Genomic DNA, 56,984 nt, shown 5'->3' on the forward strand with positions numbered 1-56,984 from the left:
TAAAATGAGACGGTGTATGAATTGGAAATCGTAATCAGGTAATAGCTTCCATGGGTATGGTGTAATCCGGCTGACACTAAAAAAGAACGGCCTTAGCAGTCCTTTTACTTTCCTGTATGCCGTTCCAGAAAATCATTGATTTTATAGGTTTCTTTTCCTCCGTATGTATAGCTGAACCCGTAAAGTGAAGCCTGGTTGGCAAGATCGCTCAGGATGCGGTAAAGATAGACGACTGCTCTCGGCTGGTTTTCATTTTTGACTAAATGCTGGAGCTGGTCGATGTTGGAGATGTCTTTTGTGATTTTGGGATCGGGAACGTTAGCGGCAAGCACTCGTAAACTCCTAAAATCGATATCGTTGAACTCGCTCCTGAAAATGGGAATATTTTTGATTTGATGGGCAGATGAAAGATAGCTGATTTGGTTATAGGTTTGTTGAATTTGTTTGGTTAACAGCAGTTCTGAAAAGTAAATGCGTTCTTTATACGGTGTGGGCTTAAGTATGGAGTGGCTTGCCGTGGTATAGAGCATCAGGATGAAACAAGAAATGAGCAGTGTTCCTGTCGTAAGGGAGAGTGTGAGTTTTTTCAATTTGGCTCTTCATCTCCTTCGGTCTCTTTTTTTAAGCCTATCAAGATTACACTTGGAAATCAACTGACAGGCAGGAGTTTTGTCAGGGGTGGCAGGGGCACATGAACCTAAAATAACAACTTATCAAACAAAAAAACAGGGATCCCCAACAAAATGACTATTGTGCAATTTCTGAAAGTATAGTAGTTTATGTTCAATAAGATTTTTAACTGAATAGGTATTTAAAAGTGCTCAAGTGAACCTTGGGATAATAGGGAAACCGGTGCAAATCCGGTGCAGCCCCCGCTACTGTAAGCATGGATGAACTGTCGATATAGCCACTGGCCAAGTGCTGGGAAGGTGACAGGTTCAGGTGATGTGTGAGCCAGGAAACCTGCTTTTAAATGAGTCATACAATTCTCGGAGGGAGGATGACGTCGTTTCTATCGTGCAATATAATCCATGGCGTAAAATGGTTTACATTCGCAGTTACAGGGTGGCCACGTGTCAATCAACCTTCCGTTTCCGTTGTTTCATTAACGGGATTTCCTAAAGGGGGCTGACATGAGAGGCCGCCTTTTTTGTGTGGAAAAAAAGTAGAGGAAGTGATGTTATGACGACGTGGAACCTGAACGGAACGATGCGCCATGTGCTCATCTGCAACGGATCCAGCTGTATGAGAAAAGGCGGGGAAGAAGTGACACAGGCAATTCGGGAGGAAATTAAGAAGCAAGAGCTTGACCGGCAGGTGCACACAACACGGACCCGCTGCAACGGACGGTGCAAGGATGCCTGTGTGGCGATCGTTTATCCGGAAGGAACATGGTACAGCGTGCCGGATGAACAGGCAGCAAGGGAGCTCGTTACCAGCCATTTCGCATTGGGAGAAAAGATAAAAAAACATGTGATTTACGAATATGGCGAAGAAGGCTTCTGTCTGGAAGCAGAAAACGGCTGGACAACCGGCATTGAGAAAGTGAAGGAAAAGGAGATCGTGAAATAACCGATTAATGATTGTTATGAAATACATACGAAAATAGTAATGCTTGGCCTTTATGAAAAGCAAGTATGAAGGAGGTTTTTGACATGAAAGGAAAGCTGCTCATCATCGGATTCGGACCGGGAAGCTATGACCACATTACCGAACGGGCAAAGCAGGCGATTGGGGAAAGTGACTGTATTGTCGGCTATAAAACGTATGTGGAACTCATCAGCGGCCTGATCACCGACCAGAAAATCATCAGTACTGGCATGTCCGAGGAAGTCAGCCGGGCTCAGGCGGCTGTGAAAATGGCCGAAGAAGGACAAAAGGTGGCGGTCATCTCGAGCGGGGATGCCGGCGTTTATGGGATGAGCGGACTCGTATACGAGGTGCTCGTGGAAAAAGGCTGGAAGGAAGCTACTGGGGTGGAAGTGGAAGTGATTCCGGGGATCTCGGCGATTAATTCCTGTGCATCTCTTCTGGGCGCTCCTGTCATGCATGATGCGTGTACGATCAGCTTAAGTGATCACTTGACACCTTGGAAGCTGATTGAAAAACGCATTGAAGCCGCGGCACAGGCGGATTTCGTCATCGCTTTTTATAACCCGAAAAGCGGAAGACGCACGAGACAAATCGTTGAGGCGCAAAAAATTTTACTTCGGCATCGTTCACCGGAAACACCGGTCGGCCTCGTGAAAAGTGCATACCGTGACCGGGAGAGTGTGGTGATCACGAACCTCCAGGACATGCTCAATCATGACATCGGCATGCTGACGACAGTCATCGTCGGAAACACGCAAACCTTTTTGTATGACGAAAACAAGCTTATTACACCACGAGGGTACCAGCGGAAATACACGCTGAATACGGAAAAGCAGCGATTACGGCCACATGAACGCCTGCGTAAGGAAAACGAACCATGGGCACTGCCGGACGAAGAACCGGTAAGTGAAAAGGCAGAAACTCAAGTTAGCGCCCTTCAGCTCGCTAACGAAGCGCTAGCTCTTGCGACCGGTAAGCAGGAGGAAGTGACTGCGGAAGCTATCATTCCATCACGAGTTGAATCCATTCTGGAATTTGGGGTGAGTCCTGGCCTTGTGAACAAGAAATTTACGGCAAAACAGCTCCTGACCTTAGCCGAAGTGGTAGGGGAGCACGGAGAGATGGAGTACACGCCTCATCATCAAATCAAGGTGCAGCTGTCGACGGACGAGCCGGAACATGTCACAGAAAAGCTGAAAGCAGAAGGCTTCCTGCTGCTTCCTGCGGGGGATGTCCTCCAGATTAAGGCGTGTGACTTCTGTGACGGTGAAAAGTATGATTCCATTCCGTATGTGGAACAGCTGCAGGAAGAACTTGGCGGACGGCCGCTTCCAAAGGAATTGAAGCTTGGGTTTAATGGCTGCGGAATGGCTTGCTATGGTGGTGTTCAAGAGGATATCGGCATCGTGTTCCGCAAAGGCAAATTCGATCTGTTCCTTGGAGGCAAGCCGCTCAGCCGGACCGCGCACTCTGCCCAGCCGGTGATGGAAGGAATCGAACCGGATCAGCTGGTGGGTATCGTTACAGGCATTATTCAGGAATATGAGGACAAAGGGCATCCAAATGAGCGGTTCTTTAAGTTCTTTAAGCGGGTGCAAGAAGTTGGCGGCTTCAAACACAGAGACATGGCTCCGGTTATTCAACTTGAACCGGCGCCATGCGGAGATTAAGGAGGAAAACAATGAAAGCAATTTTAATGGTTGGGCATGGCAGCCGGGATCCAGAAGGCAATGAACAGGTTCGCACCTTTATCGACGAAATACGGACAAAAGTGGATTCCGAATTGCTCGTCGAAACGTGTTTTCTCGAGTTTGAGAGGCCTGGTATTCATGAAGGTATTGAGAGTTGTGTACAAAAAGGCGCCACTTCGGTAGCCGTGGTGCCGATCATGCTGCTTCCGGCAGGGCACTCCAAGATTCACATTCCAGCAGCCATTGATGAGGCGAAGGAAAAATATCCGCATATTACTTTTTCGTACGGCCGGCCGATCGGTATCCATGAAGCGGCACTCGATATTTTGACTCACCGTCTTGAGGAGATTGGAGAAGATACCGCATCTCCCGATGAGGACACTGCTGTCATTTTTCTCGGGCGTGGAGGCAGTGATCCGGACGCCAATAGTGATTTGTACAAGATTACGAGACTGCTGTGGGAGCGTCTAAATTACAAGATTATTGAACCTTCCTTTATGGGAGTGACCGATCCGCTGGTTGCCGAAGGAGTGGAGCGATGCATCAAGCTCGGCGCCAAAAAGGTTATCATCCTTCCGTACTTTCTATTTACCGGTATCCTGATCAACCGTCTCGAGAAGATGGTGGAGGATTTCAAACAGCAGTATTCAGAACATGAATTCCAGCTGGCGCAGTATTTCGGTTTTCATCCGGATCTTCAGAAAATCCTGATCGACCGGATGGAAGAGGTACTGCAGGGAGAAGTAAAAATGAACTGCGATACATGCCAGTACCGTCTGGACGCGATGGAGCATATCGGCCACCACCATCATCATGATCACGATCATAGTCATGGGCATCATCACCACCATAGTCATGATCATTCCCATGAGCCGGAGGAGCAGAAGGTATGATTCTTTTTCTTGCGGGAACGAGTGATGCACGGGAGCTTGCAATCACCATAAAAGAAGCGGGCTACCCGCTTCTTGCCACAGTGGTCACGGAAAATGCAGCGCTGGAGCTCCGAAAGAATGGATTGAATGTACATACGGGCCGGCTCAATCAAGAGGAAATCGGAAATTTTATTGAACAGTACGGCGTTACGATGGTAGTGGATGCGTCCCATCCGTTTGCCGAGGAAGCGAGCAAGAATGCGATGGCAGGGGCAAGGGAAAAAGGTGTTCTTTACCTCCGCTATGAGCGGGACCGGCAGGATTATGAGCATAAGCATCTTCAGGCAGCCGACACGTATGAAGATGCGGCAGAAAAAGCGGGAGAGCTTGGCGGCGTTATCATGCTGACGACCGGCAGCAAGACCCTTCAGATTTTTACCGAAAAATTGCTGCATCAGACCAATGTTACCCTGATTGCACGCATGCTGCCGAGAAAAGACAATATGGAAAAATGCGAACAGCTTGGCTTTCCGCAAAAGAATATCGTGGCCATTCAAGGGCCGTTCACAAAAGACTTCAACAAAGCTTTGTTTCAGCAGTTCAAGGTGGATGTAATGATCACCAAGGAAAGCGGCAAACAGGGAGCCGTGGATGAGAAAGTGGAAGCGGCACTCGAGATGGGGATTCAGGTGGTCATGATCAAACGGCCGAAAATCGTCTATGAAAATCAGTACTCAAATTTTGAAGATATCTTGCAGCATATTTCGCGGGAATGGAGAGGAGTTTTAGCATGAGCATGATGGATTTTAAAACGGAGTTTAAACCAACCACGGTTCAGCCTCAGCAAATTGAAGGAAGAAGCTTTGAAATGATTGATGAAGAAATCGGCCCGCATCCTTATACGGAGGAGCAATATCCGATTGTTCGCCGTGTCATTCACGCTTCGGCGGATTTTGAGCTCGGCAAAAGCTTGGTCTTTCATCCGGACGCTGTACAGGCAGGAATCCAGGCAATCCGAGACGGCAAGAAAGTCGTGGCCGATGTGCAGATGGTTCAGGTGGGTGTGAGCAAGAACCGCATCGAAAAACACGGGGGAGAAGTGAAGGTGTACATCTCAGATCCGGATGTGATGGAAGAGGCGAAAAGGCTGAACACAACCCGTGCGATCATCTCCATGCGCAAAGCGATCAAGGAAGCGGATGGCGGCATTTTCGCCATCGGTAACGCGCCAACTGCGCTTTTGGAGCTGATTCGTCTCGTGAAGGAAGGAGAAGCAAAGCCAGGTCTGGTGATCGGTCTGCCGGTTGGTTTCGTTTCGGCTGCAGAGTCGAAGGAAGAATTGGCGAAGCTTGATATTCCTTTTATTACGAATGTGGGCCGCAAGGGCGGAAGTACCGTTACGGTGGCCGCGCTGAATGCGATTTCCCTTCTTGCTGAACAGGTATAACCATGAAAAGCAAGACACCAGAAAAGGAAAAGAAAAACCTCCGGCAGGGCTACACGACTGGAGCCTGTGCCACGGCCGCCACTAAGGCGGCGCTGACGGCTCTTATTACTGGTGAGCCGCAGAGCGAGGCAACCATCTACCTGCCGGCCAAGAAGTTCGCCACGTTTCAGATGGACAGCTGCATCCTGAAGGGTGAATCGGTGGAAACCGGAACGATCAAGGATGCCGGTGATGATCCCGACGCGACCCACCGGGCGCTGATCAAGTCAGAGGTTTCGTGGGTACAGGAACCCGGAATCATCCTCGACGGGGGAATTGGCGTCGGCCGGGTGACCAAGGAGGGTCTTCCGGTCGCTGTTGGCGAGGCGGCAATCAATCCGGTGCCGCGGAAAATGATCCATGAAACGGCAAAAGAGGTGCTGGAATCCTTCGGGATAAAGCAGGGCATCAAGATCGTCATCTCCGTTCCGGATGGGGAAGAAATCGCAAAGAAAACCTTAAATGGCCGGCTGGGCATTATCGGCGGCATTTCCATCCTTGGAACCCGGGGCATCGTCATCCCGTTTTCCTCTGCTGCTTACAAAGCAAGCATCGTTCAGGCGATTTCGGTTGCAAAGGCAAGCGGATGCAGGCATGTCGTCATTACGACAGGCGGACGAAGCGAGAAGTATGGTATTAAGGAATACCCGGCATTACCGGAAGAAGCCTTCATCGAAATGGGAGACTTTGTCGGCTTTACCCTCAAGGAGTGCAAGCGGCAGGGAATGGAACGCGTTTCGATGGTCGGCATGATGGGCAAGTTTTCAAAGGTTGCACAGGGTGTCATGATGGTCCACTCCAAGAGTGCGCCGATCGACTTCAACTTTTTGGCCGGGGTAGCAGAGCGGGCTGGCGCAACGCCTGATTTGGTAGCGCAGGCCAGGGAAGCGAACACGGCTTCCCAGGTTGGTGAACTGATGGCGGCAAACGGCGTGAACGCATTTTTCGATGAGCTCTGTGCGAGTTGCTGCGAGAATGCGCTTAACGAGATAAAAGGCGGGCTGTCGGTAGCCACCAGCCTGTACACGTTAAAGGGAGAGTTTTTAGGAAAGGCGGAAGTAGAATGACACGTATTCAAGTAATCGGCATCGGGGATGGCGGAAGCAGCGATCTTCTTCCAAACAGCCAGCAGATGATCCAGGAAAGTGAACTGCTCATCGGCGGAGAACGGCAGCTTGCTTTTTTTCCGGAGTATGAAGGTGAGAAGCTCGTCATTAAGGGCGGATTGAAAGACCTCGCCCAGCGGCTAAAGCAGGAAGAGAAAAAGACGGTGGTGCTCGCTTCCGGTGATCCGCTTTTTTACGGGATCGGAAGCTATCTTTCCAAACACGTGGAGGTCGAGATCCATCCGTACCTCAGTTCCGTTCAGCTGGCTTTTTCCAGGATGAACGAAAGCTGGCAGGATGCCCATGTGGTCAGTGTTCATGGCCGGAGCATGAAGGGGCTCGCACAGAAAATCGATGGACGGAAAAAGGTGGCGCTTCTCACCGATCGGGAGAATTCACCAGCGGAGATCGCCAAGTACCTCCTTCACTTTGAGATGACCGAATATACTGCATTTGTGGCGGAAAATCTCGGTGGGGCGGAAGAGCGGTGCACAGCGATGACGCTCGGGGAAATGGCATCTTGGGAAGGCTCTTCTCTGAACGTCGTCATTTTAAAACAGGAGCAGCCGGGACCATCCTGGCATTTTGGCATTGAAGACCGTGAATTCTCACAGCGGAAGCCGGAAAAAGGGCTGATCACGAAAAAGGAGATCCGGACGCTGAGCCTTGGTGCCCTGGCTCTTAAGGAAGCCAGCATTGTCTGGGACATTGGCATCTGTACCGGATCTGTTGCCATTGAAGCGGCTAAGCTCGCCCGTGAAGGAGCGGTATACGGCATCGAGAAGAATGAACATGATTTAGTGAACTGTTATGAAAACATGAAGAAGTTTCGTGCCGACCTGACCGTCGTGCAGGGTAAGGCTCCCGAGCGGCTTGAGGAGTTCCCTGATCCGGATGCGGTTTTTATTGGAGGAACAGCAGGGGATATGAACGGCATCCTCGATGTTTGCTGCAGCAGGCTGAAAGAAAACGGCCGGATTGTCCTGAATGCGGTAACGATCGAGAACCTCGCACAGGCGGTTGACGGCTTTAAACAGCGAAGCTATGAAACCTCCATTACGCTTGCTCAGGTGTCCAGAAGCAAGCCGATTTTAAATTTAACAAGATTCGATGCATTGAATCCGATCTATATCATAACGGCTACGAGAAAGGAAGACTAATATGGTTGGAACATTATACGGCCTTGGCGTCGGTCCGGGAGATCCGGAGCTTTTGACCGTCAAAGCCTTTCGCAAACTGAAGGAATCCCCGGTCATCGCCTATCCGAAAAAGAGAAAAGGCACGAAAAGCTATGCCCACCGCATTGTGGATGTGTATTTGAACCAGGAGGAAAAAGAGATGCTCGGCCTCGTGTTTCCGATGACAAAGGATCCCGTTATCCTTGAGCGCGAGTGGTCCAGCACAGTGGAGCAGGTGTACGAAAAGCTGAGCGAAGGAAAAGACGTGGCTTTTGTGACCGAAGGGGATCCTCTTTTGTACAGTACGTTTATACATATGATGAACATGATGAAAGAACGCCATCCTGATGTGGCGATCCGTACCGTTCCCGGCATTTCCTCGATCAACGGCACGGCCTCGGCTCTCGGGCTTGCCCTTGCTGAGGGAGACGAGCATGTGGCGATCATACCTGCAAGAGACGACTATGAAACCATGAAAAAAGCGATTGTGGAAAACGACTGCATCTTTTTCATCAAAGTCGCCAAGGTCATGCCGCTCATGCTGAAGATCCTGCGTGAACTGGATCTGATGGATAAGGCGCAGGTGGTAACGAAGGTCACGTCAGAGGATGAAGTCATCTGGGATATCAACGAGCTCGATCATGCTGAGCTTGAATACTTAACATTGATGGTGGTGAGAAAATAATGAAGGTAACAATTATTGGAGCGGGCCCTGGGGATCCGGATTTGATTACGGTTAAAGGGCTGAAGGCGATGCAGGAGGCGGATGTCGTCATGTACGCCGATTCCCTCGTGAGCGAGGAACTGATTCAGCGGGCAGGTGACCATGCAGAAATCATCAAAACAGCCGGGATGCATCTGGAAGAGATGGTGGAGTCCATGGCTTCTTTTGTAAAGGAAGGAAAAAAGGTTGCGCGTGTGCATACCGGGGATCCTGCCGTTTACGGGGCAACCCTCGAGCAGATCACGCTCCTAAAAGAAAGGAACATTGAGGTGGACATCATTCCCGGTGTGAGTTCTGTATTCGCATCGGCTGCAGCGGTTGGAGCTGAACTGACGGTTCCTGATTTGACCCAGACGGTGATTTTAACGAGGGCAGAAGGGCGCACGAAAATGCCGGAGCGGGAAAAGTTGAAGGATCTCGCAAGCCATCATTGCACCGTTGCCCTGTTCTTGAGCGCGACGTTAACGAAGAAGATCGTCAACGAGTTTTACGCAGCTGGATGGAGCGAGGACACACCGGTGGCTGCGGTTTATAAGGCAACCTGGCCGGACCAGAAAATCGTACGGACGACGCTCGAGCATCTGGACGAGGACCTGAAGAACAACGGCATGCGCAAGCAGGTGATGATCCTTGCGGGCTGGGCACTCGATGAAAACATCCACGAAAAAGACTTCCGCTCCAAGCTCTATGACAAGACCTTCACTCACGGTTTCCGAAAAGGGGTACCGTCATGACCTATCTTCTCGAAGAAAAAGTGGAGCCGCCGATTAAGACGTTCCATGATTATGCGCTCGTTGCGATCACCAAGCATGGCGTGACCCTGGCAAGAGAGCTGCAGAAAACGTTTGGTGGGACAGATTTGTATTACATGAAAAAGTTTGAAAAGGGCGATGAAGCAGAAAAGAACATTCAACTGTTTGAAGGCAGTGTGCGCTTGCTCCTGCCTTCTCTTTTCAAACACTACAAAGGCATCATCCTCATTATTTCGTTGGGTGCGGTCGTCCGCATGATCGCTCCGATCTTAAAAGACAAAAAGACCGACCCAGGTGTCGTGGTGATCGACGATAAAGGACAGTATGTGATTTCAGTACTTTCCGGCCATCTGGGCGGGGCGAACGAGCTGACAAAAGAAGTTGCCGCACTTCTTGGTGCCCAGCCGGTTATCACCACCGCCTCCGATGTGCAAAAAACGATTCCGGTGGATCTCTTCGGCAAACGGTTTGGCTGGGAGTGGGAATCAGCGGAAAAACTGACGCCAGTCTCCGCTTCCGTTGTCAACGAAGAGCGGGTCGCCATCGTTCAGGAGTCAGGAGAGCGCGGCTGGTGGGAGCATGACCGCCCGCTGCCGGGAAATTTCACGTGTTATTCCAAGATAGAAGAAGCATTGCAGCATGTGCATGATGCGGCACTGGTCATCACACACCGGAACCTGGAGCCGAAGGAGGAAGAGATTTTACGAAACGGAGTATTGTACCGGCCGAAAGTAATTGTGCTCGGTATGGGCTGCAACCGGGGCACCCCCGCTCAGGAAATACAGGCGGTGATCCAGGAAACGCTGGATGAGCTCGGATTCTCCATCAAAAGCGTGAAAGGAATCGCCACCATTGACCTGAAGAAAGACGAAGAAGGATTGCTCGAGACCGTATCGAAGTATAACTGGAACTTGACCTGCTTTCGTCCAGAGGAACTGAATGCCATTGATATCAAGGAGCCTTCTGAAACGGTGTACAAATACACGGGCGCTTATGGCGTGAGTGAGCCGGCAGCAAGGCTAGAGAGCGGAGCCGAAACACTGGAACTGGTAAAAAAGAAATCCGGAAACGTGACGATTTCTGTTGCGGTTATTCCATTTCAATAGAAAAAACTGGAGATGAAGAGCATGAGCGAACGAAGAATTGTAATCGCCGGGACAGGGAGCGGTGTAGGGAAAACCACGCTGACCATCGGCCTGATGAGCGCTTTGCAGAAGCGGGGCTATGAAGTACAGGGCTTCAAGTGCGGGCCGGATTACATCGATCCGACATATCATACGGCAGTCACCGGCCGGGTCTCCCGGAACCTCGACAGCTGGATGCTGCCAGAGAATGTCGTGAAAGAGGTGTTCAAAAGGGGAAGCGAGGGCGCAGACATTTCCATCATCGAGGGCGTAATGGGCTTTTATGATGGAAAAGACCCAAGATCCAACCGAGGAAGTACAGCGGAAATCGGTATGATCACTGAGAGTCCGGTTCTGCTCGTCGTCAATTGTGCGAGCATGGCGAGAAGCGCGGCCGCGATTGTCAAAGGCTTTCAGATGCTCGCCGAGGGACCGAACATCGTGGGTGTCATCGCCAACCAGGTGGGTTCGAAAGGCCACTTTGAACTGGTGAAAACCGCGATTGAACAGGAATGCGATGTGCCGGTCATCGGGTATCATGAGCGGAACGAGGAGCTCTACATCCCCGAACGCCATCTGGGATTGATTCCGTCCATCGAGCGCGGCGACCTGGACCCGTTTTTTCAGAAGCTCGGGACACTCGTTGAAGCCACGATCGATCTTGATCACCTCATGAAAGTGGCGGAAGCGCCTCGGATTGAAGTGGTAGCCCAAGGCTCCCTTTTTCAAAAAAGAGAAACAGGACCTGTGAAGATTGCCGTTGCGAAGGATGCGGCCTTTAACTTTTATTATCAAGATAATCTGGATCTGCTGGAGGCATACGGTGCAGAGCTGCAGTTCTTCTCGCCGTTAAACGGAGAGACCGTGCCACAGGATGCGCAGGGCCTTTATTTAGGCGGAGGTTTCCCGGAAGAATTTGCACAGGAGCTCGCCGAACAAACGGCGGTTCGAGCATCCGTTAAAGAGGCGATCGAACGCGGGGTGCCAACCCTCGCGGAGTGCGGCGGATTCATGTACCTGACCAAGGAGCTTGAAACGTCTGATGGAGAAGTGCATCAGATGGCAGGCATTATCCCGGGAAGAGCAGTCATGCATACGAAGCGGGTGGCGCTCGGCTACCGGGAGATCAAAGGCAAATCCGGCAACTATCTGCTTAAAGAAGGCGATACGGCCAAGGGCCACGAGTTTCATTACTCCACCTTTCAAGCAGAAGAAGAGATTCCTTATGCTTTTGAGACAAAGGGCATGAGAGGGGTAAAAGACGAAGGCTATATGAAAGGAAACCTCATCGCGGGCTATACGCATTTCCATTTCGCTTCGTTCCCGTCTATGGCTGAAAACTGGATTAAACAATGTCAGGAGAACAAACAGCATGTCTAAGCCTTTTTCACTCATGATCCAGGGTACGCATTCGGATGCCGGAAAGAGTGTGATCACGACCGCGTTCTGCCGGATTTTCGCCCAGGACGGCCATCGAACCGCTCCGTTCAAATCCCAGAACATGGCATTGAACTCGTATGTAACGGTTGACGGCAAAGAAATCGGACGGGCACAGGGTGTCCAGGCGGAAGCATCCGGTGTGGAAGCGACGACTGATATGAATCCCATCCTCATCAAGCCGAGCCGGGAAAACGACGCGCAGATTGTCGTCCACGGCAAACCGTTTCAGAACATGAACGCATTTGACTACCGCAAGTCCTTTTATGAGATGGGGCGCGGCCTGATCAAGGGCTCGCTCGCCGCCCTCTATGAGCAGTATGATTGTGTTGTGATTGAAGGAGCGGGAAGTCCTGCTGAGGTGAACCTGAATGACCGGGAAATCGTCAACATGTCGGTGGCCAGGATGGCTGACGCGCCCGTCATCCTTGTCGGTGATATTGAAAAAGGCGGTGTGTTCGCGAGCCTTGTCGGTACACTTCAGCTCTTAGAGGAAAAAGACCGGGAGCGGATCATCGGGGTCATCATCAACAAGTTCCGCGGTGATTTGTCACTGCTGAAATCCGGGCTGGACTGGTTTGAGGAATACAGCGGCAAGCCGGTCCTCGGCGTGATTCCTTACCTGCCAGGCCTAAATATCGAAGCAGAAGACTCGGTCGTTTTGCAACGCTATCGTACACAACGGGATGAAACAAAGGGCCTGGATATCGCAGTCATTCAATACCCGAGGATTTCAAACTTTACGGACATCGATCCTTTTTTTGCCGAAGACGATTGTTCGGTCCGCTTTGTCACCACTGCCGGCCAGCTCGGACAGCCTGACCTCATCATCCTGCCCGGCAGCAAGAACACCATCGAAGACCTTCTCTTTTTAAAAGAAACCGGGCTGTTTGAGAGAATCCAGAAAAGTGAAGCCAAGATCGTCGGCATCTGCGGTGGCTACCAGATGCTCGGGGTGTCGGTCAGTGATCCGGAGGCAGTGGAAACCCCGCATGAAACCGAAGCAGGGCTGTGTTTATTGCCCATCGAAACGGTGATGGCTATCGAAAAAACAACCGTTCGGTCACAGGGAACCGCTACATTTAATGGAAAGGAATTTGACATTGAAGGCTATGAAATCCATATGGGACGATCTTCCTCCACGGAAAGGTCTCCATTCATGGAAACCGGACATGGACTAACGGATGGGGCTAAAAGCAAGGACGAGCGCATCATCGGTACATACTTTCACGGGTTGTTCCATAATGACGAGTTCAGGAGTACTTTATTGAATTCCATCAGAAAAGTGAAACAACAGGAAGAACAAACGGAAATTATAAGGTATAATGACTTAAAAGAAGAAAGCTTTGATACGCTGGCTGATCATGTGCGCAAACATGTGGATCTTGCTGCGATATATAAAGAAATGGAGAGATACAGTGAGCGGCGCATGCCGGTCTAGAGAGGTGGAGTGAAGATGGAGAGAGGAAAGGTGTATCTGGTAGGAGCAGGACCCGGGGATCCGAAGCTGATCACGGTGCGTGGCCTGGAATGCATTAAGGAAGCGGACGTCATTGCCTATGACCGTCTGATCAACAAGGAACTGCTGGAATACAGCAAAAACGATTGCGAGCTGATCTTTTGCGGGAAGCTGCCCGGAAAGCATGAACTGATTCAGGAACAGATTCATGATCTCCTGGTGGAAAAGGCGCTGGAAGGAAAAGTCGTCACCCGGCTAAAAGGCGGGGATCCGTTTGTGTTCGGCCGTGGCGGGGAGGAAGCGGAAATCCTCGTACAGCATGAGATTCCATTTGAAATCGTACCTGGCATCACGTCCGGCATCGCTGCACCTGCTTATGCCGGCATCCCTGTCACCCACCGTGACCATGCGGGTTCCTTTACGATCGTAACAGGACACGGACGCAAGGAAAAGGGGCAGGATTTTATCAACTGGCGAGCGCTTGCCGAAGGAAGCGATACGATCTGTTTTTACATGGGTATCGGAAACCTGAAGCATATCTGTTCCGAGCTGATTGCACACGGAAAGCGTTCCGATACGCCGGCTGCAGTGATCGAATGGGGAACGACCGAAAATCAGCGGACCGTTACCGGAACTCTTGAAACCATATTGGAAAACGCCCAAAAAGAAAACATCACCCATCCGGCCATGGTTGTTGTCGGTGAAGTCGTAAGTATGCGCGAAAAGATCCGTTGGTTCGACCGGGTCGAAGCGGCGCTCACGAAGTAGGAGGGACAGATGACGCAAAAAGGGATGACTCTCGTCTATACGGGAGACGGAAAAGGCAAAACCACCGCCGCTCTCGGACTCGCTATCCGGGCCGCCGGAAGAGGAAAGAAGGTGGTGATGCTGCAGTTCATCAAATCACCTTCCCGCACGTATGGGGAGAAGCTGATGTTTGATAAGATCGGCATCGAGATGATTCAGACGGGTGTGGGGTTCACCTGGACAAAGACACCTGAGGAACACCGCACCGCGCTGAAAGCTGCCTGGCAGCTCGCTCGGGAAAAACTGTCCAGTGAGCAGTATGACATGGTCATTCTAGACGAGATCAACAATGCTCTGGCGATTGACAAATTTCCTGTCGATGATGTGCTGCCATTGCCGGAAGTCATTGCGGCACTGAAGAACCGTCCGGAAGGGATGCATGTGGTGCTCACCGGCCGCAGCGCCGGACAAGAGATCAAGGACCAGGCCGACCTGGTCACGGAAATGAAGCCGGTCAAACATTATTATGATGAAGGGATCGGCGCCATCAAAGGAATCGAATTTTAAAAAAAGCCGCCTCGGACGCAGGTGGCTTTTTTACTGTTCTCATAAAAATAAACCTCAATATTTTATCGATTTTTGTTTACAAAACGTTTATCGGGGTATTTTAGTCCCTGAGCAAAGATATCATTGATGAGGAGGAATTTACTATGAGTAAACAAGTCATCGGAGTATATGATTCTGAAGAGGCAGTCGTAACAGCGGTACAGCAACTACAAAACAAAGGGTACGACACGGATGATATCTCTGTCGTAACGAACCATGAACGCAACCATGATGCCATCGAAATGAGAACCGGAGCAGAAGTAGACAATCTTGCCGAATTAAACAAACAAGAAGAAACGCTATTTGATAAGATAAAAAATGCCTTTACAGATGATGAACCAAGAAGAGACAATACCAACCTGGGAGAACGCCTGGAGGATCTTGGCCTTCCAAGGTCTACGGCATCCTCTTATGCAACGGACGTGGAAGCAGGAAAAATTCTCCTGGTCGTGGATTCCGATGGAGAGATCAATGACTTGAACAGTGATGATCCATTAAATGATGCGGCAACAGGAGCCACAACAACAGGATACGGAACATCCACTGCGACAGCGGGTGACTTCAGAGATGATCTGACCGACAGGCCAAATGACCTGGGACGCGACGACTATGGCAACAATTTGGATGTCGACCGCGAACGGCCGATCGATTCCCGTGACAACGTCAACACAGACTTTGACAGCAGCCGGGATGATGAGCTTCTAAGAGGAAATCGGACGGAAACGAATGTCGGAACAGGTCTTGACCTGGACAACGATGACACGCTCGGTACACGTAATGATGTGGACGAAGAGCGCAGGATGAAGCTTAGAGAAGAGCAGCTGGAGATCAACAAAAAGCGCGAAACAACAGGTGAAGTGAACGTGAATAAAAATGTGATTGAGGAACATCAAAGTGTGGACGTTCCGGTGGAACACGAAGAAGTATATGTGGAACGCCGTCCGGTGAACGATACAGATGCCGTTGACGCAGGACCCATTGGCGATAACGAAGAAATTCGTGTCCCAGTGACCGAAGAGCGTCTTGAAGTCAACAAGAAACCTGTGGTTACAGAGGAAATTGTAGTAGGCAAAAAGAAAGTAACCGAGAACGAGCGAGTAGATGAAACCACTCGCCGTGAAGAAGCTGACATTGATGATGATGGAGCGCTCCGCTCAAGAAATGACGTTGCCAAGGCAGGCGGACTCGCCACCGACGATGAACTCTCTGAGAACGAACGCAGCCTCCGGGCGGATTCCGATCTCGCTGACCGTGATGCACGATTAGGCGCTGATCATGACTTAACAGGTGACACGACTTCAAGAAGTGGTGATGGCCTTACAGATGTCGACGATGAACTCAGAGACCGAACTCGCCGCACGAAGCGTAATTCTGATGATGATGGGTTGTTTTAAGAACAGTCAACTAAGTTAGTGAATTTCAAGAAGTAAAGCGTCTAAACCCTTAAAGTAGTTAGGGTTTAGACGCTTTTTTAATTTTAATTAGTAGTCTTCTATACGAAGGAATTAGTTTTTGAATTTCTTATCTGCAATAACGTGTCCACCCAGAAAATAAAGATAAAGTAAATTACTGCACAAAAGATTAGTAGCAGAATAGTCTGTTTTTTAAAAAATGATGGAGTAGGAAAAAAATATAAGGGAGGTAATTAAAAAATGCTTACCTAAAAACGTTCCTTTTTCATCCCTTTGTCATCTCCCTAACTAACTTGCATAACTGTACCCGAATTTGAAATGATATAGTCAGTTTTTAGAAAATAAAGAAGTAAAAGGAAAAAGAAGTATTGAAAAAAGCGTATCAGCATTCGCTGATACGCTTTTCTTCTATATTATATTCTGCACACCTGCACTGGGCAGTCCTCACAATTGCACATGTTCTTTAAATAATCCAAGTCCTTGATGATCATGCTGCCGTCCTTTGCCTGATCGAGGACTTTATCTTTCTTCAGCACACTGACCATCCGACTGACGGTTTCCCTTGAAGTTCCGACGAGTTCAGCCAGCTCTGTATTGGTCAGCTGAAGGGAAAGAATAATTCCTTCCTCCGTCATTTTCCCATACGAGTTGGCCAAACGGATGAGGGTAGAGCACAGTGCACCGTTCTTTCCGTACAGCATCAGGTCTCGAAGCTTGGAGCGTGTAATCTGGTGCATAAGGCTGGTCCAGCGGACAAACTCTACAGCCATCTCTCCATTGCTGCGCATCATCTCTTCCAGATCGGTCTGATGGATGACACCAACCGTGCTTTTCGTTGACGCTACAGCACTGAACGAGTGCTTCTCGTTACCGAGTGCGTTGAGTTCTCCAATCAAGTCCCCATTTTGGAAGATGGAGAGCACGAGCTCTTTGCCATCCTCGGTCATCTTCGTTCCTTTGATCATGCCTTCCTGGACAAAGTACAGCTTGTCGGCTGGTTCATTGTCCATAAATAGCATCGTTCCTTTATCTATTGTACATGTCATCATGATGTCTTCGAGCTTTTTTAACGTTGGTTCGGAGAAAAACTCTATTTGCTGAACGGCTTCTTTCCCGTGAGTTTTCATCATGTTCCCTCCAGTATCTGCCACATCTTAATCGTAGTATATCAAACAATCCTCACCAGTTGATGTGATATCTGTCACAGAGAAATGAATTTCAGGAGAATACAGTAAAGGTAGAAACCAGTCAAAAGGAGGAGTCCTGATGAAGAGCGTATTTGATCCAACGGTAGAGACCCGTAAGGTTGTCATGAAATGCCCAAGAGCCGGAGACCTTCTGAAGAATTACCGGATTGATTATGTACAAAACGGCAGTAAGCCAATTGGAGAGGCGATCAATGAACGGAGCTTAAACTCCATTGATGTGATGAATGAACTGAATACATTATATGAAAAGAACAGGGACAATCAGCGGGGTATGACGAAATGGGAAAAGCAAAAAGTGAACGCCTTGATCCAATATATTATCGACGCCCACCATTCGTATTTATATATGGTATTGCCGAAGCTGCAGAGTATGATTACAACCATCTTTAATAAGCACGTCGGCACCCATCCTGAACTGTCTCATGTTCACTACCTGTTCTCCATTCTGAAAATTGAATTGGAGCAGCACATCCTGATTGAGGAAGAACTTATCTTTCCAAAAATCTTGGCCTATGAAAAGAAGCCCACACTCAATGCTCTGATCGACATCAAGGAATTTGTGGAGGACCTGAAAAGGGAGCACGAACACATCAGCCAGTTCTTAAAGGATATGAGGGAATTCACGAATGATTATAAAGCACCCGATGATGCCTGTGAAACGTACCGGCTGGCTTATGTGAAATTGGATGAACTGGAGTCGGACCTGTTTCAGCATCTGCATTTGGAGAACAATCTGTTGTTTCCAAGAGTGATTGGCTGACTCTGTTGAAAGTTGGTATCCCTTCATGAATATGTGATAATGATGCTATATCCAATGGATATGGCATTTTTTGATAAGGAGAATGAGGGATGGCAGAAATTTGGGAATCCAGTTTTATCGAAAATCAAATGATGTGGGGATTCGAACCAGCAGACTCCGCAATCGCGGCAAAGGACTTTTTCCTTGAAAAGAACGTGAAGGATATATTGATACCTGGTATTGGATACGGCAGGAATGCGAAGGTTTTTATGGACAACGGCATAGATGTAACGGGAATTGAGATTTCAAAAACAGCGATTGAACTGGCTAGGGAAAATGGGCTGAACATGAATATTTTTCATGGTTCCGTCACCGATATGCCTTTTGACAGTAAACGTTATGACGGCATATTCTGTTACGCACTGATTCATTTATTGAATAAAGCTGAGCGGGAGAAGTTTATCCAAGATTGCTATAACCAGTTAATGCCAAACGGATATATGATCTTTATTTCGATTTCAAAAGAAGCCCCCATGTATGGAAAGGGCAAACAGCTGGGGAAAGATTACTTCGAGATCATGGAAGGCATGAAGATGTTCTTTTATGATACTGACTCAATCAAGCAAGAATTTGGAGAATACGGACTCGTGGAAGTTTCGGAAATTGTTGAGCCCCATAAGAATGCGGAAAACAAACCTCCATTCAAATTTACAATGATAACGTGTCAAAAGGGACATTATTAAAATAGTTAAAAGGAAGGTCTCCTGAACCTTCCTTTTTATTTTGCACTTATTTTCTTACTTATCTTTTTTACAGTTTAAATATGTTCGTTAACCCTTAAACCCCACCACCACATCATGATTATGCTTCTCCAGCAATCCTTTTGCCTCGTCCAGCTTCTGGCTGCGGAGGAGGTGGATGAGGAGGGAGTGTTCCTCGATGGATTTTTCGATGTTGCCTTCGTAGGAAAAGGAGATGCTCTGGATGGTGAGGAGCGGCGTGGTGAGCCGGTTGTACATGGTCTTAATCGTCTCGCTCTGGCTCATCTCGATGATGTATTTATGAAAGAGCTGGTTGAGCTGGGCGTAATTGCTCACGTCGCGTTCCTCCTGCATCGTGTCGAGGAGGCTGTTCATCTTTTTGATGATGGCCGGATCCACACCATGCTCCTTGATTCGTCTCATCGCCATAGATTCCAGCATGTTCCGGATCTCCAGCAAATCATAGATTTCATTGGGGGAGTAGTGCTTCACGACGGCTCCTTTTCTCGGAATCTTCTCCACAAGTCCTTCGATCGTTAAGAGGTAGATCGCTTCGCGGATTGGTGCGCGGCTGATGCCGAACTCTTCGGCGTACAGGTTCTCCACAAGTTTTTCCCCTGGCTTTAGTTCTCCTGTGATGATCTGGTGTGTAATTTTCTCGGCAATGCGGTTGGAAAGGGCGTGTTTATCGAATTCGGAAGTGGCCATGATATCTGCTCCTCACATTTTTTATAAAAGGGGTTGTCGACCGTTCTCTCTTCCTATACAATAAGCTTAATATTCAGAAAAATCAATAGGTAAAGCATCTAGAGCATGACCCGCCATGTTCAGTCATCCAGATTAATACACAAATTGTCGACAGTATCCATTATTTTGTTAGCGCTTTCAAAATATCAGGAGGTGTTTCAGTTGGTGATTTATGGTGTTGCATTGCTGGCAATCTGTACGTTGGTTGGTGCATTTGTGGGAGACATGCTTGGAATCGTGCTGGGAGTGGAATCGAATGTCGGCGGTGTCGGTGTCGGCATGCTGATGCTCGTTCTTATCGTGGATGCATTAAAGAAGAGAGGAAGGCTGGAGCTGAAAACAAGGGAAGGCTTGAATTTCTGGAGTTCAATGTACATCCCGATCGTGGTGGCAATGAGCGCCCAGCAGAATGTCGTGGCCGCCGTTAAGGGAGGTCCCGTTGCACTGATTGCAGGAGCCGGTGTGGTTGCCGTCAGTTTTCTGCTCGTACCGATATTGAGCAAGATCGGCCAGAAGCAGAGGAGTACTGAACAAGTAACGCCAGAATACAGGGAGGAGCCGGTACGATGATGGATACCCTCGTTTCTGTATTTAAGAACAATGGCCTCGTCCTCTCTTTTGCGCTGATCGGTGTTATCATGTATGTATCGTATTTTCTTTCAGACAAACTGACAAGAGGGCGCGTTCACGGATCGGCCATCGCCATCATCCTTGGGCTATTTGTTGCCTATCTTGGCGGAATCAACACAGGCGGCGAGAAGGGACTTTCTGATATTGGAATCTTTGCCGGCATTGGAATCATGGGAGGCGGAATGCTCAGGGATTTTGCTATTGTGTCGACCGCCTTTGGTGCCAGTTTTGACGAAATCAAAAAGGCAGGAGTCGGGGGCGTGATCTCCTTATTCCTCGGCGTTATTGTTTCGTTCGTGTTCGGGGTAATCATCGCCCTTGCATTCGGCTATACCGATGCGGTTAGTCTGACCACGATTGGGGCTGGAACGGTCACGTATATCGTCGGACCGGTGACAGGCAGCGCGATTGGCGCCAGTTCGGAAGTAATTGCGCTGTCGATTGCGGCGGGTCTCGTAAAATCGGTGCTTACCATGACGTTTACTCCGTTTGTGGCCAAGTATATCGGGCTGAATAATCCGCAGTCTGCTCTTGTGTTTGGCGGGCTGCTCGGGACCACAAGCGGTGTGACGGGCGGATTAGCGGCGACAGACCCAAAGCTCGTTCCGTACGGCGCGTTAACAGCCACCTTTTATACCGGCTTAGGCTGTCTGCTCGTGCCATCCCTTTTCTTTTTCGTCATGAAAGCTTTTTTCGCTTAAAACTTTAAACGAAATGGAGGGGATTCAGTGAGCATCGCTTTTCTTTTTCCCGGACAGGGTTCACAGGTTCCGGGAATGCTTCACGAATTACCCGATCACCCGGTGGTCCACCAAACGATGGCAGAAACGGGTGAGATCCTTGGAATGAATGTTCTTACGATCGATACCGAGGAAAAACTTCAATCCACAGTTTCTGTTCAGCTATGTTTACTGGTGTCGGAGGTGGCCGCAGCGAGAGTCCTTTTAGAGGAAGGCGTGAGACCGGATATGGCAGCAGGCCATTCTGTCGGTGCTTTTGCCGCTGCCGTCATCGCCGGTGCGATGGATTTTCCATCAGCAATAACTACCGTTAAACGCCGGGCGGAATTAATGGAACAAGCGTACCCGGAAGGCTATGGCATGGGTGTGGTTACTGGATTAAAGCAGGATAATATCATAAAGCTGACAGCGGACGAGTTCAGCAAAGACATGCCAGTTTATCCGGCCAATCTGAACGCTGAGGATCAGGTCACGCTGGCTGGGGACAAGCGGGGCATTGAGTTTATCCTGAGGCTGGCCAAACAGGAAGGGGCACGGAAAGCGTTTCTTTTGCCGGTAAGTGTTCCTTCCCATTGTGAACTCCTTCATGGAGTGTCAAAGGAGCTGACGGCTGAGCTGGACAAGATTCCGTTTAAAAACCCGTCTATTCCATGTTTAAGCAATTCAACGGCACGTGCGCTCAGAAAGGGTGAGGACATCCGGCACGATTTGGCGGTCAGCATCGCCCGGCCGGTCAAGTGGCACGAAGCGACGCTGCTTATGAAGGAGATGGGAGCGACTCTGTTTCTTGAAATGCCCCCGGGCAGGGTGCTCACTGATCTGGCGGGCGCCGCGCTTCCATCAGTCCGCTCCTTGTCGTTTGCGAGGAGCGGCATAAAGTCCGCTGTTTTATTAGGTAAAAGATATAGAAATGGTAGGGAGAGAATCATATGATAAACGAAGCTACCGAAGAACGTTCATGGACGACGAGAAGGGATAAAAAAGCGAAAAAGATTTTACAAGCAAGCCAGCTGGCGGAAGATAAAATTCTTCCGGCGGAAAAAATGGTGGAAGCTCTTGAAATGCTGATCTCTCCGGGAGACCGGGTGGTGCTCGAGGGAGACAACCAGAAACAGGCGTCCTTTTTGTCGCACGTGCTGACCCAGCTGGATCCCCAAAAGGTAAACCAGCTGCATATGATTATGTCCAGTATCTCCCGTCCGGAGCATCTGGATATTTTTGAATACGGCATTGCCGAAAAAATTGATTTTGCCTATGCCGGCCCGCAAAGCCTCCGGGTCGCTCAGATGCTGGAGGACGGGAAGCTGAAAATGGGTGAGATTCACACGTACTTGGAGCTGTTCGGCCGTTTGTTCATTGACCTCATTCCGAACGTCGCCCTGATAGCTGCAGATCAGGCGGACGTCAAGGGCAACCTGTACACAGGGGCCAACACGGAGGAAACGCCAACGATTGTCGAGGCTGCCGCCTTTAAGGACGGCATCGTCATCGCCCAGGTGAACGAACTGGTGGACGAGCTGCCGCGTGTCGATATCCCGGGCTCATGGATCGATTTTGTGGTGGCGGCGGATAAGCCGTATCAGTTGGAGCCGCTGTTCACCCGAGATCCCCGGCATATTACTGATCTTCAGGTATTAATGGCGATGATGACGATCCGCGGGGTGTATGAGCGCCATCAGGTTCAGTCCTTGAATCACGGGATCGGGTACAATACGGCGGCGATTGAGCTGTTGCTGCCAACGTATGGAGAGTCACTGGGTTTAAAAGGGAAGATCTGCAAGCACTGGGCACTTAACCCGCATCCGACGTTGATTCCTGCCATTGAGAGCGGCTGGGTGGAAAGCATCCATTGCTTCGGCGGGGAAGTCGGGATGGAACAGTATGTGGCGGCTCGTCCAGATGTCTTTTTTACTGGAAGAGACGGAAGTCTTCGCTCCAATCGGGCGATGTCTCAGGTGGCCGGCCAGTATGCGGTTGATCTGTTCGTCGGTTCCACCCTGCAGATGGACCGTGATGGCAACTCTTCAACGGTCACCTCGGGAAGGCTCGCAGGGTTTGGCGGAGCGCCGAACATGGGGCATGACCCGCGCGGGCGCCGGCATTCCACACCGGCATGGCTCGATATGAGAACGAGCAATGACGAGCTTGCACGGGGAAGAAAGCTTGTCGTTCAGATGGTGGAAACCTTCCAAAAAGGAAATGAGCCGGTGTTCGTGGAATCGATGGATGCAGTGAAGGTGGGACTGGATGCGAATCTGGCGACCGCTCCGATTATGATCTATGGCGATGATGTGACCCACGTGGTGACGGAAGAAGGGATCGCTTACCTCTATAAAAGCGACAGTGTGGAAGAACGCCGACAGGCGCTGTCAGCGGTGGCTGGCGTGACGCCGATCGGTCTGCAGCATGACACGAAACAGACCGCGGCTTTACGGAATAAGGGGCTTATAGCTTTTCCAGAAGATCTTGGTGTGAACCGGACAGAAGCCAAACGCTCTCTGCTCGCGGCAAAAAGTGTGGAAGAAATCGTCGACTGGTCCAAAGGGCTCTACAACCCGCCGGCAAGCTTCAGGAGCTGGTGATGGATCAAAAGAACATGGTGGCAGAAACCTTGGCAGAACTGGCAGTTCAGGCTTTATTGAATGAAGTGAACCTCACGCCAAAGCCGGGACTTGTTGATCAGGAGAACAACGGCGCACATTATGATCTGACACTGCAGTTGATGCACCGGTCGGCGGAGAGCTTGAGACCTGTTTTTGCTGAAATTGCGGAAGCTTCTTATGAGAGGGTACCGAGCCAGGAGTTGCGTGAAGAGATCGCAGCGATTGGAAGAAATGGTGAGCAGGTGATGCTAGGTATTACCGGTGGCGTCAACACCCACAAAGGGGCGATTTGGTCCTTGGGATTGCTGGTTTCAGCGGCTGCTAGTGATGCTAAATTATCTGATCCTGAATTTTTGGCAGAGCGGGCAGGCACAATTGCCCGTTTTCCAGACCGCTATTGTGCTGTTGCATCCACCAACGGCTCAAAAGTGAAAGCCGCCTATCAAGTGCCGGGAGCGAGGGGCGAGGCTCAATTGAATTTTCCGCATGTGTGCAAAGTGGGTTTGCCATTTTTACAAAACGCACGAGAGAAAGGAATTTCGGAAACCAACGCCAGGCTAGATACACTTTTGGCGATCATGAGTGAACTGGATGATACTTGCATCCTGCACAGGGGCGGCATGGAGGCCCTCGAAACCGTCAAAAACGGTGCAAATCAAGTGCTGGAAAGCGGGGGCACATCGACAACTGCAGGACGTCTCTCATTAATGAGACTGAACCAACGGATGATGGAGCGGTTTGTCTCCCCGGGAGGCAGTGCCGATCTGCTGGCCGCGGTGTTGTTTTTGGATGCCTTGCAAAAAGAGAGAAGCTTAAAAGGAGGAGTGGCAGTTGGAAACGTTACATTTTGAATATGACGCAAAGGAAGAATGCCACAAACGGGCGCATGTTGGTGTGGTCGCATCAGGTGACCTGGAAGTGCTGCTGGAGCCTTCATCCGATCAAAAAGCCAGCGTGACCATTCGGACAGGCAGTGAAGGGTTTGGAGACACATGGGATAAGGTATTGGAACGCTTTTTTGCATCCCATCCGGTAGCGGCAAACATTGAGATCAATGACTTTGGCGCGACACCCGGCGTCGTATCGATCCGTCTGGCACAGGCATTGGAGGTGAGCCGTAACCATGAACCTGCTTAAACTGAGTTTGGCCGAACTGAATGCAAGAGAGCGGGTACAGGCTTTGCTTGATGAAGGTACGTTCCATGAGCTGCTTGATCCGTTTCAGCGAGTGAAATCGCCTCACCTTGAGCCACAGGGAATCATCCCGCAAAATGATGACGGGGTCGTCATTGCCCAGGGAGAGATCGATGGCAAACGAACGCTTGTGATTTCTATAGAAGGCGCGTTTCAAGGCGGGGGAATTGGAGAAGTCTCGGGAAGCAAGATTGCCGGTGCGCTGGAGCTCGCCATAAAAGATAACCAGGAAGGCCGCACGATCTATCCGGTCATCCTGTTTGATACCGGCGGTGTACGTCTTCAGGAAGCGAACTATGGGCTGATGTCCATTGCGGAAATTGGCTCTGCCATTGTGGAACTGCGTGACTCGGTCCCTGTAATTGGAGTGATCCCTGGAAAAGTCGGCTGCTTTGGCGGCATGTCCATCACAGCCGGCCTTTGCTCGAAGCTCATTATGACGCGGGAAGGCCGCCTGGGCTTAAACGGGCCTGAAGTCATCGAGCAGGAAGCAGGACTCGAGGAATTCGATTCCACTGACCGGCCGCTGATTTGGGGAACAATCGGCGGGGAACAGCGAGTCGCTACTGGTTTTGCCGACATGATGGCAGACGATGATGTAGAGATCATAAAAGACGGTATCGTTTCGTTCATGCAGCGGGCAGAAGGAAAACCTAGAAGCGCACAGGTGGAAAAGTATCTTTCCCTCATCAAAGGTGTGGATCCGACAGCTGAATGGAGCCCGGCAAGTGCCAGGGATTTCATCAACCAGCAAGGTTCTGGGTCACCATCATTTGAGCCTGCACCATCATCTTCTGAGGAAGAAAAGCCGAGCAGGGGACGAACATGGTTTCAAGCGTTAACAGATAATCAGCCTTCCTTGAGCGAGGATGTACCTTCTGTTTTATGTGCGGATGCGAAGCTCGGAAATGAAACGGCCCGGTTCCTATCGATCGTACCGGATGTACACCACCGCTTTCCACGGGTCCTTCATGGGGAAGTCGGTCTTCTTGAAGGCTGGAGCATCGCTCGTTATGTTCGGGAATCAATGGAAGCCGATCAAGGCGGGACTCCTCGTCCGATTGTGGCTATCATTGATGTTCCAAGCCAGGCATACGGACATAAAGAAGAGCTTTTTGCGATCCATCAGGCGTGTGCGGCTGCAGTCAATGCGTATGCATCGGCAAGGCTGAATGGCCACCCGGTCATTGCCCTGATCGTCGGAAATGCAATTTCCGGGGCTTTCTTGTCCCACGGCTTCCAGGCGAACCGGATTTTGGCCCTCGATGATGTTGGAGTGAATGTGCATGCCATGTCCAAGCAATCGGCCGCCCGTGTTACACGCCGGACGATTGAGGAACTGGAAGAAGCCACGAAAAAAGTACCGGCCATGGCGTATGACATCCATTCCTTCAACAGTCTTGGAGCGCTCTCTTCACTGATCAGCGGAATCGATGCTGACTCACCTTCACAAGAAGAGGTGGAAGCCGTTCGAAAGAAACTCGAGGAAACGGTGGAAGACATTAGAGAAGGCGGACCAGATCTAAAGAACCGCCTAATCTCGGAAAATGCAGTAAATGGTGGGAGAAAAGCTTCAATCAAAGTGAGAAAAAAGCTGGCGGAACAATGGAAATAAGAACGCACGACCTCATTCGCGTTGACGACATTTCAAAACTGGTCTGTCTGACCGAGGTGCCGGAGTGGGTCGCCGGGGAACTCACCGATAAACCATTTGTTGTGGTCCGCAGGGCTGCAGCACTCGAGGGCAGGATACCGGTTGGCATCAGGGGAGAGACGCGCAGCCAGCGGTTCGGCTGTTTTTTACCTAGAGAAGAATGCTCCATGGTGATTACACCGGAACAGCTGACAGAGGAGAAGCCATGGAAACAGACCGATCGAAGACTTTCGATTGTGGCGATCGAGGTGCTTGATCGGGTGGACGAGTTAATGATGTCAGAAGAAATGATCTGGGGACCGACCGGAAGTGTTGGGTTTGAGCTTGCCTCCGGACTCGATACTGCCCATGTTGGCAGTGATCTGGATCTCGTTATTCGTAGTGACCAACCGCTGCCGATGGAAAAGGCAAAGAGATTGATTCAGGAACTCAGCCAGTTTCCTGTGCATATTGATGTTCAATTGGAAACGGGAAAGGGCGCCTGCTCGCTGGCTGAATATTCCCGAGGACAGGAATCCCTGCTTTTGAAAACGGAGAACGGTCCGATGCTCGTAAAGGATCCATGGACTGAACAATAAAAAAAGGCTGCGACCTACAGTCGCAGCCTTTTTCTTTATTACGTATTGCTTTGCGTTAAAAAAGATAAGAATACGTAGGATCCCCGTAGGTAAGAATACCATCGTCCTTGAACCCGAACCTTTTATAAAAGGATTGTGCTGACAAGTTCTCTGTATGGACCGTCAGGCGCAGACGGCGGGCGGGGGGATGCTGCTGCTTCAGCTTTTTGATGACTTCATTTAATGCCTGTGCCCCAAAGCCGCTTCGCTGGAACCGTTTATCGATAAAAAAGTGAAAGATCCAATAATCGTCCTGACTTTCCGGCGTATAATGAAGGTTCAAAAATCCGACTAACTCGTCGCCGTTATAGATGCCATAGGGCTCAACCACCCGGTTCTCCGGCCGGATGTAAGCTTTCGCAAGCGCCATGGCAACCGGCGGGGTAGCCGATGAAACAAACCTTGCCTGATGGGGATGCACGGAAAGCTCCAATGCTTCCCGCCAGTTTTCTGAATCAATTTCGATAAGCTGAATCAAAGACATAAATCCTCCTTAGCATTTACAAACCATCAGGCAGTTGCCGTCCGGGTCCTGAAAATTAAAATAGTGTCCATGCTGAATCTCGGTTAATCCATCTACATTCTTGTTTAACATATAAGCATGGGCTTCTTCAATATGAAGAGTATTGAAGTGGAACAACGGTGTTTTTGCAATATTGTCGGGTGAGTAAATCTTGCTGTCCAATACAATTCCCGAACCTTTCATCGGAAGAACATAAATATGGCCAAACTGTACTTCATCATCTGCCGGCACACCCAATAGATCGCAGTACCAATCCCGTGCACGTTCAATGTTGCTTACAGGAATAAAAACCGTTCCAATTTCGTTTAATACAGGGCTGTTCATATAAAATCCTCCTGACTTGGTAGCTTCCAATCTATTACATTCCTCATTTCGTCCGGTAATCCTCCTGCAGGTTATTATATAATCGAAGTATCATCATTTAACAAAGAATACGAAGGAGCTGCATATGACGATCATCGACAAATTAAAACTATCAAAGTACCAGAACATGGCTGTCGTTAATCAGCCAGAGGATTATGATGTGTTCACCAATCAGCCTACTGAGATTACAAAAGAGCATGATGCCATTTTTATTTTTGTTGAAACGTTGGAGGAGATGGTGAAGCATATGGAAGCCATCATTCAACAGGAACCATTAACCGAGAAGGGATATCTCTTTTTTGCTTATCCGAAAAAGGGGAACAAGCGATATTCAACGTTTGTCCACAGGGATGAACTATTTCCGGCAATGAATGTCGGTGAGGACGGTTATGTAGGGAGCAGTGATATCAAATTTGCACGGATGGTCAGTATGGATGAGGTTTTTACGGTTGTTGGATTGAAGCGGGAGAAAAAGAAAAACGCAAAGTCCAAAGCAAGCCAATCGGTTTCGGAATACGAACAGTATGTGAAAGATATTGAGCAATTGCTCGCTAGCCATCCAAAGGAACTGGACTTTTATCAAAGCTTGACCCCGGGCTACCAAAAAGATTGGGCACGGTATATCTTTTCAGCGAAGCAGGAGCAGACCCGGAATAAGCGTTGCCTTCAAATGGTCGATATCCTTTCGAAAGGGTACAAATCGCTGGACCTGTTCAGGCAGAATAAGAAGTAAGCAAGATATTATATTTTTCTGATAATCCAGCGTATAATGTGACATTAAAAAGGGATATGGGGAGAAGAGAAGATGAAGGGGTTGCGTATCGCCAGGCTTATATTCGGTCTTTTTTTGTTTGCGCTGGGTTCGGTGTTTGTCATGAAAGGCAATTTGGGCTTTGGTCCGTGGGAGGTATTTCAGGCGGGGCTTACCCATTGGATGCCTCTCACGATCGGGCAGGCGACGGTCCTTGTAAGCGTCGTTATCGTGCTGCTGATTATACTTTTGAAAGAAAAGATCGGCATCGGGACGCTTGCGAACATGGCGCTGATCGGTGTATTTATGGATTTTATATTATGGACGAATCTGCTTCCAAAGGCGAACGGCCTTCCGGGCAGTCTGGGATTTGTGGTGCTCGGGCTGTTCACTACGGCGCTCGGCAGTTATTTTTACATAGGTTCAGGCTTTGGGGCGGGCCCCCGTGATTCGCTCATGGTCTCGATCCGCAGGAGAACCGGACTTCCAATCGGGGTATGCCGATCATCGCTGGAATGCTCGATCGCTGTTATCGGATGGCTGCTCGGCGGTCCATTGGGGCCGGGAACCGTGATCACCGCTTTTGGTCTCGGATTGTTTGTCCAGCTCGTCTTTCGGATGTTTGCCTTTGAAATCACCGCTGTAAACCATGAAAATTTGAGGGAAACGTTTAAAGTTTAATAGGAATAGTGTTAAAGCCTCTGCCCAAAAAGGGAGAGGCTTTTCTATTTGGTGATAATTGAGCGAAACTTGATGGGAATTGAGCGGAACTGAGAGTTGATTGAGCATAATTTTAAATAATTGGGCACAATTAGATGATAATTAAGCATAACTGAAGATTCAGATTTCTGCCAAGGGCTCTTTCTCGAAACAACAAAAAAACAGAGCAATTCGCTCCGCTTTTTACTCAAAATTACTTATCATTTAATCCCTTTCCCTCCAGGATATGCTGTGTATATTTCTCCACTCTGGACAGTCGGGTTTTGGGTTGCTTGGCCTGGGAGAAATAAAGCACATAGGCTCGTTGGCGTCCCGGGGTCAGGTCTTGAAAAGCTGTCTTCAAGTCAGGATTTTCATCGAATTTCAATTGAAGTTCTTCTGGGATGGTGAATTCTTTACTCTCTTTAAAGTCAACTGACAAACCGGCTTTTTCTACCTCAATCGCTTGTTGAATATACTCTTTTATGAAGGGCTCCAATTCAGCTATCTCTTGCACATTTGTGAAACGAATCTGCCGTGCTGCCTGGACATTTTCTGTTTGCTGTATGAGAATCCCATGGGGATCCTGCAGAAGGGCCCCTTTATGAAACAGTAGGGCACAATATTCCTTAAATCCGTGAATTAACACGACGTTTTTGCCCTCAAACGTATAACAAGGGTGCATCCATTTAAAATCTTCGGCCAACTCTTCACAACTAAGAACGATACTTCTCAGCTTCTCAAATTCTTCCTTCCACTTTTTCGATCGACTAAAAAATGCTTCAACCTTGGGATTTGTCATTAAGAAACACTCCTCTTCCATTTATCGATTGCAGTCAGTATGAATCCTATCCGATTGGTGTCAAATTTATAATGTGACAAAAATTGGTGTCCTGTCAACCAGACCATGGTTGGTATATTCCCCTGAAAATAAATTAAATATTTTAAATAATTAATCAATTTATATACATACTGAAGTTTTTAATATATAATCAATGGAAATTACGGTTGTTAATATAAATATGCATTTTATTTAACAAACGATTAAACAGAAACTTAATAATTAGCGATTGTTATTGTTTCTGGAAGAATGATATTACATTCTGTTAGGAGGTGAAAAAACTAATTAACGTTCTAGCGATTATTACCTGTTACCTCACACCCAGACTCCGCAGAAGCTAGTCACTAGTGAAAAGGAGGAAGATCAATGAGGAATGAATTACATATGGAAATGGCTCCAGCGAAGCCTGTATCACTCAAGAAGAAAATAGGTATGGTTGGTCCAGGGCTGATCACAGCTGCTACAGGTGTAGGAGCAGGTGATTTAGTAGCTGCCTTGGTTGCCGGTGCTGCATTTGGCATGACCTTTGTTTGGGCCATCGTTTTAGGAGCCGTTTTTAAGTATTTTATAAATGAAAGTATGGGCCGCTTCCAATTGGCTACAGGCAAAACAATCTTGGAAGGATGGCATTCCTTAGGACGTTGGATCACAGGCTATTTTGGAATATATTCTGTTATTTTTGGATTTGTCTATGGTGCAGCAATCGCTTCGTCCTGTGCGCTGGCGATGACTGCCATGTTTCCGGTACTTCCTTTATGGGCATGGGCTATTATCCACTCTATTGTAGGATATGTGCTCGTTTTGTTTGGAAGATACTCTTTTTTCGAACGGATCATGACTGTCCTGGTAGGGGTTATGTTTGTGACGGTTGTTGGAACTGCAGCAATGACTGCCCCTAACTTGCTGAATATCGCCTCAGGTGTCGTGCCTCAAGTTCCTGAGGGTTCACTGTTTAACGTGCTTGGACTTATTGGGGGAGTGGGCGGTACAATATCTATGGTCTCTTACGGCTATTGGCTGAAAGAGAAGGGATGGAGCGGGAAATCCTGGATCCCGTCTATGAGAATAGATTCCAAAGTGGCTTATACCGTAACAACAATCTTCTCATTATCGGTTCTCGTCATCGGGGCTCAATTTTTATATGGTACTGAGATCAAACTAAATGGAGAACAAGGGCTGATTCAACTTTCCAATCTGCTGGGTGAAGACATGGGCTCAGGCGTACGCTGGTTATTTTTAATCGGTTTCTGGTCGGCTTCTTTCACTTCATTACTGGGACCATGGAACGGCTTGCCTTATTTGTTTGCCGATTTTGTACGAACGGTTAAAAGGGATAAAAAGTCAACGGTCTCACTTCATAAAACAAAATCCTATAAATTCTACTTGTTCTTGCTGACTTTTCCATCGATGCTTCTCCTTTTTATTGGGGAACCGGTAGCCATCATTATTGGATACGGGGTGCTTGGAGCCACGTTTATGCCGTTTTTGGTTATATCCTTGTTTATTTTGCTTAATTCCAAGTGTCTAGAGAAAGATTACAGAAACAATTGGGTGAGCAATACAGTGTTCATATTATGCATAGGGTTATTTTTATTTCTTGCTTATACTCAGTTATCGGATATGTTCTAGTCATGTGAAAAGTATAAAAACAAGCCATTCTCTCATAAAGAGAATGGCTTGTTTTTACTTTTCTGATATAACATTAAGAATATAAAATCCTCATCAAAATATCCTGTGGGTAATCACCGAGCATGTTTCCGAACAGGTTGATTCCGCCGATGTGGGTTGCGTCTGATTTGATGCCCACTCGGAAGTTCAAGTACTTTTGTTTATCGACCAGAACGTCCTTTAATGTCATATCGGATACCCTCACTTCGTCCAGAAAGCTTCCTTCCCAGTTGATTTTCCACGTTTTCAGGAGTCCGTATTGAGTGTGCCCATCGGTTGGGAACCAAACCGGATTCAGTATTCCTTTTCTTTCCCCGAAATCTCCAGGGCATGTCCAGGTGCAGATTTCCTTGTTGTTTACCCAGATGGTGATATCAGAAGGCCACTCATGATTGTATTGGGGGGCTTCTGAACAGAGCTCCATGGAAAATTGCACCGATTGAATGTTTGCCTTTGGAGGCAGCTGCAACGGAAACCGGTAGTCCACATACCCTTTTCGAAACCAGATCAGCTGAGCGTTCACCCGTTCTGGATGATAAAAAAGCTCGGGTTCATCAAAAGGATCGAGCACCCCATTTTTTGTAATGATGCCGCAGGTGGGTGAGATGTCCGAATCGGTATAATGTCCGATCGGCATCTCAAGTTCATAGACATTTTCCTTGATCTCGTAATCGAAGTTCATTCTGAGGTCCATGTGAATATCATCAAATACCCTTGAGCATACTTTCATGGTTCCTCTCGTTGCCGGAAGCACTTCTGTATAGATGATTCCTGCTTTTTCCAAAACACGGACGTTTAGAGCAATGGTGGAGACCGCCAAATTCAGTTCTTCGGCGATTTCATTCACATTCATTTTTTTTTGATTTAATAATTTTAGAATATCAATTCTAACTTTGGATGATAGCGCATGAGCGACTTTAATCAGTGTATCGGATTCGTCAATGGTTAGCTCCAGCAATGTAATGCAACCCCTATCTGTTTGGTTATGAACACGTTCACTTATGGGTCAATCATAAAATATAAATACGATTGTACAAAGACAATTTTAGGGTTTAAACAATAAATTACCAACTAAAAAAGATATTGACTTATCAAAAGGAAAGGTTTATCTTAACAATTAATACAGATATTATGTTTCAAACAATATATTTGTATTGATTGAATGTAAAATAACAAATAGGATCTGCAGCCAAGATTTGCGCTATAAATTATCAGAATATTAGGAAAAGGAGGTAAAGTTACGGAGTAAATGAAAAGCTGTTTTTTAGTATTACAGTTATGTAAGCGCTTTAATAAAAAGATAAGGGGAGATCAATATGAATAAGAAAGTAAGAGTAATCGTCAGCGGTTTCGTTTTACTTGTATTACTGCTTTCCTTAGGAGCGTGCAGTTCGAAGTCTTCATCGGGTTCAGCCGGAGGGAAGAATGAGATTGTTTTCTGGAATCCGTTCACAGGGCCTGACGGAAAAAACATGAAGGCGATGGTTGATGCCTATAACAAAACCAATCCAAAATATAAAGTGAAGAACATCTCACTGGCAGAAGGCGATATGTATGCCAAAATTCCAACGGTGGTTAACTCCAAAAGAAACATTCCAGATTTGAACATTGTTCATGCGGAACGGATCAAGCAATTCGTGGACAAGGACATGCTCATTCCGATGGATGATTACCTTTCCAAGTATCCGGAGATTAAAGCGGAAAACTATATTAAAGCAGGCTGGGATATTGGAAGCCTGGATAATAAGCGATATAGTGTTCCGTTGGATGTACATAGCTTTGTCATGTACTACAACAAAGATCTGGTAAAAAAATATGTACCGAATGCTCTGGACGACAACATCGTAACCTACGATGAGATCAAGGCAGCGGGTGCGAAAGCGAAAAAGGACAAAATTATTGCCATGCCGGTCACCTGGATGAAGCCAACCTTCCTTTCGGTGTACAGCCAAATGGGTGGCAGCATCACGAGCGATGGCACACAGCCAACTTTGGACACGGACAAAGCAGCCGACACCCTCAAGCTTTACAATGACATGGTCAAATCGGGCATTACCAATAAAGACGGCCAGGATGCCGGGCAGACCTTCAAGTCTGGAAAATCCATTTTTTATGCGGAAGGCATCTGGATGCAAAATGACGTGAAATCCGCCAAGAATCTCAATTGGGGCATGACCAACTTCCCGCAGCTGAGCGATGACAAGAATAAGATGGTGAACTGGAGCTCTTCCCATCAGTTTGTGCTTTTGAAAAATCCTGAACGTGACAAAAAGAAAACAGAAGGTGTCATGAAGTTCATTGACTGGGTGAAGGATAATTCACTTCCATGGGCGGAAGCGGGACAAAACCCTGCGGCACTGGCAACGCTCGATAACCCGGATTATCAAAAAATGCCGCAGTCGTTCCTGGTGAAGGATGCGACAGAGCAGAAGTCACTCAAAATCTTTGATTACAAATACAACGGCTATGTTTCTGAACAGCTGGATAAGATCGGCAATGATACAGTCTTCGGAAAACTTGATATTCATAAAGCATTAAAAGGTGCGCAAAAAACAGTAGAAGACAAGATTGCCCAGGACAAGTAACCAGCCGGGTCTCTGCGAGGGGGCGATAGGGAGGTCCTTCTATCGCCCTCTACTAAACGAGAACAGGAGAGAAAATATGGATGTGAAACTAACAGAAAACAAGAGAGTCGACGTTCTGTCACCCGTCAGCCTGAAGCCGCGCCGAAAAGGATTCAACGTGATGCCGGCGGTTTTCATTGGCCCGCACCTGTTGCTGTTTGCACTATTCTTTCTGATTCCGATCTTTTTTGGCGTGTATATATCGTTTACGAATTGGGACTTGATCAACACTCCCGAGTTTGTCGGGCTGGATAACTATAAGGAAATCCTCTTTCACAAGGAATCCACCTTTTACACCCAGCTGCATACAGGGCTTGGGAACACGTTCAAATTTGTGATTTTTACCGTCCCGGCGTGTATCATCATTCCTTTACTGCTGGCATCAGCCCTTCATGTGAAGCCGAAAGGAAGTAAGTGGTTTCAAGCCATTTTTTACTTGCCTGTCTTGTTCTCCATTTCAGCAGTCATGATCATCTGGTCCATGATGTTTAACGTCTCGTTTGGACCGATCAATCATTATTTTTCATCTGCACCTAACTGGCTGGGCACACAGCCGTATGCCTGGATCGCGCTCGTGGTCGTTACGGTCTGGTGGGGAATTGGGGGAAATATGATCATCTACCAGGCCGCACTGAATGGGGTATCCAAAGATTATTATGAAGCAGCTTCCCTCGATGGAGCAGGCAGGATTCAAAAGTTCTTTCACATCACCTTACCAAGCATCAAGAATCAGCTCCTGTTCACCGTGGTCATCACCACAATCGCACAGTTTAACATTTACGGACAGGCGCTTATGCTGACAAAGGGCGGACCTTCCAGCTCAACAACAGTACTCCTCATGTACATCCAGCAGAATGCGTTTGGCTCCGGCCAATCGATTGCTGGAATCGGTTCGGCCATGGCAGTCATTCTCGGGCTCTGTATCATGGTGGTCTCAATCATTCAATTCTTCTTATTGAGAGAAAAGAAGTAGGAGGCGGAACAGCTTGAAAAAATTGAACATCTCCACCCTTATTTCCTTCATATTTTTGCTTTGCATGACCTTAATCTGGATCTTTCCTCTGGCCTGGGCATTTTTTTCATCCTTTAAAGATGAAGTCGATATCCAAACATATGGCTTTAGTATGCTTCCCGTTCATTGGGTCATTACCAACTATCAGGACCTTCTTTTTGATAATTCAAGTACACCTGTCGCCAAGTGGTTCATGAATTCGATGATTATTTCAGTAACACAGACGGTTATGGTTCTTGTGGTGGTATCCATGGCTGCCTACGGTTATACCCGGCTGCGGTTTAAAGGAAGGGACTGGCTGTTTTCCTTCCTGCTGGCATCCATGATGTTTCCGGCGGTCGTGAACCTGATCCCGCTCTATAAGATCATTGATACACTCGGATGGGTCAACACGTATTGGGCGGCTATTGTACCGGGAGCGGCAGCGGTCTTCAACGTTTTTCTCGTTCGTCAATTCATGATCGGCATTCCATTGGAGCTGGATGAGTCGGCCCGGATCGACGGTGCCAATGATTTTCAAATTTATACGAAGGTGACCCTGCCGCTCATCAAACCGGTTCTGACGGTTGTTGCGTTGTTCACTTTTACGAGTTCATGGAACGACTTTTTATGGCCATCTATCGTGTTCAATGATATTGACCGGATGCCGATTACACCGGGCTTGCAGCTTCTGCAGGGAATGTATGTCACCGATATCGGGCACGCGATGTCAGCCGCACTCATCGCCATCGTGCCGACGTTTATCCTGTATCTCTTTACACAGCGTTATTTCCTGCAGTCCATGTCACTATCATCTGGTGTAAAAGGATAGGAGGGAGCCGCATTGAATCGAAAGCTGGAACGCAAGCTCGTCGTCATTGGGGCCAGTTGGCAGATTCTCTCGGGTCTGCTTACCATTTTTGCCTATGGATCGTATATCAAATCAAAGGGAAGCAGCATTCATGACACAAGCTTTGCGCAAATGAAAGCCATTCAGTCCTTATTTGGAAGTTTATATAGCTTTACTGTCACCTTTGGTATGCTTTTCGTGATCCTGGGAATCGTCAATCTGTATCTTGTCCGGTCCCTGAAGGATGACAAAGTGGAGGTCAAACGCTCGGTCTGGTTTCTGGTGCTGGGTGTCTCATCCTACTTTCTGATGGACTTTATCGGTGCCGTCCTATTTCTCTCAGCGGGAATATTGGCACTCGCTAAAAACAAAACCATTTCCAGGCTGAATCTCTCCTCCAAACCCTATTAAATAATCAAGGAGCTGTTATCAATGGAAGCTACTGTACGAAAGGAATATCCACGTCCTCAATTTCAACGAAACGATTGGCTGAATCTCAACGGAGAATGGAACTTTCAATTCGACCATCAAAATGCAGGTGAAAAAGAAGGATGGTACAAGAAAACTGATCTTAACCAGAACATTATCGTGCCTTTTACATATGAAACGAAGGCGAGCGGCATTCATGAGGAAACGTTTTGTCCTTATGTCTGGTACCAAAAGTCGGTTGATGTACCCAAGGAATTTGCCGGTGAGCGTGTTATCCTGCATTTTCAAGGCGCGGACTATGTGACGAAGGTGTGGGTAAACGGCATTTTTGCCGGTGAGCATCAAGGGGGGTATACAGCCTTTTCGTTTGATATCACGAACTATATTAATGAAGAAAAAGAAAACAATTTAGTGGTAAAAATAGAAGACAGCCTGAGTGAACATCAGCCGAGAGGAAAGCAGCGGTGGATCGATAAAAATTTCGGTTGCTGGTACGTACAGACCACAGGGATCTGGCAAACTGTCTGGCTCGAATTTTTACATGAAACTCATATCCACTCTGTCAAAACGACGCCGGATGTAGATAACGAATCAGTGGAGTTCGAGTATAAGCTGGTTCATGTCGGCCAGCAGCAAAATTTAACCTTAAAAACGGCGATTACATTTGATGGGCAGCTGGTTAAAGATTTCAGTTTGCAGGTTGACCGTGAGCAGGCCAGTATGAAAGTGAGTCTCGCCAGTGAAATCCATGAATGGAAAGTGATGCAGTGGAGCCCAGAGCATCCGCACCTGTATGATGTGGAATTCACTCTTTATGATGAGGGTCAGGAGCTCGACCGGGTACAGTCCTATTTCGGCATGCGAAAGATATCCATTCAAAACGGGAACATCCTTTTGAACAATGTTCCAATCTATCAAAAGCTGCTTCTGGATCAGGGGTACTGGGAAGAATCCCATTTAACTCCGCCGTCGGAGGAAGCAATCATACTGGACATCGAAAAAACACTCGAAATGGGCTTCAATGGTGTAAGGAAACACATGAAAGTGGAAGACCAGCGCTTTCTTTACTGGGCGGACAAAAAGGGCTTGCTTGTTTGGTCAGAAATGGCCGCCAGCTATGCATTCTCGGATGATGCGGTTCAGCAATTTACCGAAGAATGGCTTGAAGTGGTTCGGCAGCAGTACAATCATCCGAGCATTATTACATGGACCCCGTTCAATGAATCTTGGGGCGTAAAGAACATTTTTATCAATGAGAAGCAGCAAAAGTTTACTGAAGGCATCTACCATCTTACGAAAGCGATCGACAGCATGCGGCCGGTCATCGTGAATGATGGCTGGGAGCATACGGTGTCTGACATCATCACCCTTCATGATTATGTGGAGTACGGAGACGAGTTCCTTAATCGTTATCGGGACAAAGAAAAGGTGGTGGGAAATGATATCGCTTTTAATAAATTCAAGCATGCCATGGCCCAAGGATACGAATATACGGGACAGCCGATCATTATCAGTGAATACGGCGGAATTGCCTTCACTTCCGAAGACGGCTGGGGTTATGGAGACCAGGTGAAGAACGAGAAAGAGTTCCTTGACCGCTATGCGTCTATAACAGAGGCCATCATGAGCCTGGATTATATATGCGGATTCTGCTACACCCAGATCACGGATGTCCAACAGGAAGTGAACGGGCTGCTGACAGAAGATCGAAAACCGAAAGTGGACTTGTCCAAGATTAACGAGATTAATAGAAACAAGCCAGTATCAGTATAAAAAGATGCACCTCCTTCATTTTAGGAGGTGCATTTCTTATCTCTGGCTAAACGCGATCTTAAGCCCGATCAACGTAAACAAACTTCCTTGAATGAAATTAATCTTGCTCGATACTCTCGGATTTTTTCGTATATAGCTTCCGGCTTTTTCAGCAAAGATGCTGATCAGCGTGAAAAGCAGCAGGGCCTGAAGCAGGAAAAGAATCCCGTAAATGAGCATTTGCAGTGACACATGTCCGCTGTGGTAATTGACAAATTGCGGCAGGAAGGCAAGGAAGAACAAGGACACTTTAGGGTTTAACAGGTTCATGATGATGCCTCGTTTGTACAGGGCTGAATAATTCAGCGAATCTGCACCGGCCAGATTAAACTGGCTGTCTTTTTCTCGAAACGACTTATAGGCCAGGAACAATAAATAGGCAGCTCCTGCATATTTTATGATCGAGAAAACAACCGAAGACTGATAGATGACGGCGGATAAACCAGCGGTAACCGCACTAATATGTACAACGAGACCGGTGCAAAGACCAAGAGCGGTGCTGATGCCGGCTTTTTTACCTTTGGCTATGCTTTGAGCCAAAACAAATAAATTATCAGGCCCGGGCATAATCGTCAGTACGATGGCCGCGGCCAAAAACGATAGTATGGATACTACCTCCATTAGATGTCCCTCCAGAATAAATTTTTACTAGTTTACCATATAAAAAGAAAATTTTTATGGTGCATTTTTCACTATTTTTCTAGTATTTTGATTAAACTCTGCCAAAAGTTACCGATATGAAGGGGAGAATCAGATTTATTGGCTGATTCAAGACTACATAGGCAGAGGAGAATGAAATGAAGAAATTAGTCATCCCGGGTTTTTGTTTTGCCGTGCTTTCTACCACAGCCTTATATCAGGCAATCGAGGCGGATCCCGCATCGGCCCAAGAACTTAAGAAGAAGGTCGTGAATGTCCAGTCAGGTTCAAGCTTGAACATTCGCAAAAATGCCAACACCAGCTCCCCCATCATCGGAAAATTGGTGAAAGGTGTGAAGGTAACCGTTTATTCTGAATCAAAAGGATGGTCCAAGCTTAAGGCAGGGAGCGGTTATGGCTATGTCAGCTCCAAGTATTTGATCACCTCGGCTACCACCGCCGCAAAAGTTAAAACCACCACCAAGTACGTTAAGGTAAGTGAAGGTTCTTTGAATTTACGTAAGAGCGCATCCGCAGGGGCGTCTGTCATAGCCAAATTGGCAAGAGGGACACAGGTGACGGTATATTCCGAAACAGGTGGCTGGGCCAAGATTAACGCAAACGGCAAGAATGGCTATGTAAGCTCAAAGTATCTATCATCTTCCAAACCATCGAACACAGTTTCAAAGGGTTCAACAAGCAAACCTGCAGCAGTCTCCTCATCCAAAACCACAACCAAATATGTAAAAGTCAGCGGAGCATTAAATTTACGCAAAGCTGCCACGACCAATTCGGCAGTAATCAAAACACTGAAAAACGGACTAACCGTCACTGTTTATTCCGAGTCCAAAGGGTGGGCAAAGATAAAAGCTTCCGGCAGCACCGGTTTTGTGAGTACAAAATACCTTACTGCAACAAAGCCAGGGAGTACAGCAAAACCAACACCTGCAGATGAACCAAAAATGACAAAAAAGTATGTAAAGGTGAGCGGTGCCCTAAATTTACGTAAAGACGCGACGACGAAATCAGCAGTAATCAAAACGCTTAAAGACGGAGAAGAAGTCACCGTTTATTCGGAGTCCAGCGGCTGGGCAAAGATAAAAGTGGGCAGCAGCACAGGTTATGTGAGTACGAAATATCTCACTGCAGCTAAGCCTGATAGTACGTCAAAGCCAAAACCAGTTCCTGAACCGAAAACCACGACAAAGTATGTAAAGGTGAGCGGTGCCCTAAATCTACGTAAAGACGCGACGACGAAATCAGCAGTAATCAAAACGCTTAAAGACGGAGAAAAAGTCACCGTTTATTCGGAGTCCAGCGGCTGGGCGAAGATAAAAGTGGGCAGCAGCACTGGTTATGTGAGCACGAAATATCTCACTGCGGCTAAGCCTGGTAGTACGTCAAAGCCAAAACCAGTTCCTGAACCGAAAACCACGACAAAGTATGTAAAGGTAAGCGGCGCCCTAAATTTGCGTAAAGACATGACGACGAAATCAGCGGTCATTAAAACCTTGAAAGATGGAGCAGAGGTGACCGTCTATTCGGAAATGAATGGCTGGGCTAAGGTGAAAGCCGGCAGCAGTACGGGATATGTGAGCACGAAATATCTCACTTCGACCAAGCCAGGCACTCCTAAACCGTCACCAGCTCCAAAACCTTCTGAACCTGAAACGGCCGTTCGGTTTGTCGATGTGGATGCTTCTTCAAGTCTCAACGTGCGATCAGGTCCTGGGACAACGTTTGCAGTCGTTACAAAGCTGGCAAGAGACACAGCGGTGACGCTCCTCTCCCAATCTGGCAGCTGGTCTAAAATATCAGCCAACGGCAAAACGGGATACGTCAGTACCTCTTACCTGAAGGAAAAGCTAGGTTCCCCCGATGGCATAGCGGTTTCTGAGACGGGGCAAAAATATAATCTTACGCTCGACGACATGGTGAAGCTTCAGATGGGTGCTTCTCCACAAACCGACCAAAAATACAAAAGCTATATCCGTGAGGACGCAATTCGAATGACAAGCTCGATTTATGGCACGGTCCTTGGAGATTGGAACATTCGCGGAGGAGCTGGAACGAACTACTGGAAAATCACTACAGTGAGAAGGGGAGAACAGTTAAAGGTTCTTTCCCGGGTGAAAGGTTCGGATGGCCATATTTGGTATCAGGTGGAAATCAAGGATACCTGGGTAAATGCCAGTCCTGAGGATGTAAAGTATTATCTGGATCCGAACAACTTTAAGGACGATCCTGTAAAATCCTATCAATTTGTGAAACTGTCTCAAACCGCCAACTTGAACGCGGCAGAAGTCAACCAGCGCATTCTTTCCGGTAAAGGAATTCTGGAAGGCAAGGCTTCTTCTTTTATTAAGGCAGGAAATCTTTACGGCGTGAATGACATCTATTTGATTTCGCATGCGTTGCTTGAAACAGGCAATGGACGGTCACAGCTGGCCACAGGTGTCCAATATAACGGAAGAATCGTGTATAACATGTACGGGATCGGGGCCAATGATGGCAACGCAGTGCAAAACGGTGCAGCCTACGCATATAATGCAGGCTGGTTTACTCCGGAGGATGCGATTGTCGGTGGGGCGCGCTTTATTGCCATGGGCTACATCAACAAAAAGCAGGATACCATTTATAAGATGCGGTGGAATCCATCGGCTGCTGAAGCACTGGGCTATCCATCCCATCAATACGCCACAGATATTGGCTGGGCTTCCAAACAGGTAAGACAGATTTATAACCTGTACAGTCTGTTGAACAATTACAGCATCAATCTGGAGATCCCGGTTTATAAAACAAAATAGCAAGTAAGTTTTGAGGCGTATCGCAAAAGCGGCGCCTCTTTTTTTATATAGATTTTCTTTCCTTCCAAGGATTATAATGGATGAACTATGGGAGTCGGGAGGAAAGAAAATGGAGCATGAATTAAAAGAAAACATCAGGAAGTCCGATCTTGCCATCAAACAGGAGGGTGCGGTTCTAGTGGTTAAACCGGGAATGGTGGCAAAGGGGAAGGAAGAAATCAAAAAAGCGTTCATCGCCATTGCTGCTTATTTCAAAAATAATATCGAACCCACACAGGGGGAGATGGTGATTTTGGAATCAGGGGACACCGCGCTCGTTCTTTCCCAAAGATGCTCGTCTCGGATAAAGAAGAAATCACTTATTCCATGGAGCGAAAAGCGACCTATGTGTTTCGTAAAAATGCACAGGGTAAATAACTCGTATGGGACTAAATTGATCGGAACTGATAAAATATGAAGATTACGTCAAGGGAGTTTTCGGTCCGAGGGTTTACGTACATCATCCGATCCGCTGAGGAATACGATGCCAGAAGCTTATCAGAAGTAAGGCTGCAAATCGATGGTGAAACCGAGAACATGGACCGGGAACAAGGGGAAGGATACATTGATGAGGTGGGTTTTCGGTCGATCATACAGAAGGATACTGAAGTGCTCAATCATTTGTTTTTGGTGGCAGAAGCGGATGGAAGAATCGCTGGATTTTCCAGATGTGAAGGGAGCCCTTTACGGCGGCTTTCTCATAAAGTGGAGTTCGGTGTTTGTGTTTTAAAAGAGTATTGGGGATACGGAATCGGTAAGATGCTCCTGCAGGAATCGATCGGCTGGGCTGATGCACAGGATATCAAAAAAATTTCGCTCTCCGTTTTGGAAACGAACGTTAAAGCAATAGCAATTTATGAAAAAGCGGGATTTGAAACTGAAGGGGTCTTGAAAAACGATAAGCGCTTATCCGACGGAAACTATTACAATACAGTTCTTATGGCGAAACTATTAAATCATTAAAAGGGGGGTTACAGCATAACCATTTACCTAAGGAGATTCAAACTTTAAAAGAAATGGAGTCCTTTGTAGAAGCTGCACTGGATAATAGAGAAAATGGAACCGGGATTTCCGTTTCTTATTACACTTCGCAAGAATGATAGAATCATAGGTTCCACACGCATTAGACTGTTTGCTAATCCTCCTTTTTTTCAGGGGGATTGGCGGTTATATAAAAGAAAGGGAAAACGAATTTTTTTAAATGACCAAAATAAAATGACGATGATATATACTGATGTAAGATTCCTGACAGGTGGTGTTTGAGTGGAGAAGAAAAAGGTTGGATTGATATTTGGAGGAAAGTCTGCAGAGCATGAGGTTTCCTTACAGTCTGCGAAGAATGTGCTCGAAGCGATCGATCAAGATAAATATGAGGTCACGTTAATCGGTATTGATAAAGAAGGAAGATGGCATTTAAATAATGCTTCTCAATTTCTGCTCAACGCAGACGATGCGAAGTTAATTGAACTAAATAAAACCAATGATGGCATTGCAGTAGTTCCTGGAGAAAACGAGAATCAGTTACTGAGTTTAAATACAACAAAAAGTTTGAGCCAACTTGATGTTGTATTTCCTATCCTTCACGGGACGTTAGGAGAAGATGGAAGCATTCAGGGGATGCTCCGGATGGCGAACATCCCTTTTGTTGGATCCAATATTCTCGGCTCTGCGGTTTGTATGGATAAAGACATAGCGAAACGGCTGCTAAAAGATGCCGGGTTAAAGGTCGCTAAGTCACATACGTATACACGGGCGACGAAAGGCAAAATAAGCTTTGATGAAGTAGTAAAAGATTTAGGATTGCCGTTATTTATAAAGCCTTCCAACCAAGGTTCCTCAGTGGGGGTAAGTAAGGTGCAGTCACAGGAAGAATTTACACATGCAGTGGAAGAGGCGTTTCGTTTCGACCATAAGATATTGATTGAAGAAGGGATCAATGGTAGAGAAATCGAGTGTTCGGTGCTTGGGAATGAAGATCCTTCGGCTTCTGTGCCCGGAGAAATTGTTTCAAGCGGAGAGTTCTATTCGTATGAGGCTAAATATATCGATGAAAACGGAGCGGTATTGGAAATTCCGGCAAAGCTGAGTGAACCGTTAACAGCAAAGATCCAAGAGACAGCCATTCAAGCCTTTCAGGCCTTAAACTGTGAGGGCTTCGCAAGAGTGGATTTTTTCGTCAATGAACAAGATATCATCATTAATGAAGTAAACACGATCCCCGGCTTTACGAAAATAAGCATGTATCCCAAGCTATGGGAAATGAGCGGCATTCCGTACAGTGAGCTCATCGACAAATTGATCGCCCTGGCGATTGAAAGACACGAAAAAGACGCGCTGCTAAGGAATTCTGTGAACTGAGTATTTCCAATGATCAGAGGGTGCCCGAAAGGCTGGGAAGATACGTGAAAGAACGCTCGTGAAACTATAAATATACAAAAAAACAAAGCGCTCGCTGCACACGACCGCTTTGTTTTTTTCTACTCATATCTAAAAGCTTGAATGGGATCAAGCCTGGATGCTTTATTGGCTGGGAACACACCGAAAACAACTCCAACGAATAAAGAGAATACCAATGACATGACAATAACAGGTATGGAGTAGGAAACTGCTGTTCCTGTCGCCAAAGTAAAGAGATGGGCGCTTATGACACCAAGACCCACTCTAGCATCATGTTCATAATGCCGGTCCCTCTAATCATTACAATATTTTAATAATTCAATAAATTACTTTCTGCACAGTCTTGTTAGAGTTATTAGTTAAGATTATAATAAATAAAAAACTTAGTTTGTTTACTGACTAAATTTTGAAGGCGTTTTAACTTTTGGCAAGTCTGATGATGTTCTATTGGTTGACCACTATTTAATAAGAGAGGTTATTATGGACTTTAATTTTCATGTACCAACAATGGTTCGAACGGAGAGGGGATTGGCTAAACGGATTGGTGGATTTCTTCAATTATTGGGATTTAAAAAGGTATTTCTTGTAACGGATAGGGGTGTGAAAGATGCCGGAATTCTTCAAGCGATAGAACGTTCACTGCAAGAATCCTCTATTTCATTTGAAATCTATGATGAAGTTGTAGCTAATCCCAGTTGTGAAAATATTATGGATGGTGTTAAAAAATTAAAGGTTTTTGATCCGGATAGTGTATTGGCAGTGGGCGGCGGGAGCAGTATAGATGCAGCAAAAGGAATTGCTGTAATGGCTAATAATCCAGGAGAAATTATTGATTACGAGGGAGTTGGAAAGATACCAAATCAGGGACTTCCCCTTATAGCTGTGCCGACCACTTCAGGAACTGGAAGTGAAGTCACTTCCTCAACCATTGTTACTAATACTAAGACTCAATTTAAAGCAGCAGTAATCAGTCCGTTTCTTTATCCAAACTATGCAATTCTGGACGCCGAACTTACTGTTGGTTTACCGATGGAGGTAACAGCTGCAACCGGAATGGATGCATTGACGCATGCCATTGAGTCATACACATCTAAAACGTCAAATCCTGCCAGTGAGGCTTTAGCTCTCTATGCAATTCGAATGATTAGAGAAAACATTGAAAAAGCTTATTTTATAGCTACAGATATTCAAAGCAGAGAAAATATGCTGGTGGCTTCAATGCTTGCGGGAGCTGCTTTCTCTCAGTCTCGTTTAGGGAATGTTCATGCGATTTCACATACTTTTAGCGGTGTATTTAATGTACCACATGGAATTGCTAATGCTACCCTGTTACCTTTTGTAATGAAATTCAATTTACCAGCATGCCCTGACAAAATGGCAGATATTGCAAAGGCATTAGGTGAAAATACAGATAAGATACCGGTTAAAGATGCGGCAGAACTAGCCATTCAGGCTATTATAAAATTAAATAACACATTAAATATTCCTTCAAATATAAAAGACCTTGACGTATCTTTAGATGTGTTGCCAAAACTGGTTGAAGATTCAATGAGAAGCGGAAATGTTTTAATAAATCCAAGATTGACCAGCAGCAAAGATATAAAAGAAATAATTGAAAGCGCTTATCACGGAATCCTTTAATATTTAATGTTCAAACAATCATTTACGATTGGAGGATAAGACGAACCTCATAGCCTGGGTTCGTTTTTGTATTCCTCAGACTTTTGGCTGAGAATAAGGAAGGTGTAATAATAGGTGCTGAGCAGTGAACGAAGACTATTCTTATGAAAGGGGGATTTCCTTTTTTAAAATCATCAACACGGTTTTAATTTTAAGATTGAAAACTATTGCTAACTTTTAAATATATAAAAGATAAGAGCAACAGAGTATAAAGTTTTTACGGGGTCAAAGAGATAGTCAGGTTCTTAGATGCAAAACACATACATATTGAGGTGATATGGCATGGAGAGAGTTATTAGCTTTAAGGATGTATCATGGAGAAGAGATGGCCAAAATATACTGAGTGAGATTAATTGGGAAGTAAAAACAAATGAACATTGGGCCATTTTAGGGTTAAACGGTTCTGGAAAAACATCATTATTAAATATTGTGACAGGCTATCATTTTTCCACGACGGGAAATGTTACCGTACTGGGGAATGAGTTTGGGAAGACCAACCTGCCTAATCTGCGAAAGAAAATAGGGTATGTGAGCAGTTCGTTAGAGAAATTTTCCCAGCTGTTAGAGCAGGAAACTGTGGAAGAAGTTGTGGTGAGTGGTAAATTTGCTTCCTTTGGTATATATGAAGAAGTTACGGATGAAGACTGGAAAAAAGCTGATTCATTACTTACTGCACTGCGTTTAGATTATATAAATGGAAAAACCTTCAACAAATTATCACAAGGAGAAAAACGAAGAGTACTCATTGCCCGTGCGCTAATGTGTGACCCTCAAATTCTCATACTCGATGAACCGTGTACAGGATTAGATGTGTTTTCACGTGAAGAAGTGCTGGGTGTAATGAATGACATTGTCCAAAAACACTGCCATTTGCTTTATGTGACTCATCATATTGAGGAAATTTCTGATGTCATCACACATGTCTTATTACTCCGTGATGGGCAAATCGTTGCATCGGGGCCGAAGCAAGAAGTGTTAACAGGTGAATCCTTATCAGAAGCTTATAAAATGCCGGTAAATGTACATTGGGAGGAAGATCGTCCCTGGCTAACGATCCAGCAAAAGAAGTTTTCGCTTAGCTAAATGGTAACAAACACATAAAAATACTTTGAGAAGCACGTTCAAATCGAGCGTGCTTTTCTTTTTCACCGGGACAGCGATTGAATTTTTTTCTTTGTTTTGAAATAATTGGTATAAGATCAACGAGAAGAATGGAGTAAAAAAAATGAAAAGCAACCGGAAGTTGTTGATAGTAATATCAGGAGTCCTATAGGTTATACTGGCTGCTTGCAGTAACGGATCTGAAAAGTCTGATGCTAAATCCAACAGCCAGCTGTCAAATCATCAATCGATGAAAAATGATAATGGCGATTTGGCAAAAGACACATTTAAAAAAAATCATCTGAAAACACTGTTGAACCCAAAGATTCACAAAAAGATCCAGCAAAAGCTAGTGATAAGAACAAAGGTAACCAAAAGGATAAATACCTCAAGAAGTTAAATATCATGGAAGAAGCGGATTAGCCACAATCGTCCTAACCGCTTCACTTATTCGAAATATCCCGTTTTAAAAATTGCTTTAGATGGCCTGGCGGGAAACTCTGAGCCATTTCCATGTGCAATTTACCTTTTTGTGGAAATACGCAAGTGTGAATAGTAAAGTAATTAGGAAGCTGTATGCCATAAGTTGTTCCTGAGAGGAGTTGTAATTTCTGATGATTAAAAGAATCATTTTTATTTTGTTCTCAACTTTCGTCATAGGTGGGTGTACAAATGCTCCAAACCATTTACTTGATGGAAAAGAGAAAATATCAAAAGAGGCTGATCAACTCATTTCAGATTACATCATCCAAAAATACGAAAACATATATGCACCATCAAAAAAACAGTTTGAAGTCCATAGAATATACGGAACCAATGAAAAGCAGGGTACGATAACCGTTTATTTACACTCCTACCTTGGCAGTTTTACTAAAGAAACAGGTGATGAGGATCAAAGTGGTCATTCCGTACCAGCCTTAATTAAAATTAAAAAAGAAGGTTCCGTATATAAAGTGGTTGAATATAGGGAGCCAAGAGATGGGGATTATTATATATCCTCTTTAGAAAAAATGTTCCCTGAGAAGTATGTGAAAAAGGAAGAACAACCATCTGATGTGATCAATGATTTAGAAATTCAAATGGATAAGAAAGTACATAAGTGGTTAAAGCAAGAAGGGGGAGATTCAAGGTGAATATCCGAAAACTTAATAGAGATGAAAATGTTCCAATGGACTTGTTATTATTGGCTGATCCTTCAAAGGAAATCGTGGAGGGGTATGTCCATAGAGGTGAATGCTATGTTGCTGAACGTGAGCAGCAAATGGTTGGGGTGTATGTATTGCTTCCAACAAGGCCTGAGACTGTGGAGCTGGTAAATGTTGCAGTCCCAGAAGAACAGCAGGGAAGAGGTATGGGGAAACGATTAGTCATGCACGCAATAATGATAGCAAAAACCACAGGCTATAAAACCATTGAGATCGGTACAGGAAATTCAAGTATCGGGCAATTGGCTATCTACCAAAAATGCGGATTCAGGATTGTGGGGATAGATCGGGATTTTTTTGTAAAGCATTACTCAGAAGAAATTTTCGAAAACGGTATACAGTGCAGAGATATGATTCGTCTATCTCAAGACTTGGAATAATTTCTTTCCGATGTTATTTATAGTAGTTTTAAAAAAATAGAAAGAATGCAGCTGGTGATGTAAGGATGAAAAAAGGACCTAATTATTGTTTGTCTTGCGGTTGTTGCTGGGATATATGCTGGCGTGGGCAGGAATCTTTCCAACCATCCTCAGGCGCTCCAAAATGAGACCAGTACAACGGTTGTCACTGAAAACGAGTTACATGATAAGATTGAATGATACGAAAGCTCAAGATGCCATAAAAAAAGAATTTGATTCTCATATGTTTGATAGCGTAGGAGATGTTTTTAAAACCAGGGACAGTTTTGTTGAAGGCACCGGTGCGCTCGTGAATGACAAGGAAAAGCTATTTTATAATACAGGCTAAAGAGGGCGATGAAAAGAAAGCGGTTAGTTTTTTTCATGCAGCCATGGGCTATTTCAATAACATCAAACTGAAGGCCAAGTATCGTTGTGGATACGGTCATGCTCGTTGATCATGACTTGAATGTTGAAAAGCAAAGGGATACTCGTTTTAGCAATAGGAGGAACGATGGAAAGAAAAAAAATAAGAACGTTCTACAAAAATACCGATACACAGCCTTTTGTGTAGGGTTAGCTTATTTTATTGTAAGTTTTACCCCTCAGCAGTGGGCGATGTGGTGGTTAATGCTTCCTGTATTGTTCGTTGCATTTTATGCTGCAGGAAAATTCGAGAGATCAAGTATACCGGCCGGCATCAAAACGAAGATCTCCTATTCCTTGCTAATCGTGGGTTTTACCCTCTACAACACCTATAGAGGGTAAACATCAAAAAAACATCCCAAAAAGAGGATGTTTTTTTGATGATACTAAGCACCAATTCGCTGTGCGGTTATAAGAGCATTTCTTCTTATTACATAGGTCAGGGAAATCAAAAGATAAATCCCTAATGTCATGCCTGTAATAATAAGAGACGTTGTCATGATGATGCCAACCAGTATAGCCAAAAGAGCGATGATCGCCACCCATGTAGTATATGGAAACCATTTTACATAATAGCCGGAAGGCTTCGCTGTATCTTTGCGTGACTTCAAATGAGCAAACGCGATGATCAGCCAGATGAACAGCACCGTATAACCGAGGGATCCCATTAAATAATTGAAGGTCTTGCTGCCGGCAAAAATTGAGATCAAAACACCGGCATACAAGGAAGCCGTACACATCAAGATGGAATTTACAGGCACCTTTTTTGATGACAGCTGTGCAAAAATCTTTGGCACCCGCCCGTCAACGGCTTGAGTATAGAGAACACGGGAGGAACCATAAAGCCCTGAATTCATTGAGGAGATGATTGCAAGCAGGATAACGGCATTCATCACATGGTCAGCCCCTGGAATTCCGATTAATTTAAACACCATGACAAACGGACTTTCATTTACTCCGTTAACCTTATCCCAAGGAATAAGTCCTACAATGATAAAGAACGGAAAAATATAAAAGGCGATGATGCGCGTCAAGGTGCTGCGTACCGCTTGAGGCACGACCTTTTCCGGATGTTTGGTTTCGGCCAGGGTCACCCCGATGATCTCCGTTCCGCCATACGAGTAGATGACCACGAGCATGGCGGTGATCAAACCTGTTGATCCATTTGGAAAGAATCCGCCGTGTCCGGTTAAGTTGGAAAAGGAAGGCGCGGTATGATGCCCAAAGGATGCGAACAATAACAGAATTCCGGCAAGGATAAAGATGACTATGACGCTGATCTTGATTAAAGCAAGCCAGTATTCAGTTTCTGCGAAGATCTTGACAGATAACAAATTGACGACCGTAACGGCGACCGAAACAAGGAGAGCAAGTATCCAAATCGGTGTTTCAGAAAACCAATACTGAAGGAAAATTGCGGCCACGACCGCTTCAGCTGCAATATTGAGTACCCACATTTTCCAATAGATCCAATCCAAAAAGTAGGCCGGAAATACGCCGAGCACCGATTGAACCAGATCACGAAACGTACGGGCACCGCTGTTTTGCACCGCCATTTCAGCCAGTCCCTGCATAATGAATAAAAGAATAATGCCTCCGATTAAATAAGCCAATACCACAGCGGGGCCTGCCGTATCAATGGCGGCACTGCTGCCCTTAAATAATCCTGCTCCGATGCTGCCGCCTAATGCCATCATCATGATGTGGCGTGAAGTCATGGTGCGCTGCAAACTCTTGGTGTGTTTTTTCATCTCTCTTCCCTCTCTCTTTGCAATCTGAATCTTAACCAATTAAAAAAGGCTTATCGTCTCTTTTCTCATGGACTGAGAAAAGAGACGATAAGCCTTGGGCTGACCGCGGTACCACTCTTGTTGATTCTAAAAAAACAGAATCCTGCTTGAAAACCTTGTAACGAAGGTTACTCGTCAAAACATAAGAATGCCTTCTTTCTGTCTTGCTGCTCCCGGGCGAGTTCAAAGGACTCATAGTCTGCGTTTCACCAACCCGCAGCTCTCTGCTTCTTACGTTATCACTTCTACTGCTCCCGTTCATTGCGTTTAAAATACGTTGTTTAGGATAATGGTAACTATCATATACGGAACATGCTGAACCTGTCAACTAGGATTTTGAAAAAGAAACTTCAGAGAGATTGGAATATAGAAGGTTATTTGAGTACAATGAAAGTATAACTTATTTCCCACAGGAGACTATTTTATGACGAAACCCGATGTTAGCATTCAAGTGAACAACAATGAATTTGTATGGAATCAGGAAAATGGGCTTCTGACGTTTGATGGGGCTCCTACTTTACTGTTTTGGGATTCTGCCATTGAGATGTTTTTAAAAACGATCGAAGAGGTTTCGGGCATGGATGTTTCACAAACCGTATACCAGGTCACAGGATATCGAATGGGCAGTCTTGTTACGTCCTATTACAGTGGGAGAAAAGGAATGGATCATCTTTCTTCCGAATATAGCAATATTTACAGGAATGCTGGCTGGGGAAATTTTGAAGTCATCCATCTTTCACTTGAGGATCAAACAGCTGTTGTCCGGCTGACAAACAGTTGGGAGCATCGTATTTTTAAAGGGAACAAAGGTGTGTTGTTGCCCAGCCATTGGGCCGGCATCTTTTCCGGGATCTTCAAGCGGGATATGTGGTACAAGGTCAAAGATAGCACGGTAACAGATGAGAAGCAGGTGGATGAGATTGAAATTTTCCCATCCGATTTTACAGTGACAGACAACATTCATGATCTGGCAAGAAGGAAGGAAAGGGAAAGCATTCAAGAACTGGAGAATTTGGTGAGTAGCCGTACAGAAGAATTGTCCTCCATGATCAAGGAACTGTCGACTCCTGTTATTCCTGTTTTGAATGACATTCTTGTCATCCCTTTGATCGGAAAGTTCAATGAAGAGCGCCTGGCAGATTTGATCGAAAAAACATTGTTTGAACTCATGAGGCAAAAAGCCCGCTTTGTATTGATCGACATGACAGGACTCAAGAATGTTGATGGTCATATCCTGGAAGGAATCCTGCAAGTTATACAGGCCATTAAACTTCTTGGGGCGGACGGCTACCTGGTCGGCATCTCTGGGGATGTCACGATCCAGATTGTGAAGTCAGCGATCAATCTGAATGAAATTCAAACCTTTTCGAGTCTTCAGAAGGGTGTGGAGTATGCCGTTAAACAAAATGGCTATGCACTGGTAAAAAAGTAAATCGGACAGTTACTAGATTAATAGATGGAGGCTAGAGGGTTGAATATTACACAGCAATGGAATCAGGAAGACAGCGAGTATATCCGCACTAAACTTATTGAATTCAATTTGGCCAACGTACCGGAAGACCTCAAGCATCCTGCTAAAAATGTCAGCTTTATGGTGAGAGATGATGATGGAACCATTTGGGGCGGAATCACCGGTAAAATTGCCTGGCGCCAGTTGTATGTAGACTTTCTGTGGCTGGATGAGTCGTTAAGAGGCAAGAGATATGGAGAAGAACTATTAAAACGGGCGGAAGACTTGGCACGCGAGCATGGCTGCCGTCAAATCCAACTGAATACCCTGAGTTTTCAGGCGCCTGGTTTTTACCAGAAGTACGGGTTTGAGGTAGTCGGAATCGTTGACGGATATCCAGGTCCAGATCAAAAGCAATATTATATGGTGAAGAAGCTGTAAATTCGAGAATAACAGGAGGATTGGTCCCGGCCAGTGCTCCTTTTTTTATGCTGAAAAGAGGTATTTTGACACATTAATTGCCATTTATTATGTGTTATTGTAAAAAGGGGATGTTTTCACTATTTAAATATTATAAATCGAAATTTGTAATATTTGGAGGTGGTCCAATTGAATTTGAAAGAAATGAAAGCGAAGTTGCTGGATTTAAAAAATAGCCAGCTCGTTCGGTCGCGTATTACGTACACGATTCGCTACAAGTCGGAATCCTGGATGACCATTTATTATGCTGCTGATCAGATGAGGTATGAGATGCTTTACCACAGGGACTACAAAAGAAAATCCTTCACGAATATTAACCAGGTATGTGAAGCGATCCAAAAAGAAATTCATAAAAATGTCAGGGAGAGCAAGCCCTGACATTTTATTTTTGTTTTTCCTTTGCTGCGATCACCCGGAGCCAATAACTCTAGTAATGAACTCCCGTACTTTGAAACGAAAGAATGCTTTGTATCATATAAATCTCCGTTCCATACGTATGTTCCCGCCATAAGTTACTTTCCTCCAAAATGATTGTTTTGTTGATTATAGTCAATGGTGTAGGGACTTCCAACCTCGTTTTGGGAATAACAGCCATAGAGGTTTCCATTCTTTAGGAAATACGAATGATATGTTTATTTATTTTAATAAAGTTCGTTTTTTGTTGATTCCTTTATAACCGTTTGTTATAGTTACACCGTAATCAAGTGAATAATCTCGTATATGCCCGGTAATATGGTCTGGGCGTCTCTACCTGGTTCCCAAAGCAAGAACCGGACTACGAGTTGAAGTTTAACGGAAGTTTTCTATTTTAACTAGTGAGTTCCGATTGTGCTTTAACTTGGTCTGGATGGTAGAGAGTAGTCCAGGCCTTTTTCGTATGTCATCCTCCGGTGCATGAAAGAACCAATTTCAGCAAAAGACGAACAAAGGGGAGATTTCAATGGGAAAGAAAAAAAGATTAAAATGGACGGGGGCAGGAATCCTGCTGGTGTTGGCTGTCTTGCTTTTCGCAGGATGGTCCGCAATTTCAAATACAGCTCCAACCGCAGAAGCAAAGCAGCGTCCGATCCTCATTCAAGGACCTATGCCAATAGAGGCTGAAAATTTTGCGAAAAAGCTCAAGCATGTGAAGGTCGAGAAATCTGGCACCTTTGTGTTTTATAAGGGGAAGCTGAACAACTATCCGGTGATTGTGGTCAAGACAGGAAAAGGTATGGAAAACACAGCAGCAGCCACAGCGATTGCCATCGAAAAATACAAACCAAAAGCAATTATCAATCAGGGAACTTCCGGAGGGCACGATGCCAGGCTGAATGTGTTTGACATTGTTTTGGGAGAAAGAACGGTCAATATCGGTTCGTTAAAAACAGGAGATAAAGCTGAAAATGAAGGCATGGACCCAACGGCCTGGAAGCCGATGGATTTGATGGCATCTGAAGGAAGTGCAGGAGAAGACCCTAATGCGGAAAAGCCGCGTTTTTATGAGGGAGACAAAAACTTGCTTGCAGCTGCTGAAGCCGTGAAGCAATCCTATAGTAAAGGAAAGGTCGTTAAAGGAACAATCGGTTCTGCAGATGTGTGGAACAATGAGGTTGACCGGATCAAATGGTTCCATAAAACCTACGGAACTTCGGTTGAGGAGATGGAAGGGGCGTCAGCTGCTCAAATTGCAAAAGCCTATGATGTTCCGTTCCTTGGCATCCGTGTTCTATCCAACAATAAGGTGAACGGCGGAAAATACAGCCCGGATACAGCGGCGGCTTGTCAGGAATATGTATACGAAGTGGTGAAGCAGTACATTAAAGCCAGCCATTAAAACAAAATAAATGCCTTAAGAAATGACGTGTTAATTGGAACACGTCATTTTTCGCATGAGCAGCCATATGCCTTTCTTATTTATGCGGAGGAGTTTAGTTGAGACAAGGAATTATACTTTGGCCGTTGAAATGATAACCCTAAAGACGTTTTTTTACATTCCTAAGTTATTTTGAAAGGATGAAAAGGAACATGGGAAAACTGGTTGTGCATATGTTCATGACGTTGGATGGGGTTATTCAATCCCCGGGAGGAATTGATGAAGATCGCGAGGGAGGGTTTGGCTATGGAGGGTGGCAGGCACCGTACGTCGATGCTGAGGCCGGAAAACTGATCGCGGCTGATTATGCGAGGCTCGATGCGTTGCTGCTCGGCCGCAAAACGTACGAAATCTTTGCGCCTTACTGGCAGCAGGCTCCGGACACCAACCCGTTCACCGAGCTGTTTAATGTGAAGCCTAAATATGTCGCATCTCGAACATTAACGAGCGTCGATTGGAACAACTCAAATCTGCTTGATGGAGATGTGGCCACAAGTGTGCCATTGCTGAAGGAGAGGTATTCAGAAGTGCACGTCGCCGGCAGTAGCGACCTGCTCCAGACATTGCTGCGTCATGAGCTGATTGACCGCATGAACATCTGGCAGTTTCCGGTATTGCTTGGAAAAGGAAAACGCTTCTTCGATTCCGGGACGATTCCAGCCGCCCTTCAATTGCTTGAATCCAGAACGTTCTCAAGCGGGTCCGTTCTATTACGCTACGAGATTGTGGGAAAACCGACCTTCAGCAATATGGGGTAGGCCTTTAAAACAACTGTATATGAACAAAGAAAACTCACCTATAGGCGAGTTTTCTTTGTTATTTTGCGGGATTTGCCTGTTCAATTTTTTCAACAAACATGTTGTAAACGTTCCGCTTATCTTCAAGCTTTTTTAACTGAGCCTTGAGTTCGTTGTATTTTTCTTCGAAAGGCTCTTGATAGGTAGCTTTAATATTTTTGATCATTTCTTCGTTAATCGTGGATTGAAGAACTTGCTTGGTAATTCCAAACTTATAGGAATAGAGCTGGAGTTCCGTTTTTACTTTTTCATATTCTTCATCAATGTCTTTCTTTTGGCCCTGCAGCTCTTCTTTCCATTCCTGCAGCGCATCTTTTACATAGTCGTCCATCATTGAGCCTCCTTTGTCTGTGTCTTACAACCCCATATATGTACACTATAAATAATTGGTAATATAGCGGAAGTTTATGGGGGTGAATTTCTCGCAGAAACAGGCAGGTATTCAGCTAGTTCGTCGAGAAAGTAAGATTTGCACAAAACGGAAAGGAAAAGTAATCAAAGGAGGAGATCGCTTTGAATCGTATGGATCTGCTATTAAATGTTTTGGATACGACGTACGACAAGGAAAGCTGGTATGCCCCGTTTAAGGACGCTATTAGCGGAATAACGGCTGAGCAAGCGAGCTGGAGGCCGCCTGGTGAGGCAACAAAATCCATTTGGGAGAACGTCAATCATCTTATCTATTATAAAGAAAGGACAGCTGCAAGAATGGTGGGCCGTGAATGGACTAACAACCTTGATGGGGATGAAACGTTCTTGCTCACCGAACGTTCCAGTGACGAACAAGAATGGAAGAATGTTGTGGAGCGTGCTGAAGCTGCCCAACAAGGTTTACGGCATGCACTTAGTGAAACGTCGGCTGAGGATCTTGATAAAGATTCTCTTGAAGCAAAGCTGCTGGATATCTTGATGCATGATGCTTACCATACGGGTCAAATACTCCTGATCAGAAAAATGCAGGGATCGTGGCCGTCCCATCGTTAAAGAATAAAAACACCTCAGAGATGAAGTGTTTTTTGATAACTTTCATATACGGTTTTGATCCTATCCATATTGGACCAAAAGTCCATCCTTAAATTTAAAGCAACAATCACAATCACTATGCCAGCAACACCTATTTTTCGCCACTTCAACACCCCATTTATTTAAAAATAAGGATAGGTGATGAAAGAAAAAAGATTGATTGTTATGGACTGAAGCCGTATAGTTGCAGGGATACTATTAATTTGAGGGAACTGGGCAGGAATAAAGCATGAAGAACATTGCGGGAATTATGTATTACAGTCTGT

At 46.1% G+C, this 56,984-nt stretch carries 57 protein-coding genes, 1 pseudogene, 2 riboswitches and 1 other annotated feature; of the genes and pseudogenes, 48 read left to right on the forward strand and 10 right to left on the reverse strand.

The window, feature by feature from the left end; all coding sequences use genetic code 11:
• Positions 1 to 104 precede the first annotated feature (104 nt).
• A complete protein-coding gene (locus BLT53_RS01685) occupies positions 105 to 590 on the reverse strand; it encodes a hypothetical protein (protein ID WP_090232293.1) in 486 nt (161 codons plus the stop codon).
• 208 nt (positions 591 to 798) lie between these two features.
• Positions 799 to 985, forward strand: a riboswitch (cobalamin riboswitch).
• Positions 986 to 1,182: 197 nt separating this feature from the next.
• Here BLT53_RS01685 and BLT53_RS01690 point away from each other — a divergent pair.
• The 15 genes from BLT53_RS01690 to BLT53_RS01760 all read left to right on the forward strand — a co-directional run bounded on the left by BLT53_RS01690 (position 1,183) and on the right by BLT53_RS01760 (position 16,169).
• Complete coding sequence (locus BLT53_RS01690) at positions 1,183 to 1,572, forward strand: (2Fe-2S) ferredoxin domain-containing protein (protein WP_090232295.1); 390 nt, start codon at positions 1,183 to 1,185, stop codon at positions 1,570 to 1,572.
• 83 nt (positions 1,573 to 1,655) lie between these two features.
• Positions 1,656 to 3,263 carry a precorrin-3B C(17)-methyltransferase gene (gene cobJ, locus BLT53_RS01695; protein WP_090232297.1) on the forward strand — a complete coding sequence of 536 codons (1,608 nt, stop codon included), beginning with the start codon at positions 1,656 to 1,658 and terminating at the stop codon, positions 3,261 to 3,263.
• 11 nt (positions 3,264 to 3,274) lie between these two features.
• Positions 3,275 to 4,177, forward strand: coding sequence for a sirohydrochlorin chelatase (locus tag BLT53_RS01700; protein WP_090232299.1), 903 nt, complete (start codon positions 3,275 to 3,277; stop codon positions 4,175 to 4,177).
• The gene (gene cobK, locus BLT53_RS01705; RefSeq protein ID WP_090232300.1) at positions 4,174 to 4,950 is read left to right on the forward strand and encodes a precorrin-6A reductase; all 777 of its coding nucleotides are present in this window, start codon (positions 4,174 to 4,176) and stop codon (positions 4,948 to 4,950) included. The genes BLT53_RS01700 and cobK overlap by 4 nt, the downstream gene beginning before the upstream one ends.
• 5 nt (positions 4,951 to 4,955) lie before the next feature.
• Positions 4,956 to 5,603, forward strand: coding sequence for a precorrin-8X methylmutase (locus tag BLT53_RS01710; RefSeq protein ID WP_090236628.1), 648 nt, complete (start codon positions 4,956 to 4,958; stop codon positions 5,601 to 5,603).
• Positions 5,604 to 5,605: 2 nt separating this feature from the next.
• Positions 5,606 to 6,709, forward strand: a complete 1,104-nt coding sequence (locus tag BLT53_RS01715) for a cobalt-precorrin-5B (C(1))-methyltransferase (protein ID WP_090232302.1) — start codon at positions 5,606 to 5,608, stop codon at positions 6,707 to 6,709.
• A complete protein-coding gene (gene cbiE, locus BLT53_RS01720) occupies positions 6,706 to 7,908 on the forward strand; it encodes a precorrin-6y C5,15-methyltransferase (decarboxylating) subunit CbiE (RefSeq protein WP_090232303.1) in 1,203 nt (400 codons plus the stop codon). The genes BLT53_RS01715 and cbiE overlap by 4 nt, the downstream gene beginning before the upstream one ends.
• Position 7,909: 1 nt before the next feature.
• Positions 7,910 to 8,611 carry a precorrin-2 C(20)-methyltransferase gene (gene cobI / locus BLT53_RS01725; protein ID WP_090232305.1) on the forward strand — a complete coding sequence of 234 codons (702 nt, stop codon included), beginning with the start codon at positions 7,910 to 7,912 and terminating at the stop codon, positions 8,609 to 8,611.
• Positions 8,611 to 9,384 (forward strand): precorrin-4 C(11)-methyltransferase, encoded by a 774-nt coding sequence (cobM, locus tag BLT53_RS01730; RefSeq protein ID WP_170834193.1) that lies wholly within the window; start codon positions 8,611 to 8,613, stop codon positions 9,382 to 9,384. The genes cobI and cobM overlap by 1 nt, the downstream gene beginning before the upstream one ends.
• Complete coding sequence (locus tag BLT53_RS01735; RefSeq protein WP_090232308.1) at positions 9,381 to 10,508, forward strand: cobalt-precorrin 5A hydrolase; 1,128 nt, start codon at positions 9,381 to 9,383, stop codon at positions 10,506 to 10,508. Before cobM ends, BLT53_RS01735 begins: the two co-directional genes overlap by 4 nt.
• A gap of 21 nt (positions 10,509 to 10,529) precedes the next feature.
• Positions 10,530 to 11,906, forward strand: a complete 1,377-nt coding sequence (locus tag BLT53_RS01740; RefSeq protein WP_090232309.1) for a cobyrinic acid a,c-diamide synthase CobB — start codon at positions 10,530 to 10,532, stop codon at positions 11,904 to 11,906.
• Entirely contained in the window at positions 11,899 to 13,404 is a 1,506-nt protein-coding gene (locus BLT53_RS01745; RefSeq protein ID WP_090232311.1) for a cobyric acid synthase, read from the forward strand. Before BLT53_RS01740 ends, BLT53_RS01745 begins: the two co-directional genes overlap by 8 nt.
• A 15-nt stretch (positions 13,405 to 13,419) precedes the next feature.
• On the forward strand, positions 13,420 to 14,190 hold the full coding sequence (cobA, locus tag BLT53_RS01750; RefSeq protein WP_090232313.1) for a uroporphyrinogen-III C-methyltransferase: 771 nt from the start codon (positions 13,420 to 13,422) through the stop codon (positions 14,188 to 14,190).
• Positions 14,191 to 14,199: 9 nt separating this feature from the next.
• Positions 14,200 to 14,736 (forward strand): cob(I)yrinic acid a,c-diamide adenosyltransferase, encoded by a 537-nt coding sequence (gene cobO / locus BLT53_RS01755; protein ID WP_090232314.1) that lies wholly within the window; start codon positions 14,200 to 14,202, stop codon positions 14,734 to 14,736.
• A gap of 143 nt (positions 14,737 to 14,879) precedes the next feature.
• Positions 14,880 to 16,169, forward strand: a complete 1,290-nt coding sequence (locus BLT53_RS01760) for a YsnF/AvaK domain-containing protein (protein WP_090232317.1) — start codon at positions 14,880 to 14,882, stop codon at positions 16,167 to 16,169.
• Positions 16,170 to 16,600: 431 nt separating this feature from the next.
• Here BLT53_RS01760 and BLT53_RS01765 read toward each other — a convergent pair whose 3' ends face one another.
• The gene (locus tag BLT53_RS01765) at positions 16,601 to 17,314 is read right to left on the reverse strand and encodes a Crp/Fnr family transcriptional regulator (RefSeq protein ID WP_170834194.1); all 714 of its coding nucleotides are present in this window, start codon (positions 17,312 to 17,314) and stop codon (positions 16,601 to 16,603) included.
• A 139-nt stretch (positions 17,315 to 17,453) separates the two neighbouring features.
• On the opposite strand from BLT53_RS01765, the gene ric reads away from it, so the two are divergent.
• Together ric and BLT53_RS01775 are read left to right on the forward strand one after the other, a co-directional pair.
• A complete protein-coding gene (gene ric / locus BLT53_RS01770; RefSeq protein WP_090232320.1) occupies positions 17,454 to 18,155 on the forward strand; it encodes an iron-sulfur cluster repair di-iron protein in 702 nt (233 codons plus the stop codon).
• An 89-nt stretch (positions 18,156 to 18,244) separates the two neighbouring features.
• Complete coding sequence (locus BLT53_RS01775; protein WP_090232322.1) at positions 18,245 to 18,877, forward strand: class I SAM-dependent methyltransferase; 633 nt, start codon at positions 18,245 to 18,247, stop codon at positions 18,875 to 18,877.
• Between the two features lie 87 nt (positions 18,878 to 18,964).
• On the opposite strand, the gene BLT53_RS01780 is transcribed toward BLT53_RS01775, so the two are convergent.
• Positions 18,965 to 19,603, reverse strand: a complete 639-nt coding sequence (locus BLT53_RS01780; RefSeq protein WP_090232323.1) for a GntR family transcriptional regulator — start codon at positions 19,601 to 19,603, stop codon at positions 18,965 to 18,967.
• 201 nt (positions 19,604 to 19,804) lie between these two features.
• Between BLT53_RS01780 and madL the strand changes: the two genes are divergently transcribed.
• Genes madL through BLT53_RS01820 form a run of 8 tightly spaced genes read left to right on the forward strand, consistent with a single transcriptional unit; the run spans position 19,805 to position 27,041 of the window.
• The gene (gene madL, locus BLT53_RS01785; protein ID WP_090232325.1) at positions 19,805 to 20,212 is read left to right on the forward strand and encodes a malonate transporter subunit MadL; all 408 of its coding nucleotides are present in this window, start codon (positions 19,805 to 19,807) and stop codon (positions 20,210 to 20,212) included.
• Positions 20,209 to 20,973, forward strand: coding sequence for a malonate transporter subunit MadM (madM, locus tag BLT53_RS01790; protein WP_090232326.1), 765 nt, complete (start codon positions 20,209 to 20,211; stop codon positions 20,971 to 20,973). The genes madL and madM overlap by 4 nt, the downstream gene beginning before the upstream one ends.
• Before the next feature lie 27 nt (positions 20,974 to 21,000).
• Entirely contained in the window at positions 21,001 to 21,945 is a 945-nt protein-coding gene (mdcH, locus tag BLT53_RS01795; RefSeq protein WP_090232328.1) for a malonate decarboxylase subunit epsilon, read from the forward strand.
• Complete coding sequence (gene mdcA / locus BLT53_RS01800; RefSeq protein ID WP_170834195.1) at positions 21,942 to 23,594, forward strand: malonate decarboxylase subunit alpha; 1,653 nt, start codon at positions 21,942 to 21,944, stop codon at positions 23,592 to 23,594. Before mdcH ends, mdcA begins: the two co-directional genes overlap by 4 nt.
• Entirely contained in the window at positions 23,594 to 24,466 is an 873-nt protein-coding gene (locus tag BLT53_RS01805; RefSeq protein WP_090232329.1) for a triphosphoribosyl-dephospho-CoA synthase, read from the forward strand. The genes mdcA and BLT53_RS01805 overlap by 1 nt, the downstream gene beginning before the upstream one ends.
• A complete protein-coding gene (locus BLT53_RS01810; protein WP_090232331.1) occupies positions 24,447 to 24,752 on the forward strand; it encodes a malonate decarboxylase subunit delta in 306 nt (101 codons plus the stop codon). Before BLT53_RS01805 ends, BLT53_RS01810 begins: the two co-directional genes overlap by 20 nt.
• Positions 24,739 to 26,424 (forward strand): biotin-independent malonate decarboxylase subunit beta, encoded by a 1,686-nt coding sequence (locus BLT53_RS01815; RefSeq protein WP_090232333.1) that lies wholly within the window; start codon positions 24,739 to 24,741, stop codon positions 26,422 to 26,424. Before BLT53_RS01810 ends, BLT53_RS01815 begins: the two co-directional genes overlap by 14 nt.
• Positions 26,415 to 27,041 (forward strand): malonate decarboxylase holo-ACP synthase, encoded by a 627-nt coding sequence (locus BLT53_RS01820; protein ID WP_090232335.1) that lies wholly within the window; start codon positions 26,415 to 26,417, stop codon positions 27,039 to 27,041. The genes BLT53_RS01815 and BLT53_RS01820 overlap by 10 nt, the downstream gene beginning before the upstream one ends.
• Before the next feature lie 55 nt (positions 27,042 to 27,096).
• On the opposite strand, the gene BLT53_RS01825 is transcribed toward BLT53_RS01820, so the two are convergent.
• Both BLT53_RS01825 and BLT53_RS01830 read right to left on the reverse strand, forming a co-directional pair.
• The gene (locus BLT53_RS01825; RefSeq protein WP_090232337.1) at positions 27,097 to 27,564 is read right to left on the reverse strand and encodes a GNAT family N-acetyltransferase; all 468 of its coding nucleotides are present in this window, start codon (positions 27,562 to 27,564) and stop codon (positions 27,097 to 27,099) included.
• Positions 27,565 to 27,573: 9 nt separating this feature from the next.
• On the reverse strand, positions 27,574 to 27,927 hold the full coding sequence (locus BLT53_RS01830) for a VOC family protein (RefSeq protein WP_090232339.1): 354 nt from the start codon (positions 27,925 to 27,927) through the stop codon (positions 27,574 to 27,576).
• 124 nt (positions 27,928 to 28,051) lie between these two features.
• Between BLT53_RS01830 and BLT53_RS01835 the strand changes: the two genes are divergently transcribed.
• Positions 28,052 to 28,699 (forward strand): YdeI/OmpD-associated family protein, encoded by a 648-nt coding sequence (locus BLT53_RS01835; protein WP_090232340.1) that lies wholly within the window; start codon positions 28,052 to 28,054, stop codon positions 28,697 to 28,699.
• A gap of 72 nt (positions 28,700 to 28,771) precedes the next feature.
• Positions 28,772 to 29,398, forward strand: a complete 627-nt coding sequence (locus BLT53_RS01840) for a YczE/YyaS/YitT family protein (protein WP_090232342.1) — start codon at positions 28,772 to 28,774, stop codon at positions 29,396 to 29,398.
• A gap of 232 nt (positions 29,399 to 29,630) precedes the next feature.
• Here BLT53_RS01840 and BLT53_RS01845 read toward each other — a convergent pair whose 3' ends face one another.
• Positions 29,631 to 30,218 carry a YdeI/OmpD-associated family protein gene (locus BLT53_RS01845; protein WP_090232343.1) on the reverse strand — a complete coding sequence of 196 codons (588 nt, stop codon included), beginning with the start codon at positions 30,216 to 30,218 and terminating at the stop codon, positions 29,631 to 29,633.
• A gap of 405 nt (positions 30,219 to 30,623) precedes the next feature.
• Between BLT53_RS01845 and BLT53_RS01850 the strand changes: the two genes are divergently transcribed.
• A complete protein-coding gene (locus BLT53_RS01850; RefSeq protein WP_244520331.1) occupies positions 30,624 to 31,886 on the forward strand; it encodes an Nramp family divalent metal transporter in 1,263 nt (420 codons plus the stop codon).
• A gap of 73 nt (positions 31,887 to 31,959) precedes the next feature.
• Here the strand turns inward: BLT53_RS01850 and BLT53_RS01855 are convergent, their stop codons facing one another.
• Positions 31,960 to 32,883 (reverse strand): ArsR/SmtB family transcription factor, encoded by a 924-nt coding sequence (locus BLT53_RS01855; RefSeq protein ID WP_090232344.1) that lies wholly within the window; start codon positions 32,881 to 32,883, stop codon positions 31,960 to 31,962.
• A 358-nt stretch (positions 32,884 to 33,241) separates the two neighbouring features.
• On the opposite strand from BLT53_RS01855, the gene BLT53_RS01860 reads away from it, so the two are divergent.
• The 5 genes from BLT53_RS01860 (at position 33,242) to BLT53_RS01880 (ending at position 38,592) form a co-directional block, all read left to right on the forward strand.
• Positions 33,242 to 34,510, forward strand: coding sequence for an extracellular solute-binding protein (locus BLT53_RS01860; protein WP_090232346.1), 1,269 nt, complete (start codon positions 33,242 to 33,244; stop codon positions 34,508 to 34,510).
• Positions 34,511 to 34,670: 160 nt separating this feature from the next.
• A complete protein-coding gene (locus BLT53_RS01865) occupies positions 34,671 to 35,522 on the forward strand; it encodes a carbohydrate ABC transporter permease (RefSeq protein ID WP_170834386.1) in 852 nt (283 codons plus the stop codon).
• Between the two features lie 13 nt (positions 35,523 to 35,535).
• Positions 35,536 to 36,372: a carbohydrate ABC transporter permease gene (locus tag BLT53_RS01870; RefSeq protein ID WP_090232347.1), complete on the forward strand. Its 837-nt coding sequence runs from the start codon at positions 35,536 to 35,538 to the stop codon at positions 36,370 to 36,372.
• 12 nt (positions 36,373 to 36,384) lie between these two features.
• Positions 36,385 to 36,801 (forward strand): DUF4064 domain-containing protein, encoded by a 417-nt coding sequence (locus tag BLT53_RS01875; RefSeq protein WP_090232348.1) that lies wholly within the window; start codon positions 36,385 to 36,387, stop codon positions 36,799 to 36,801.
• A 21-nt stretch (positions 36,802 to 36,822) separates the two neighbouring features.
• Positions 36,823 to 38,592 carry a glycoside hydrolase family 2 protein gene (locus BLT53_RS01880; protein ID WP_090232350.1) on the forward strand — a complete coding sequence of 590 codons (1,770 nt, stop codon included), beginning with the start codon at positions 36,823 to 36,825 and terminating at the stop codon, positions 38,590 to 38,592.
• Positions 38,593 to 38,628: 36 nt separating this feature from the next.
• Here BLT53_RS01880 and BLT53_RS01885 read toward each other — a convergent pair whose 3' ends face one another.
• The gene (locus BLT53_RS01885) at positions 38,629 to 39,252 is read right to left on the reverse strand and encodes a LysE family translocator (protein ID WP_090232351.1); all 624 of its coding nucleotides are present in this window, start codon (positions 39,250 to 39,252) and stop codon (positions 38,629 to 38,631) included.
• Positions 39,253 to 39,428: 176 nt separating this feature from the next.
• Between BLT53_RS01885 and BLT53_RS01890 the strand changes: the two genes are divergently transcribed.
• The 9 genes and pseudogenes from BLT53_RS01890 (at position 39,429) to BLT53_RS01940 (ending at position 49,246) form a co-directional block, all read left to right on the forward strand.
• Positions 39,429 to 42,077, forward strand: coding sequence for an SH3 domain-containing protein (locus BLT53_RS01890; protein ID WP_090232353.1), 2,649 nt, complete (start codon positions 39,429 to 39,431; stop codon positions 42,075 to 42,077).
• A 109-nt stretch (positions 42,078 to 42,186) separates the two neighbouring features.
• Positions 42,187 to 42,534 (forward strand): annotated as a pseudogene (locus tag BLT53_RS01895) (YybH family protein).
• Positions 42,531 to 43,079, forward strand: coding sequence for a GNAT family N-acetyltransferase (locus BLT53_RS01900; RefSeq protein ID WP_090232354.1), 549 nt, complete (start codon positions 42,531 to 42,533; stop codon positions 43,077 to 43,079). Before BLT53_RS01895 ends, BLT53_RS01900 begins: the two are co-directional and overlap by 4 nt.
• A gap of 300 nt (positions 43,080 to 43,379) precedes the next feature.
• Positions 43,380 to 44,474, forward strand: coding sequence for a D-alanine--D-alanine ligase (gene ddlA / locus BLT53_RS01910; RefSeq protein WP_090232358.1), 1,095 nt, complete (start codon positions 43,380 to 43,382; stop codon positions 44,472 to 44,474).
• A 546-nt stretch (positions 44,475 to 45,020) separates the two neighbouring features.
• Complete coding sequence (locus BLT53_RS01920) at positions 45,021 to 46,154, forward strand: iron-containing alcohol dehydrogenase (protein ID WP_280138817.1); 1,134 nt, start codon at positions 45,021 to 45,023, stop codon at positions 46,152 to 46,154.
• A 321-nt stretch (positions 46,155 to 46,475) separates the two neighbouring features.
• Positions 46,476 to 47,276 (forward strand): ABC transporter ATP-binding protein, encoded by an 801-nt coding sequence (locus tag BLT53_RS01925; protein WP_090232359.1) that lies wholly within the window; start codon positions 46,476 to 46,478, stop codon positions 47,274 to 47,276.
• Between the two features lie 632 nt (positions 47,277 to 47,908).
• Complete coding sequence (locus tag BLT53_RS01930) at positions 47,909 to 48,427, forward strand: hypothetical protein (protein WP_090232362.1); 519 nt, start codon at positions 47,909 to 47,911, stop codon at positions 48,425 to 48,427.
• Entirely contained in the window at positions 48,424 to 48,879 is a 456-nt protein-coding gene (locus BLT53_RS01935) for a GNAT family N-acetyltransferase (protein WP_090232364.1), read from the forward strand. Before BLT53_RS01930 ends, BLT53_RS01935 begins: the two co-directional genes overlap by 4 nt.
• Before the next feature lie 163 nt (positions 48,880 to 49,042).
• A complete protein-coding gene (locus tag BLT53_RS01940; RefSeq protein WP_139168356.1) occupies positions 49,043 to 49,246 on the forward strand; it encodes a hypothetical protein in 204 nt (67 codons plus the stop codon).
• Between the two features lie 463 nt (positions 49,247 to 49,709).
• Here the strand turns inward: BLT53_RS01940 and BLT53_RS01950 are convergent, their stop codons facing one another.
• Positions 49,710 to 51,074, reverse strand: coding sequence for an amino acid permease (locus BLT53_RS01950; RefSeq protein ID WP_090232368.1), 1,365 nt, complete (start codon positions 51,072 to 51,074; stop codon positions 49,710 to 49,712).
• 77 nt (positions 51,075 to 51,151) lie between these two features.
• Positions 51,152 to 51,384: a binding site (T-box leader), on the reverse strand.
• A 153-nt stretch (positions 51,385 to 51,537) separates the two neighbouring features.
• On the opposite strand from BLT53_RS01950, the gene BLT53_RS01955 reads away from it, so the two are divergent.
• The 5 genes from BLT53_RS01955 (at position 51,538) to BLT53_RS01975 (ending at position 55,656) form a co-directional block, all read left to right on the forward strand.
• The gene (locus BLT53_RS01955) at positions 51,538 to 52,545 is read left to right on the forward strand and encodes an STAS domain-containing protein (protein WP_090232370.1); all 1,008 of its coding nucleotides are present in this window, start codon (positions 51,538 to 51,540) and stop codon (positions 52,543 to 52,545) included.
• 39 nt (positions 52,546 to 52,584) lie between these two features.
• Complete coding sequence (locus BLT53_RS01960) at positions 52,585 to 53,004, forward strand: GNAT family N-acetyltransferase (protein WP_090232372.1); 420 nt, start codon at positions 52,585 to 52,587, stop codon at positions 53,002 to 53,004.
• A 168-nt stretch (positions 53,005 to 53,172) separates the two neighbouring features.
• A complete protein-coding gene (locus tag BLT53_RS01965; RefSeq protein ID WP_090232373.1) occupies positions 53,173 to 53,421 on the forward strand; it encodes a hypothetical protein in 249 nt (82 codons plus the stop codon).
• 316 nt (positions 53,422 to 53,737) lie between these two features.
• Positions 53,738 to 53,841: riboswitch (purine riboswitch) on the forward strand.
• A 142-nt stretch (positions 53,842 to 53,983) separates the two neighbouring features.
• The gene (locus tag BLT53_RS01970) at positions 53,984 to 54,859 is read left to right on the forward strand and encodes a 5'-methylthioadenosine/S-adenosylhomocysteine nucleosidase (RefSeq protein WP_090232375.1); all 876 of its coding nucleotides are present in this window, start codon (positions 53,984 to 53,986) and stop codon (positions 54,857 to 54,859) included.
• Positions 54,860 to 55,038: 179 nt separating this feature from the next.
• Positions 55,039 to 55,656 carry a dihydrofolate reductase family protein gene (locus BLT53_RS01975; protein ID WP_211516906.1) on the forward strand — a complete coding sequence of 206 codons (618 nt, stop codon included), beginning with the start codon at positions 55,039 to 55,041 and terminating at the stop codon, positions 55,654 to 55,656.
• A gap of 58 nt (positions 55,657 to 55,714) precedes the next feature.
• On the opposite strand, the gene BLT53_RS01980 is transcribed toward BLT53_RS01975, so the two are convergent.
• The gene (locus BLT53_RS01980) at positions 55,715 to 56,026 is read right to left on the reverse strand and encodes a hypothetical protein (RefSeq protein WP_090232378.1); all 312 of its coding nucleotides are present in this window, start codon (positions 56,024 to 56,026) and stop codon (positions 55,715 to 55,717) included.
• A gap of 182 nt (positions 56,027 to 56,208) precedes the next feature.
• Here BLT53_RS01980 and BLT53_RS01985 point away from each other — a divergent pair, with 182 nt between their 5' ends.
• On the forward strand, positions 56,209 to 56,679 hold the full coding sequence (locus BLT53_RS01985) for a DinB family protein (protein ID WP_090232380.1): 471 nt from the start codon (positions 56,209 to 56,211) through the stop codon (positions 56,677 to 56,679).
• Positions 56,680 to 56,984: the final 305 nt, after the last annotated feature.

Source organism: Fictibacillus solisalsi, assembly GCF_900103485.1.
Taxonomy (GTDB): Bacteria; Bacillota; Bacilli; order Bacillales; family Fictibacillaceae; genus Fictibacillus_C; species Fictibacillus_C solisalsi.

What these genes read in the sequence shown, in the direction of transcription:
- BLT53_RS01760 (WP_090232317.1), top strand. Translation starts at nt 14,880, where the DNA reads ATGAGTAAACAAGTCATCGGAGTATATGATTCTGAAGAGGCAGTCGTA.
- BLT53_RS01845 (WP_090232343.1), bottom strand. Translation starts at nt 30,218, where the DNA reads ATGACAAATCCCAAGGTTGAAGCATTTTTTAGTCGATCGAAAAAGTGG.
- BLT53_RS01950 (WP_090232368.1), bottom strand. Translation starts at nt 51,074, where the DNA reads ATGAAAAAACACACCAAGAGTTTGCAGCGCACCATGACTTCACGCCAC.
- BLT53_RS01860 (WP_090232346.1), top strand. Translation starts at nt 33,242, where the DNA reads ATGAATAAGAAAGTAAGAGTAATCGTCAGCGGTTTCGTTTTACTTGTA.
- ric (WP_090232320.1), top strand. Translation starts at nt 17,454, where the DNA reads ATGAAGAGCGTATTTGATCCAACGGTAGAGACCCGTAAGGTTGTCATG.
- BLT53_RS01805 (WP_090232329.1), top strand. Translation starts at nt 23,594, where the DNA reads ATGGATCAAAAGAACATGGTGGCAGAAACCTTGGCAGAACTGGCAGTT.
- BLT53_RS01820 (WP_090232335.1), top strand. Translation starts at nt 26,415, where the DNA reads ATGGAAATAAGAACGCACGACCTCATTCGCGTTGACGACATTTCAAAA.
- mdcA (WP_170834195.1), top strand. Translation starts at nt 21,942, where the DNA reads ATGATAAACGAAGCTACCGAAGAACGTTCATGGACGACGAGAAGGGAT.
- BLT53_RS01835 (WP_090232340.1), top strand. Translation starts at nt 28,052, where the DNA reads ATGACGATCATCGACAAATTAAAACTATCAAAGTACCAGAACATGGCT.
- cobJ (WP_090232297.1), top strand. Translation starts at nt 1,656, where the DNA reads ATGAAAGGAAAGCTGCTCATCATCGGATTCGGACCGGGAAGCTATGAC.
- BLT53_RS01920 (WP_280138817.1), top strand. Translation starts at nt 45,021, where the DNA reads ATGGTTCGAACGGAGAGGGGATTGGCTAAACGGATTGGTGGATTTCTT.
- BLT53_RS01745 (WP_090232311.1), top strand. Translation starts at nt 11,899, where the DNA reads ATGTCTAAGCCTTTTTCACTCATGATCCAGGGTACGCATTCGGATGCC.
- BLT53_RS01850 (WP_244520331.1), top strand. Translation starts at nt 30,624, where the DNA reads ATGAGGAATGAATTACATATGGAAATGGCTCCAGCGAAGCCTGTATCA.
- BLT53_RS01930 (WP_090232362.1), top strand. Translation starts at nt 47,909, where the DNA reads ATGATTAAAAGAATCATTTTTATTTTGTTCTCAACTTTCGTCATAGGT.
- BLT53_RS01890 (WP_090232353.1), top strand. Translation starts at nt 39,429, where the DNA reads ATGAAGAAATTAGTCATCCCGGGTTTTTGTTTTGCCGTGCTTTCTACC.
- BLT53_RS01780 (WP_090232323.1), bottom strand. Translation starts at nt 19,603, where the DNA reads ATGGCCACTTCCGAATTCGATAAACACGCCCTTTCCAACCGCATTGCC.
- BLT53_RS01955 (WP_090232370.1), top strand. Translation starts at nt 51,538, where the DNA reads ATGACGAAACCCGATGTTAGCATTCAAGTGAACAACAATGAATTTGTA.
- BLT53_RS01825 (WP_090232337.1), bottom strand. Translation starts at nt 27,564, where the DNA reads ATGTCTTTGATTCAGCTTATCGAAATTGATTCAGAAAACTGGCGGGAA.
- BLT53_RS01740 (WP_090232309.1), top strand. Translation starts at nt 10,530, where the DNA reads ATGAGCGAACGAAGAATTGTAATCGCCGGGACAGGGAGCGGTGTAGGG.
- BLT53_RS01815 (WP_090232333.1), top strand. Translation starts at nt 24,739, where the DNA reads ATGAACCTGCTTAAACTGAGTTTGGCCGAACTGAATGCAAGAGAGCGG.
- madM (WP_090232326.1), top strand. Translation starts at nt 20,209, where the DNA reads ATGATGGATACCCTCGTTTCTGTATTTAAGAACAATGGCCTCGTCCTC.
- BLT53_RS01885 (WP_090232351.1), bottom strand. Translation starts at nt 39,252, where the DNA reads ATGGAGGTAGTATCCATACTATCGTTTTTGGCCGCGGCCATCGTACTG.
- BLT53_RS01715 (WP_090232302.1), top strand. Translation starts at nt 5,606, where the DNA reads ATGAAAAGCAAGACACCAGAAAAGGAAAAGAAAAACCTCCGGCAGGGC.
- BLT53_RS01900 (WP_090232354.1), top strand. Translation starts at nt 42,531, where the DNA reads ATGAAGATTACGTCAAGGGAGTTTTCGGTCCGAGGGTTTACGTACATC.
- BLT53_RS01765 (WP_170834194.1), bottom strand. Translation starts at nt 17,314, where the DNA reads ATGAAAACTCACGGGAAAGAAGCCGTTCAGCAAATAGAGTTTTTCTCC.
- BLT53_RS01940 (WP_139168356.1), top strand. Translation starts at nt 49,043, where the DNA reads ATGAGACCAGTACAACGGTTGTCACTGAAAACGAGTTACATGATAAGA.
- BLT53_RS01690 (WP_090232295.1), top strand. Translation starts at nt 1,183, where the DNA reads ATGACGACGTGGAACCTGAACGGAACGATGCGCCATGTGCTCATCTGC.
- BLT53_RS01980 (WP_090232378.1), bottom strand. Translation starts at nt 56,026, where the DNA reads ATGGACGACTATGTAAAAGATGCGCTGCAGGAATGGAAAGAAGAGCTG.
- BLT53_RS01880 (WP_090232350.1), top strand. Translation starts at nt 36,823, where the DNA reads ATGGAAGCTACTGTACGAAAGGAATATCCACGTCCTCAATTTCAACGA.
- BLT53_RS01975 (WP_211516906.1), top strand. Translation starts at nt 55,039, where the DNA reads ATGAAAAGGAACATGGGAAAACTGGTTGTGCATATGTTCATGACGTTG.
- BLT53_RS01840 (WP_090232342.1), top strand. Translation starts at nt 28,772, where the DNA reads ATGAAGGGGTTGCGTATCGCCAGGCTTATATTCGGTCTTTTTTTGTTT.
- cobI (WP_090232305.1), top strand. Translation starts at nt 7,910, where the DNA reads ATGGTTGGAACATTATACGGCCTTGGCGTCGGTCCGGGAGATCCGGAG.
- BLT53_RS01700 (WP_090232299.1), top strand. Translation starts at nt 3,275, where the DNA reads ATGAAAGCAATTTTAATGGTTGGGCATGGCAGCCGGGATCCAGAAGGC.
- BLT53_RS01775 (WP_090232322.1), top strand. Translation starts at nt 18,245, where the DNA reads ATGGCAGAAATTTGGGAATCCAGTTTTATCGAAAATCAAATGATGTGG.
- BLT53_RS01830 (WP_090232339.1), bottom strand. Translation starts at nt 27,927, where the DNA reads ATGAACAGCCCTGTATTAAACGAAATTGGAACGGTTTTTATTCCTGTA.
- cobK (WP_090232300.1), top strand. Translation starts at nt 4,174, where the DNA reads ATGATTCTTTTTCTTGCGGGAACGAGTGATGCACGGGAGCTTGCAATC.
- cobM (WP_170834193.1), top strand. Translation starts at nt 8,611, where the DNA reads ATGAAGGTAACAATTATTGGAGCGGGCCCTGGGGATCCGGATTTGATT.
- cbiE (WP_090232303.1), top strand. Translation starts at nt 6,706, where the DNA reads ATGACACGTATTCAAGTAATCGGCATCGGGGATGGCGGAAGCAGCGAT.
- BLT53_RS01925 (WP_090232359.1), top strand. Translation starts at nt 46,476, where the DNA reads ATGGAGAGAGTTATTAGCTTTAAGGATGTATCATGGAGAAGAGATGGC.
- cobA (WP_090232313.1), top strand. Translation starts at nt 13,420, where the DNA reads ATGGAGAGAGGAAAGGTGTATCTGGTAGGAGCAGGACCCGGGGATCCG.
- BLT53_RS01735 (WP_090232308.1), top strand. Translation starts at nt 9,381, where the DNA reads ATGACCTATCTTCTCGAAGAAAAAGTGGAGCCGCCGATTAAGACGTTC.
- cobO (WP_090232314.1), top strand. Translation starts at nt 14,200, where the DNA reads ATGACGCAAAAAGGGATGACTCTCGTCTATACGGGAGACGGAAAAGGC.
- BLT53_RS01865 (WP_170834386.1), top strand. Translation starts at nt 34,671, where the DNA reads ATGCCGGCGGTTTTCATTGGCCCGCACCTGTTGCTGTTTGCACTATTC.
- BLT53_RS01970 (WP_090232375.1), top strand. Translation starts at nt 53,984, where the DNA reads ATGGGAAAGAAAAAAAGATTAAAATGGACGGGGGCAGGAATCCTGCTG.
- BLT53_RS01710 (WP_090236628.1), top strand. Translation starts at nt 4,956, where the DNA reads ATGGATTTTAAAACGGAGTTTAAACCAACCACGGTTCAGCCTCAGCAA.